We start from the raw sequence: 50,358 nt of genomic DNA on the forward strand, positions 1-50,358 counted from the left end.
TTGGGAATTTTACAACTGGAAGAAAATTTGGATATTCGAGATTGGCCGTCAATTGAGAAAGAATCATGGAGTATGTATGTGTTCAATAAAATGGTATCGCTACAATCCATATTAACCAGAAAACGAATAAGAAGTCGAGGAGTAAACTTTATTTTAGATTGGATTGCATCATCTGTTTTTCGTCCTCTTTTATTGAAGCAGGGGATTGGCTTTGTTAGTAGTTATCATTATATATATACCACTCGTCTGCATGTGATGATACTATCTATCTTACTCCACAAAAGGGTTAAATTCATAGATAACTCTTATGGAAAAAATTCCTCTTTTTATGATACATGGTTAAAAGATTTGAATGGTGTTGAGCCATATTTTTAGTGTATAATCTAAAGATAACTATCAGTGTTTTATTAGTACGTTTCACTTTAAATATGATAATATGTACCTATATTCTTTCTATAGGTCTATATGCTAATTTTGATATGATTTTAATTTATGTTTATTGAAAAGATATTTTGTAGGAGAAAATCAAATTTATCTTGAAAGGAGATATAAGGTTGTCTGTGTTGATTGTAATTTGAATTGACAATTATTTGCTATTTAATAAATTGATAAATGATGATTTCTATAATAATTCCTGTGTATAAAGTCGAGGACTTTATTGGCTCATGTCTGAATAGTGTTTGTCAGCAAACATATTCAGAAATAGAGGTGATATTGGTAGATGATTGTTCTCCTGATCGATCTATGGCGGTGGCAGAACCTTTTATCTGTGAATTAAAGAAGAAGTTTCCTGTAAAAGTAATAAGGCATGAAAAAAATAAAGGCTTGTCTGCTGCAAGAAATACTGGCGTCATGAATTCTTTAGGTGATTATCTGTTTTTTTGGATAGTGATGATGAGTTACCTAAAAATGCAATGCTTTCATTTGTGGCATGTCTGCAAAAATTTGGTAATGTAGATTTTTTGATTGGTAATGCGGAGGTAATAGGGGATTTTTGTTGCAAAAGATTTACAGAAGAGATGTTGTTAACTACTAATGAACAAATTGTAGATAAATATATATCTGAAGATTTATATGTGATGGCCTGGGGTAAATTAATAAAACGTTCATTTTTTTTAGAGAAGGATTTATGGTTTATTGAAGGGCTTTTACACGAAGATGAATATTTTTCTTTTCGGCTTATGATATATTCAAGTACTGCGGTTATTGTAAAAGATTATGTGTATAAATATGTTGTTCGTCATAGTGGCTCAATAACAGCAACGAAGGGGAAGAAAAATTATGTTGATTATTTGAGAATTATAACATTGAAAATTGATTTGATGTTGCGAGAGGCAACCTATCAAAAGGAACCTAAAATATATTCTTTTTTTGTATCTGTGTTATATGGATTCACAACCTATGTAATTGAAACTGAATGTTTGCGATTGAATGAAAAAGCAATGATGTTACAGGAAGTTAGAACATTGAAGGATAATCTGAAGCAATTTAAAAAAAGGAGATCTTTGCAGGATAGTGTAAAAAAATGGATTATAAATATAGCTGCATTTACTTATTATATTATAATAAAAGTTCGAAGTTGACAACTAAAGGATAAAAAAATGAATAACTTACCATTGATCTCTATTGTTATACCGATTTATAATACAAGTAATTTTTTTGAGTAGATGTATAGATAGTTGCATTTCTCAAAAATATAAAAATATAGAAATTGTAGCGGTAAATGATGGAAGTACGGATAATAGTTTAGATATATTGTTGAAATATGTTCAAATAGATGAAAGAATCCGTGTTGTAGATAAGACAAATGAAGGTTTAATTTTAACTAGAAAACGTGGAGTTTATGAGTCTAAAGGCGAATATATATTTTTTTAGATAGTGATGATTATATCCCTGACACTTCTATTCATGTTCTTTGTTCGTATGCTATGAGAAATGATGCAGATGTAGTTATTGGAGGGATGTGTTATTTTTGGGATAATGGAAAACAGATGGTGAAGAATAATTATACACCTATTGGCGACTCTAAAATAGAATTGTATGCTTCATTAATATTAGGGAAGATAGGAGGAAATATTTCGGGAGCATTAATAAGAAAAGAAATACTTCAAGAAGTTAATTTTTCTTCCTCATTAATAATAGGGGAAGATTTATCTGTGCAGATGCAGTTGAGAGGGGAAGAACGGAAAATTAAATATATATCAGATGTTGTTTACTATTATTATCAAAATTCAACATCAATGATGCATAAACAGTCTGAGAAAATTTTAAGATCTCACATCAATTTTTGTAAATGGCAGATTCAATATGTAAATTCTTTATCTTTTGGACATTCTGCTTTGATTCAAGATGCTTTGGCCTACAGTGTTCTAAATGGTTTATTCACATTTATATTTAATGGTGGTTGCCAGAAAATATATTCAGATTATATAAAGATTGTGAACTCTACATACTTGAGTAATAAGTTTTCTGCAAAGAATTTGCCTTCCTATATTTATATTGGACTTCGTTTAAATAAAAGATCTCCATTTTTGGGAAATATTTTTATTCGGAGTCTGTACTACCTAAGAGCCGTATTGAAAAGATAGATTATGCCTAAAGTTTCTGTTTTGATTCCTGTGTATGGTGTTGAATGCTATATTCGTAAGTGTGCTATATCTTTATTTAAACAAACACTGAAAGATGTAGAATATATTTTTGTAGATGACTGTACTAAAGATAAAAGTATAGATGTATTGGAAAAAACTATAGAGGAGTTTCCGGATTGTATATTAAAAGTGCAAATCTTGCATCATTCGATAAACCGTGGTTCTGCTGTAGCAAGAAATACGGCTTTGAATGCGGCTACAGGTGAATATATTATTGTTATTGACAGTGATGATTTTATAGAGCCGACTATGTTGGAAGAATTATATAATAAAGCTGTAAATGAGATGGCGGATATCGTTGTCTCTGATTATTGGGTTGATTTTAAAGATAAATCTGTTTATAAAAAACAGAAAGCACCAGCAACAGGACTTGAATGTTTGAAGGCTTTATTGAGAGGAGATTTGCATGCCTCGACTTCTAACAAATTAGTGGCTAGAAAATTGTTTGTAGATAATAATATATCTCATTTTGAAGGTCTTAATTTAGGTGAGGATATGTCTATTCTATTTCGTTTGTTTTATTATGCTAATAAGGTTTCTTATTTACCACACGCTTATTTGCATTATGTACAATATAATGCATCATCTTACACGTCAAAAATTTCGGAGAAATCTAGAGAGAATATTATAAAATTGATTGAGATTATTGAAATTTTCTTTCAAACTAATAAGATACAGGATAAAGATTTATGGCAGGATTTTGACTATTATAAATTATCTGTTAAATCGATTTTGTTAATTTCATGTGAAAAAGAAGAGAGAAAAAAATATTGGGATATATATAATGATTCTGTCCCTTATTTATATCAACATCCAACCATGCCAATGCATTATAAATGGATTGTTTTATTAGCATCAAAAAATAAAAAGTATCTATTAAATTTATTACTCTGTATTTTGACTTTGATGAAAAAGTTCATGAGATGAAAGAACTTAATTTTCGTATATTCATAGTTTTGTTTTTTATATCTCCATTATTAAGTTTTCCTTTAATAGTGTATTATATTTATTTGCAGAGAAAATATGCATATACTTTTTTTGGCTTTATTTCTAGGTTTTATCGCTTTATTATATGCTCCTACGCATGATTTATTTCGTCATAACTTATTGTACTATGATTATGTAGGAGAAGCAACTACAGGAATTGTCTTTAGGCAAGATGTATTGCTGTATACTTTAACTGCCTGGTTTGCTAAATGGAATATCAATTTTGAAATTATAAGATTTTTGTTTGTTTTTCTTTCATACCAGATGTATTTTTCTTTATTTTATTCTATACAGAGAAAAAATAGTTATTTGAATAACAATAAGAAAATAAGTTTTTTATTGTTCTTGCTTTTACTGTTTTCTATACGTTTTTTTGTGATATGTTGCGGATTACGACAGGGGCTTGCAACCGCTTTTGCCGTATTTGGAGTTTATAAGTTATTAATAGAAAATAGAAAAGTTGGTTATGTGTTTTTGTTGTTAGCTCCCCTTACACATTTATCTTTAATAATAGCTTTTGTAGGAGTTTTGATAATAAAGTATATTAATATTAGTTTTAAAGTTGGGCTATTCCTTGCCATTGTTTTATATTTATTAAGCATGACATTGATGAATTATTTATCTTCTTTTCTAGGTGGAGATGTTGGAAAGGCTGTTGAAGTATATACAACCGGATATTGGGGGGCTGATGGAGAGGCAGCAGAACAGATCTCATTAAAAGGCATGATAGCATTATATTTCAATCAGCTTCAGATGTTGCCATTACTATACTTTATGTATAAAGTAAATGAAAATAGTAAATACTTTTCTTTTATCGTTTTTAGTTTTATTATATGTGCTGTGACTTTACCTTATTTTGCTGTTATTGATCGCATGATTATGCTTTTTATGGGGATTTCTGTTCTTTTTCTTATATATAATTTCAATGGTAGTAGATTACATTTAAAAGTAAGTAAAACCGCATTAATATTAGTTGCATCTTTTTTCTTTATCTCTTTATATGCTGAAAGATATACTATCCGTTTAAGTCGGGAATATAAATTATTGACGCCTGTACCTTATATTTTAATGAATAATTATAGTGAGCAGTGGCTGTGGAATAATGTGAATAACTGGGGAAAATAGAGATATAGCCTTAGAAAGTAATATTTAACTACGGATTTGAAGAGTTCTTGTATCAAATTATAATGAGAATAGCATATATTGTTCCTTCCTTAGCGAATAAGGGACCTGTAATAGTTGTAAAAGAATTGGTCGATCAAATGACTAGTAATGGTCATGAATGTACGGTTTTTTATTTTGATGATATTAAGCAATTGAGTTTTGCGTGTTCCACAAAGCGTCTTTTTCAAAATGACAGAATTAATTTTCTAGAGTTTGATATCATTCATAGTCATGGAATACGTCCTGACTGGTTTGTTTATCGCTATAGAGAATATAGTGGCAAGGTACGTTATCTATCTACAGTTCATAACTACGTCTTTCAAGATCTTTCTTATCAGTATAATTACTTTATAGCTCAAGTATTTGGAAGATTCTGGATGAGGTGGTTAAGGAAGCATGATAAAATAGTGACTTTAAGTATGAATGCTATGAAATATTACGAACAATGGATTAATAATGATAAATTAGCATATGCCTATAATACTCGTAGCATTGATAAAACAAAGAAACTGTCAGACAATGAACTGAAAGAACTACTGAATTTTAAAGGGAAAGATATACTCATTGGAGTTAATGCTTTGTTATCTCCAAGAAAGGGAATAGACATATTAATTAAGGCACTTCCTGTATTACCGGAATATAGATTATTTATAGTCGGTGATGGTAAATCACGAAAAGGTTTGGAACAATTAGCACGTATCAAAGGGGTATATAATCGTTGCTATTTCGCAGGTGTGAAAGCGGATGCATATCGTTATTTACCCTATTATGACATTTTTGCTATGCCTAGTCGTAGTGAAGGTTTTCCATTAGCTCTGTTGGAAGCTGCCTTTTATTCAAAAACTTCGGTTGTGGCCGATATACCGATTGTAAAAGAGGCATTTACTACAGAAGAAGTTTCTATGTTTCAATTAAGTAAACCCGAAACAATTGTTGGTGCAATATTAAAAGCCACTAATAATTCGGATATGGGAGAGAAAATGTACGAGAAGTATACGCTATGCTATTCTCCTGAGAATATGTATCGAAAATATATTTCAATATATCAGCAAGAGCCTTGAAATTAATAATAGTACTGCTTAAATGCAATTAGACTTTTCTGTATTATTCTCTTTATATAGCAAAGAGAATCCTGCTTTTTTACGCCAAAGTTTGGATAGTATATTTTGTCAAACGTTAGCACCTGTTGAAGTTATTTTGATTAAAGATGGACCTTTAACAGATGAACTGGAAAATGTAATATCAGAATATCTTATGAAATATCCAATGTTTAAGGTGATACCTCTAATGAAAAATCAAGGATTAGGTAAGGCTTTAAATGAAGGTTTGAAACATTGTTCATGTGACATAGTAGCTCGTATGGATACAGATGATATTGCCAAGCCTAATCGTTTTGAGAAACAAATAGCTATTTTTGAGAAGTATCCTGATATTGACGTAATTAGTTCTTGGATAGAAGAATTTGAAGGGGATATATTAAATATATCATCAGTGAAGAAATTGCCTGAATTACATAAAGATATATTTGAGTATGCAAAAGGCCGGTGCCCGATTAATCATCCGGTAGTAATGTTTAAGAAAAATGCTGTGATAAAATCAGGGGGATATTTGCATTTTCCTCTTTTTGAAGATTATTATTTGTGGATAAGGATGTTGATGAATGGTGCCAAATTTTATAATATTCAGGAGAGTCTTCTGTATTTTCGTTTTTCTTCTGATATGTTTAAACGACGTGGAGGTTGTAAATATGCATTTGATGAATTACGGTTTCAAAATATGATGCGACATATTGGTTTTATATCATTACAAATGTTTATTAGAAATATCACGATTCGTTTTATGGTGAGAGTGTTGCCTAATTACATTCGAGCTTTGCTTTATAAGAAGTTTCTTCGATGAGTTTTCAAATTATACTAAGTTTTTGAGGGGAATAAAAATATAGTTACTATGAATATTGTTTTTATAATAATAGCTTTCGCTATTTCTGCTTATGTTGCCAGGCTTATCATTCCACGTATCTTGTTAATATCATTTCGTAAAAAACTGTTTGATATTCCGGATGAGAGGAAAGTTCACAAACGTGCTATTCCTCGATTAGGTGGAGTATCTTTTTTTCCAACAATTCTGCTTTCATGCTGTTCGGTACTTGCCATCCGTACATTGACAGGCTATGGAATATCTGCTATGCTGGCGTCATATATTTTACCGGAATTTTTGGTATTAGTTTGTGGAATGGTTCTTTTGTACTTGACTGGTATTGCTGATGACTTAGTGGGAGTTCGATATCGTCAGAAATTCATTGTTCAAATTATCTGTGCCAGTTTATTTCCTGTTGCCGGGCTTTGGATTAATGATTTCTATGGATTATTTGGAGTAGGAATAGTTTCTGCTTGGTTTGGTGTACCTTTTACAATATTGACTATCGTCTTTATTACAAATGCAATTAACCTGATTGACGGGATAGATGGTCTTGCTTCGGGGTTAAGCAGTGTATCCCTTCTGGTTTTTGGATTCCTCTTTATTGAAAAAGGATTATGGATTTACAGTATGCTTGCTTTCAGTACATTCGGGGTGTTAGTTCCTTTCTTTTATTATAATGTTTTTGGTAGTGTAGAGCATGCCCGGAAGATATTTATGGGAGATACGGGAAGTTTGACTCTGGGGTATATACTGAGTTTTCTTGCCATCAAATATAGTCAGAATACAGAATTTATTTCTGTTACGCAAGGAGCTTTTGTGATAGCTTTCAGCACACTTATTGTTCCTGCATTCGATGTGGTTCGTGTTGTTATTGTTCGTATCTATCATGGGAAAAGTCCTTTTGAACCGGATAAGAACCATATTCATCATCAATTTTTAGCAATGGGATTTACTGTCCGAAAAGCAATGCTTTTAATTTTATTGATTTCATGCGTGTTTAGTGGAATGAATATATTATTGATGCCTTACGTTGATAATACATTAATGTTGGTGGGAGATGTTGTTGCATGGATTGGACTTAATCTTTGGTGGAGTAGAATAAGACGACAGAAACTAAGTAATAATATGTCATCGAAAATATTGTAAATCAGTGATTTATTTTGTATCTTTATATCATAATAATTCAAATATAAAGATACAATGAACCAACCAGATTTTGTAGTGAAATGCTACAACAAACAAGAACTTGCCCAAATGTATTTTCCTGATATCAGTGTTCGTGCTTCTGTTGATAAGCTCCGTCGTTGGATGCGTCGTTGCCAACCTTTGATGGATGAGATATTGGCTACGGATTTTCATCCGAAAACGAAAGCCTTTTCTGTGCGGGAAGTACGTTTGATAGCTTATTATCTGGGGAAGCCGGGAGAATTCTAAAAATGAATAGGATTGAGTATAAATAAAAAATTACGGAAGACAGCACTTTCGCTGACTTCCGTATTTTTTTAGGATTGAATATAAAATTATATTTGTGAATATTCATTTCTCGCATCAAAGCAAGGACAAGCTTTGTGAATATTGGCACTTAACTGATAATGTCCCAGGACTTGCGCCTCCTGATACTGATGTTTGAGAATAGTCAGCAGATCGATTAATGCGAAGCGTTGGGCTTGTGTTCTCGTATCTGCCGGGTGACCTTCTTTATCGAGTCCTCCTTCATAACAAATTCCAATACTATGCCGGTTGAATCCTCTCACATGAGCCCCTGGTTCCAAGACCGGACGGCACTGATGTACTTCTCCGTCACGAGTAATGTAAAAATGATAACCGATATCTTTGAACCCTCTTTGTAGATGACATTCGCGAAGTTGCTCTACAGAGAAGGGGACATTGCAGCGCGTAGCGCTGCAATGAATCACTAACAACTTAATCTCCCGTGGAAGATACTCATCTTTTGAATTTTCCATTTTCATCTATTTATAAACTTCCCATGCAAGAGGTAACACCTAGGGCAGAAATGATAGACGTGGCTATCGTTACGATAAACTGAAGAACATTCTTCCAAATTTGCTTTTTCATACACATACAATTTTACGTTTTAAATAAATCATTTAAATTTTAAATAATGAATCACCGATTTACTTATTACAGTGTCGGATCCGGAGATTCTCCGTCATCAGGATCAGATCCACCGCCATCAGGTAGCGATTCATCATCTTTCGAATCAGGCTTGCTGTCACTCTTATATAAAGTGAAGTCCATCGCCTTACATAATTTCTGAAGATCACTTCCCGGATGAAACAACACTTTGCCCTTCTCGATGCAATATGCTTTGAACTCTTTTTCCGTTACTGTAGGAGTACCAGTTTTGAGACTCATTCGGAAATTTCCCAGATCACCCATCTGAACGATATTTCCTTCCTCCAATACATTGAGGATTTCAAGCAGAAACTCACCGATACACCCTTCGAGTTCTCCTTTGGAGTAAGAGGAACGTTCGGTGATACGTTTACAGACCTCTTTAACGGAAACTTTCTTTCCGCTGCGTGCCACTGCGTAATACTTTGGAGCTTCGTTTGGTTTCAATAGGTTCTTTCGAGCCATAATCACATAATTCTGAGCCATAATAATTAGAATTTTAAGTTTTGAAAATTTGAATCATTTTGTAACCGATTACATGACAAAGATACGATGTTGTGAAAGTCGGATGAGGTATAATGACGTACATGGACGTAACGAATGAAACTAAAATCATTGGGAAGTTTGTCTTCAATCTTCCCAATGTTTGAACTCAATCATTGAGAAGTTTTTTTCAAACTTCCCAATGATTTTAGAGGGCTTTGAAACTGACAAAGTGACAAAAATGCCATATGGTACTATTACTCTGATAATTTGGTATATATACCATGGGATACCTTTTTGATTTTCAAACCATTGAGAGACTTTAGCAACCTATATATTTTACGATTATTGAGACCATATTTTTCGCCGATCTTGATCGCTTCTTCCGTACTGAAGGTTTCAGGTAATTCATTTATGAAATTACGTGTGCTGTCTGGATTTTTTAATGGATGAGTACTAGGAGAAGCGATCGATGACAATAATAACCTACTATGCTCATAACAACATAAAATTATTTTCATAGAACGTACGAAATCTTCATCTTTACAGTAGATATCCTGTGATAAGTTATTCTCCTCAAATTGTCTGATACGTGTCTGGATCATACTGATACGCATGACAAGTGAAGCATACCGTTTTACTATGGCTTGCAAATCGTCGTTACCCTCCAAGGCAACGGAAAATAATAACCGGGCAAAAGTTCGGTTCAAGTGATCCCATTGTTTAAGGCTTAGGTGGAATAGGGCGGGATTGTTTAGGCAAAAACGATACATTTTCAGAACTTGGGCAGCTAGTGGTTTGAATGAATCTTCTAGTGAGATATTATCGTCTCCCATCTCTTTCCAACGAGGCATTCCACGGAAAGTATAGTTCAGGATCCTGCTCAACAGCCCATTCTCATAGCTACCAAGTAGGTTGTTCACTTGTCCCGGAGTACCGGTAAGGAACATGGCAAGTTTAGGGTGACGAATACAAATAGGCTTGATACCATTAGCTTTGAAGGAAGAATCTATATTCTCATGTTCGAATGCTTTTCGAAGCATATCGTCGAAGTTTCCGCAGTCAAGATTGTTGGCTGTGGACAGGGTTTGTGCTTCGGTATCGAAAATGATACTTCCTTGTGCATCGTTATCTTGCATTTGGGTTTGCATACGAGTATAGCTGGTGGTAGCTGAGAGAAATAATGTTTTGTAAGCAGGCTTTTCCGGTTCCTCGGGACATTCTTCGTGTGACTTTCTTTTGCGATTACATTCTATTTGCCATTGGGTATGTTCATGTTGATAGGTCTTTTGCCGATAGTCACTTGTAGAAATAATCCAATGCTGGATATCTTCCAACAGATAACGTCCGGTTTGAGCAGTACTTTTTCCACTACCTGCAGGTGCTATAATAAAACAGAAAATGTGTGGAGAATATTTTTTATGATTATAGATTCCTAATGTCCGGGGCAATGCAGCGCTTAGTGCTGTCAGGTCGGAGAGTAGAGAGATATCTTTTTCACGATCCTCTACATCTTCAAGAATACATTCGTTTAATAGGTTAGGAAGATTTTTGTACACACAGTCTTCAAAATGTGGGGTTAGTTTTCGAAATTCTTCTCCTTCCCAATAGGCATCATCCGCTTCTTCTTTTTTATCAAAAGTACCATATGGCATTTTTGTCACTTTGTCAGTTTGCGAAACGGGGCTGGAAACGGAATTTTGATGGGGTGTGGAGGAGGTAACCTTTTGATAACCAGATGATAGTATACTTTCTAGTTCTTTTGTTGGGAAATTACTTTTCTCAATAAAGGGTTTGATCTCGCGTAATATGCTTTCATGTGAATATCCTCTCCGGCAAGCTTCACAGGCAAGTTTGAATAGATTGGTATGCCGTTGTCCATTTACGAGTGGATTTAAGAAAATGTAGGACGATAGGAATTTTTTTATTTTTTCTTCGGATACTTCTACTTCGGTAGTGTTAAGAACGGTACTACCAGATAAGTTTCTGGTATCTGTAGAATTTGTTGCAGAGCATGAAGAAGTGCTACAGAGTTCAAATGTCTGATATAGACTGGCGATGTAGCCATTGGGTGAGTAAGTAAAATAACACAGGCGACTTTCATCTTTACAAGCAGGATCACTTTTTAACCCAAGAAGATGGTCGTAATAATTGCTCACCATCTGTTGTGCTTCTCGGTAGTGTCCGGCGGTGTATTCCACGTAGGCAAAAACTTTCACCCCATCTGTGGGACTTTCGAGTGCTGCAAGGGTATGCGGATCTTTGGCACAACGTTGAATAATTTCCAAACGGTTGGTACATGGTCATAGTCTAGTCCGACAATATTGCTGGATACAAGGAAATTTTTGATAGCGTGTGCTCCGTTGAATGTCCCGGCAGGTGTGAAGCAAGGAAGTTTACTTTTTATTTGTTGTGCCGCTTCCCGATCGCCTTCCAAGTAAAAACGTCGGATCGTATTTATGATAGACGCATAGACGGGATGGATACACATAATAATGACTTCCGGGAAAGTCATTATTTTAGGATTTTTTGAATACACATTATCATAAACCGAGACTTTGATTTCTTCTAATAATTTCATACGAATTTGAATATTATAGTTATCTACCCCACTATTGGGATAGCAGGAGCAAAAGTAGAGAAGTTGAATTTGAGGATTGTTTCATAAGTTGAAACAGCTTAAATAATCAAATATATAATCAAAATTTATTAATAATTAACGTGGGGTAAACATGACTAAAGAGAAACAAAGAACTTATGAATTTCTGGGTAATATAATGGTAAGTTTAATGGATACGGATATTTTGATTACCTATCCTTTTCTGAAGACTGAATTACATATATCCAGTCGTGATTTGAGTGCAATGAAAAAAGGAAGTAATATGTGTATTTATCAATATGTACGTGTTGTCAGTTGTATAACTGAGCAAATTCATCTGGGTATTTTGATGGATGTATTATTGAAGCAATTGAAGATTATGTTGGCTACTCACAGTGATCTGGTGATTGGTATGATTCCTCACTGCAAGCATGGGAGTGGACAACCGGAAGAATGGGTTATTGTCATGCAATGGGATGGAATCTGGGTATAAAAGGAGAGGATTTAAAAACTTTCTTCTAAATACTTTATAAATTCCTTGAACTATATTACTTTTGTTCAACACTATTTTTTAATAGTAAATAGAAAACTGATAAACAGAAAAAGAGTAGTTATGAAAAAAGTAATTTGCAGTGAGAAAGCTCCCGGAGCTATCGGGCCGTACAGTCAAGCTATTGAAGCTAATGGAATGGTATTTGTTTCCGGACAGTTGCCGATTGATGCCGTAACAGGACAGATGGCAGAAGGTATAGAAGGACAGGCACGCCAGTCATTGGAAAATATAAAACATATCTTAGAAGAAGCTGGATTGACGATGGCTGACATCGTTAAGACGACTGTGTTCCTCCAAGATATGTCTTTGTTTACCGGGATGAATGGCGTATATGCTACTTATTTCGATGGGGCGTTTCCGGCACGTTCGGCAGTTGCTGTAAAAGCATTGCCGAAGGATGCATTAGTGGAGATTGAGTGTATCGCGGTTCGCTAACAGATCGGCCACAATAAAACTGCTGCCTCCCACAAAGATGAAATCTTCCGGGGGGCAGTTTTCTTTTGCTGCCCGTACTGCATCCACAACAGTAGGATAAGAGCTACCTTTTAGACCGGCTTCGGTAGCCATCTTCATCAATTCATTTTCCGGTAGAGCACGTTTCACACTCGCTTTGGTAAAATAGTATTTAGCATCTTTGGGCAATAATCTCAACACACTACTGATATCTTTGTCATTGACCATACCGAAAACGATGTGAATATTCTTATGTTGTTCTTGATGAATTGTTTCAAGCTGTTTGCAGATGTATCGAATACCATCCTCATTATGTCCTGTATCGCAGATAAGATCCGGATACGATTGCAGTTTTTGCCAGCGTCCCATCAAACCTGTCATTTCGCACACATTGGCTAATCCTTGGTAATAGTCTTTTATCTTCAGATTATATCCTAACTTTTTAAGTTCATCCAGCGCACATAAAATAGTTTGCATGTTTTCTGTTTGGCAGTTACCGGTTAATTCATAGAAAATTCCGACTACATATTCTATACTTTGATAAGCCAATACTGTTTTCCTATGGTCGATTAATCTGTTGAGGGTATGGAGAGATTCATTTGGATAAAGCATGTAGAAATATGAATATTCTGATGCATTATCACATTGCATGATAATTTCCAGTAACCGTCTGGTCTTTCTCAGATCATCAACAGTCATTAGCGTATAATGACCTTCTTTCTTTCTCAGTTCTTTCGCATAAAAAATGGGGGCTTCCATTTCTTTTGCCTTTAGTGTGAAGACACGTTTCACCGGTCCTTCTGCATTACCGATAATTATAGGAGTCTTGTGCTTGATAATACCTGCTTTTTCCTTGGCTATTTTAGGCAATGTATCTCCAAGATATTGCATATGATCGAAACTGATGTTGGTAATAACACATAAATCAGGTTGAATGATATTGGTGCAATCCAATCTTCCTCCCATGCCTACTTCAATAACGGCTACATCCACTTTCTGATCGGCAAAATAGCGGAAGGCCATGGCAGTAGTCAGCTCAAAGAATGAAGGATGCAAAGGTTCGAAGAAAGGGCGGTGTTCTTCTACAAAACGAACTACGTATTCCTCTGGTATCATTTCTCCGTTAATACGGATACGCTCGCGGAAATCAATCAGATGAGGAGAGGTGAATAACCCAACACGGTAACCGGCAGATTGTAGAACTGCTGCAATGGTATGTGAACAGGAACCTTTGCCGTTAGTTCCGGCAATATGAATAGTTTTAAATTGTTGGTGTGGGTGTCCGAAATACTCATCTAACTTGTGTGTAGTCTCTAATCCCGGCTTATATGCTTTTTCTCCTATCTGTTGAAACATAGGCACACTTTCATATAAGTACTTTAAAGTGTTCTGATAATCCATGTTTTATAAAGTTTAACTTAGGACAATCTTTTTTGCCCGTTAATTTGTTTATCTTTAGAACCATCAATCAGTCATTACACAACTGATGGATGAATGAGATTGCAAATATCAACATTAAAATCTAAGAAATCATGGGAACCAAGAAAAATTTTGTATTAGACACGAACGTTATTCTTCATGACTATAATTGTTTGAAGAATTTTCAAGAAAATGATATTTATCTCCCTATTGTTGTATTGGAAGAACTGGATAAGTTCAAAAAAGGTAATGAACAAATAAATTATAATGCCCGTGAGTTTGTTCGCGAACTAGATACATTGACTGACGATGATCTTTTCTCTAAAGGAGTTAAATTGGGTGAAGGCATGGGACGTCTGTTTATTGTGACCGGACATGTAGAAGCTCCTAAAGTGCAGGAATCGTTTCCAGTAAAGAAACCGGACCATTTGATTCTGGCAGTGGCAGAATATTTGGCAGCAAAGAATCCGAAAGTAAAAACGATTCTGGTGACAAAAGATGTAAATTTGCGTATGAAAGCGCGTTCTATTGGTATCCTTTGCGAAGATTATATTACGGATAAGGTGCTCAATGTGGATATCTTTGAAAAGTCAAATGAGATATTTGATAACATAGACCCTGCTTTGATCGACCGTATTTATTCTTCAAAAGAGGGAATCGATCTGGGAGAATTTGATTTTAAAGACTTAGTTCATCCTAATGAATGTTTTGTTCTAAAGAGTGACAGAAATAGTGTATTGGCACGATATAATCCTTTCACACATACCATTATTCGGGTAACAAAAGCACGTAACTATGGAATTGAACCACGTAATGCCGAACAAAGTTTTGCTTTTGAAATTTTGAATGATCCGAGCGTGAAGTTGGTGGCACTGACGGGAAAAGCAGGAACTGGTAAAACTTTATTGGCTCTTGCCGCAGCTTTAGGTAAATTAACGGAATACAAACAGATTTTGTTAGCTCGTCCCGTAGTGCTCTTTCTAATAAGGATATAGGTTTCCTCCCGGGTGATGCTCAGGAAAAGGTGGCTCCTTATATGCAGCCTTTATTTGATAACTTAAATGTGATTAAACGTCAGTTTGCTTCTAATTCAAGTGAGGTGAAGCGGATTGAGGATATGCAGAAGAGTGAGCAACTGGTCATTGAAGCATTAGCTTTTATTCGGGGGCGAAGCTTAAGTGAAATGTATTGTATTATCGATGAAGCTCAGAACTTAACTCCGAACGAAATAAAAACCATTATCACACGTGCCGGAGAAGGTACAAAAATGGTATTCACCGGTGATATACAGCAAATTGACCAGCCCTATCTGGATAGTCAATCCAATGGTCTGGTTTACATGATTGACCGTATGAAGGATCAAAATATCTTTACACACGTCAATCTTGTGAAAGGTGAGCGAAGCGAACTTAGTGAATTAGCAAGTAACCTGCTGTAATTTAAAAATGAAAATGAAGAATTGGCTAACGCTATAATGCTGTATAGTAATTCTTCATTTTTCATTTTTAATTATTCATTCAAATTTATTCTTTCTTTCCGAAGTATTTTAAGAATTGAGTGCGTTCGAATGTATTGATACCTTGTACATCTTTGGCGTTCAGTTTTCCTTTGAACTGGGCGATTGTTTCAAATCCTTTCTGGTCCATCCATGTATTTAGGAAGCGTGTAGCTTCTCCAATAAACAGATTGGTATTCTGGTAGATGGCACTGCAAACTTCCACAGCTGACGCACCGGCCAGGATTGCTTTAACAACGGATTCCGGCTTTGCTACCCCTCCAGAGGCAGCATAATCGATCTTGTCTACTACAGAAGAAGCAATTCCAATCCAACGAAGTGGTGTGGAAAGAGCTGAGGCTGTACTGAATATTTCGCCGGATGTATGCTCCATTTTCTCGATATTGATATCCGGTTGATAAAAACGATTGAAGAGAACAACTGCAGCTGCACCGTTTGCATATAATTGGTTAATTAATGCCACAGGATTACTTAAGTTGTCACCAAGCTTCATGATTACCGGAATCTTGATTGTCTTTTTGATGTGAGATAAAATATCGATATGACGTTGTTCAAATGAGCCGTATGTATATTGTACATCCGATTGTAAGGCAAGTATATTGATTTCCAAAGCGTCGGCACCTGCTTCTTCAATGTGTTTGGCAAAGTCGATCCATTCGGAATCTGTATAGCAATTAATGCTGGCGATGATTGGAACGGAGCAAACTTCTTTGCTTTCTTTGATCAGAGCCAGATATTCAGATAACTTATGTTCGCGGATGTATTCTTCTAAATAATCACTGCCTTCCGGATAGTAAGCGGGATCTTTCAACTGATCTGCTTCCATCAGAATTTGTTCTTCGAAAAGTGATTTCAGTACAATAGCACCTGCACCAGCATCGGCTAGTCTTTTATTTTTGCCGGCACTGTTGGTTAGCCCTGAGCTACCAATAACAATAGGGTTTCTAAGTGAAAGCCCTGCAAAAGTAGTTTTTAAATCGGCCATGGTAATTAAGATTGATTAATTATTGTAATTTCTTTCTCCGAAAATTTTGCTTCCTACGCGTACCATCGTACTTCCTGCGGCAATCGCTTGGTGATAATCATGTGACATACCCATCGAGAGCTCACGAAAGTGGGTTGAATCAGCAAACCAAGTTGTTTTTATTTCCTGAAAAAGTCTATCAAGTAAACGGAATTCACTGTCTATTTGTTCAGCATTATCCGTATTGCTAGCCATTCCCATAAGTCCGCAGAGACGTATATGGGAGAGTTTCTTCCATGTTCCTGCAGCTAGCATCCCTTTGCATTCTTCTGGACTAAATCCGAACTTAGTTTCTTCTCGGGCAACGTGAATTTGTAAAAGACAGTTCACTATGCGGCCCGCTTTGGCGGCCTGTTTGTTTACTTCCTCCAATAATTTATAAGTATCAATTCCATGTATCATCGCTACGTATGGTATCATGTATTTGATTTTGTTCGTTTGCAAATGTCCAATGAAATGCCACTCGATGTCTTTTGGCAAACTTTCGTATTTCGCTGTCATTTCTTGCACTTTGCTTTCTCCAAAAATACGCTGTCCCGCCTGATATGCTTCTTCTATCGCTTCATTGGGATGGAATTTTGAGACAGCAACTAACCGGACTCCTTGAGGAAGTTCGGTTAGTACTTGCTTTAAATTGTCAGCAATACTCATGATTATTTATGCTTTATTAGGATCAAATTCTGGTTTATCATTAGGTTCGGAGCTATAAGGATATACATCCATAATAGCAGTTTCGGCTACTGAACCAATTTGATAATCTGCCATTGTGCCTTTCATACCTTCATCCAGTTTCTTAACTGCATCACGTAAGTCGGCAGCCTGTACCAGTACTTGTGTAGAAGTCTTTTTCTCTGCACCACTTTTCTCGTCAAGAGTAATAAAGATGAGTTTGCACTTGAACCAACGGTCAGCACTTTCTTCATCACTGGAAAACAATTCGCTATAGTTGGCACGTTTGATATCCGAAACTGTGAACTCTCCTGATATAAACGGTGTCATCTCTTCAATAATACGTGCTTCTGCTTCCGTAAAACTAAGAGCATCAACAAGATAAGGTTCGGTTACTTTCTTTTGCATTCCGTTCTCCATTACTTTTTCATAACGGATTTTACATTCGAACCATGTATGCATTGCCATAATCTTTCTTCTTTTTTTAATTAATTGATTTATGTAAATTGGCTACAAATATAAGGAATAAAACCGAAAATTAGAGAGGAATAAAAAATAAACGAGCGATTTTGACGAGGACTAAATTGTGTGAGCAGTGCTAATTCAAGTGATCAATATCGTGTAAAAGGAATAGTATTTAAGTAAAGTTCTGTGTTTTTCAACATTTTCGTGCAAATAAATGAATAAAAATATCTGTATGTGCTAAGCTATCACTAATTTTGCTGAAATGGAATCTCTCAATTAAAAAGCACAGAAGTTTCGCGATAAAAATAAATAATCACTAATAATTTGTTGTTATGTTGGAAAATGTAATTAGTGGGTGTGTGGAAGAAGCCTCGAAAATAGTAGAGGCTGACGTAGAGAACAATGGTTTATTAACTAATTTGTTACATGATGGTTATTATTCACTTGGAATGTTTATAACATTGCTTGCTATATTAGCGGTCATATTTAGCTTTAAAACTTCCCGGCGTTTTGTAATCAATCATTTAAAATACATTGCTCTGGCTATATTTCTTTTGGGGGTAATCCTCTACGGAATAGGATATAATGAAGAAAATTCCGGTTCCGAATGGAATTTTATTGCTTTAGGATTCCGTTCTGTTTTGTCTTCATTAGAGATGTTCATTTCACACTCTGATCTGATTGAGGTCGATGAAGTATGGCATCATTGCCCAATCTATATGTCTGCTTTCTCTTTAGTTCATTTCCTGGCGGTGTTAGTGAGTGCTATATTTATCGTGCAACTATTAGGTTTCCGTTTAATCTCATGGATTCGAATGATTATACTCTGGGTCCGGACAATCTTCGGTAAAAAACTGAATCTTTATATATTTGGGGGATTTAATGACATTTCATTTACTTTGGCCAGGGATATCATTGAGGTAGAGAGAGCCAAAAGAGAAAAATTGAAGAAAGAAAAACATAATAAGGTAGAGGACTATAAAATTATATTTGTCGCTCTGCCTTCAGAAGAAAGTGGCAGTCATCAAAGATTTACATTCAGCCATTTCTTTAGCGGAAGTTCACATGGGAAAAGCAAGTTGGATAAATGTGAAGATCTGAATGCGTTGGTAGTCTATAGTAATAAAAATCTTTCGGTAGACGATGTAATTACTGAAGAAATTTCTAAGGAATGGACCTTCTTTAAGAGAGTTGGATTGAAAGTCCTTGGCAGACTGTTGAAAAGAGCTAATTCCGCAAAATATTTTTCTTGTCTGATAATGAAGATGATAATATTAAATCAGCTTTAATAATGCGATTGGCGGCCTCTAAAGGTGATGCCAGTTTACAAAACAAACCTATAAACATTTATTGTCATGCCAGACGTGATAATCAAAACGTTATTCTTGAGAATATGGCATTGGACGGAAATGAAACATTGAACATAACTGTACGTATAATAGACTCTTCTTATCTATCGGTACTATCATTGAAAATGAATCCGACTTATCATCCGGTAAATTTTGTGAAGAAGGATACAAGTCGTGCTGTTGTTCAGTCATCTTTCACTGCTTTAATCGTTGGCTTTGGGGAAACAGGGCAAGATACACTGAAATTCCTCTATGAATTTGGGGCTTTGGTGGGAGAAGATGGACAAAAAAGTGCATTTAAATGTTATGCCATAGACCAGAATATGGATGCTTTACGAGGCGAATTTTATATGAAAGCTCCCGCACTGGTTGGTAATAATGAAGTAGAACTTATTCAGTGTTCGAACCACGCACCACAGTTCTGGGATAAACTACGTGAGATAATAAATCAACTTAATTATGTAGTAATTGCTATTGGGGACGATCAGAAGAGTATATCATTTGCCATAAATTTGTATGAATTTGCTTGTCGATACAGGGAGAATAACTTAGAGCATTTTAAAATTTTTGTCAGAAGCTCTTATCACTCTGAGAAAAACATTCAATTGAAGGATATAGCGAACTACTATAATCAAAGTAACCGGGAGAGTCTTGGAGAAATTATAATTTTTGGAGCTACAAAAGAAGTGTTCACTTACGATATGGTAGTGAACGACAGAGTTAAAAAGGATGCTATGGGATTCTTGAATGTTTATGAAAATAAACCGGTAGCTGACATGGAAAGTCCTGAATATTCGAAACTCTGGAATAACAGGCATAATGTAAATACAACCATAGAGAAATATAGAAGTAAGGATAATCCTAGAGCCAAACCGACTATCAGACACTTTGTTATCCAAGATATAAGGCGACAAGAATTTCAGGATATGGCGAATGCCTATCATGTGGCTACTAAACTTCAATTAGCAGGAATGTATGATGCTGGTTTAGATGAGCTAAACCGCATTTGTGAATGTTTCTCTAGTGCTAAAGTGACAGATACAGGTGTTGAATATCCTAATGCCAGCCAACAAATGAATGAGATGATGAAGAACCTTGCAAAATGTGAACATCTCCGTTGGAATGCTTCTCACGAGATGATGGGATATACCAGGAATGAAGATACAACTTCTGCCTATATCATAGCTCAAAAACATCATTGTCTGGTGGCATGGGAGGAAATGGATAGTTTAAATCTGGGTAATTATAAAGAATACGACTACAAGGTAGTTGAAACAAGCTTTAGACTCAGAAAAGATAAATTGTAGTAAATAATCGGTGTCTGTTTATAATGAATTAGAGTATCGATTCAGGTTCTTTACTATAACTTATTTATTCCCAATTATTCGTGCGGAATGGGGGTAGAGGAAGTTCGTGTTAATTGCATACGATTCCTAATTGAAAGTTACGGAAGCAATAACGGACAAATATAAGTAGTAAAAGATAAATGATTTCTCTTTTCATGGTTGTTAGATTGATTGAATGTTGCAAATATGCGACGAATTTCTGAAAATAAACTAAGTAGCCGGAAATATTACTGAATACTTCCGGCTACAAAAGAGAGATAGGGTTAGGTTAGAGTTGTTTTCTTTTATGTATTCTTCTCAGTTCGAACGAAAGCATGACGCGGAAAAGTCCGATGATGAGGAAAGTGAAAGAAATCATATATACGGCATACAAAGCTCCGATGGCCGGTTGCCATAAAATTAATAAAGAACAGATAATAGCAAGAATACCAAATGCCATATACCATCCCCAATCCCGGGTACCATAACGTTTTAGATCAATGGAGTACCCGGTTGAAGAGAAGCCTCGGAACATAAGCCAGAAAGCAATGATAATTGGGATAACTTCCATGCTTACCATTGGATAAGCAATCAGGTAAACACCTAGGATGAAGTCTATGATACCTCCAACAATGTACCATCCCCAGCTTGGAACTCTCTGTCGATTGCTAAGGGCAAAAATAATTTCCAGAATACCGCTGATTAGCATGGAGATACTAAAAATAATACTTAGAGCCATGTAGCTGCTAAGAGGTGAGAACATAAGGCTTAGAGCCACGATGATATACACGATTCCTAATAAGAGAGAGGTCCACCAATTTTTCACTGAATCTTTAATCTCATTGAATACTGTTTCCATACATTTTTTATTTTAGATAAATACTTGATGATTTGTGGATGAATAACAAATTGATTTTAGAAAAGGTTTGCCTTTGAACATATTTAGACTTTCGATTGTTGTAATAATAAAGTAATTTAAAAATATAGATGCATTATGGCAACAACAAAATTCAAAGGACAACCGGTAAAACTGATCGGTGAATTTATACAAGTTGGTAAAGTAGCTCCTGATTTTGAGCTGGTGAAAACAGATTTATCTTCTTTCTCGCTGAAAGACCTAAATGGTAAAAATGTGATTCTAAATATTTTCCCAAGTCTGGATACAGGTGTTTGTGCTACATCAGTTCGCAAATTCAACAAATTGGCTGCCGGTTTAAAAGATACAGTCGTGCTGGCTATTTCTAAAGATCTTCCTTTTGCACATGGACGTTTCTGTACAACAGAAGGAATTGAAAATGTGACACCATTATCGGATTTTCGCTTTTCTGATTTTGATGAGAGTTATGGTGTACGTATGGCAGATGGTCCATTAGCTGGATTGCTGGCACGTGCAGTAGTCGTGATAGGAAAAGATGGAAAAGTGGCTTATACAGAGTTGGTACCGGAAATTACTCAGGAACCCGATTATGATAAAGCATTAGCTGCTGTGAAATAAATAATTTCATTTCTTATTTGTTCTTCAACAAGAACAAACGATAGATCTTAAAATTTTTGACCTAATAAGAACTAGTATATTGATTTTGCTTTTTGCAAATTCAATGGCTCTTATTAGGTCGTGTGTTTTCATACTAAACCTCAACTATATATTATATGAATAAGATGCAATCTTTTTTCATCGCTCTTGTATGTTTGAGCGCTGGATCTTTATCGGCCCAAACGGCTGATACAACAAATATCTCTCCTTGGACAAAAGAAGGATTTGCCGGATTGAAGATGACACAAGTGAGCCTTACAAACTGGGCGGCCGGAGGCGATAATTCCATTGCTTTTGATTTACAAGGTGCTTATCAGGCTAATTATAAGAAAGGAAAACATTTGTGGAATAACCGTATCGAACTGTCTTACGGATTGAATAAAACCGGTGAGGACGGTATGAGAAAAGCAAATGATAAAATCTACTTGAATACGAATTATGGGTATTCGATAGCTAAAAGTTGGTATGCCAGTGCATTTGCTACTTTTCAAACTCAATTTTCACCCGGATATGATTATAAAGTGAATAAAGACGTGGCTATTTCTGAATTTATGTCTCCTGCTTATCTAACTACCGGTCTTGGTTTCACTTATGATCCGGGTAAGATATTCACTGTTGTATTGTCTCCTGCCGCATGGCGTGGAACATTTGTGCTGAATGATCGTTTGTCCGATGAAGGAGCATATGGAGTCGATCCCGGTAAACATTTGCTTTCGAGTTTTGGTGCTAACCTAAAAGGGGAGGTAAACTATGAGTTTCTGAAAAACATGACAGTATATTCACGTTTGGAACTATATTCGGATTATTTGCATAAGCCTTTGAATATAGATGTGAACTGGGAAGTGCAGGTGAATATGATTATCAATAAATGGTTCTCAACTACATTGACCACTAATCTGATGTATGATGATGATGTGAAAATTGTACAGAAAGATGGTAGTAAAGGATCAAGAGTCCAGTTCAAGGAAATATTAGGCGTGGGAGTTCAGTTTAATTTCTAACTCAATTGAATAAAAAAAGAGGTGTCAAAAGTGTATGGATGTTATTATCTGGCTTTTGACATCTTTCTTTTATTTTTTCTTCAATGCTTTGTATGCCAGGAATCCTACGATAAATACTCCGATTGCAATAAAGCAATAACCGATTTCGTGGCTGTACTCCGTAACTTTAGCAATCAGTTGTTCTTCGCTTTCAATGCCTGGTACGGTAGAAAGATAGTATCCGATGATTGCCAGAATCGTATTCCATAATCCGGCTCCTAAGGTTGTATAAATCAGGAAGGTGGATAATTTCATTTTTGCGAGACCAGCCGGGATGGAGATTAATTGGCGTACTGCCGGAATTAAACGTCCGATGAAAGTGGATAATGCACCATGTTGGTCAAAATATACTTCTGCGTGATGAACCTTAGCTTCATCAATCAGGCACATATGTCCGATGCGACTGTTTGCGAATTTGTAAATGATGGGACGTCCCAACCATTTAGCCAGAAAGTAATTGATTAATGCTCCGATATTGGCTCCGATAGTGGCAAATAAAACTACCAGATAAATATTGAGTTCTTCATTAACTGCTGCTTTGTATGCAGCTGGAGGAATGACCACTTCAGAGGGAAAAGGGATAAAAGAGCTTTCGATGGTCATTAATAAAGTGATGGTCCAATAATTGAGGTGATCCAGACACCATTGGATAAAAGCTACTGATTCCATACGTTTTACTAATTGTTTTTGATGATTTGAGTTATTTATTTCCTTTTTCTTTCTTCATACGTTCCCATACTTCTTTAAGTATCTGTTCTCCTTCTTCGGTTCGTTCGTAAGGCTGGGATAACAAATCTGAAATCATATCCTCATCGATCGGATGAGTAGTCTCATTATTGTAACGGAAGAAGTCATCGACTCTACCTTCTATCAAGGCTAGGGCAGCTAGTTTTCCTGCAACATTTTCATACTTAGGATTTATGTTATACACTTTTTCATAGCAAATCTTTGCTTGGGACAACATCTCTTCATCTGAATAAGCTGTAGCAACCTGAAACCACATGTCTGCGTTGGAATCGTCGTTCAAAGCAACTTTGAAAGCATTAAAGGCCTCTTGATCCTTTCCTTCTTTCAGATAGATTTTTCCCTCAGTAAGATCGACTATTGGTTCGCTGGGATTGATTTCTCTTGCTCTTGCACACATCTCATGTGCCTCTTCATGGTTACCCAATTCAAAGGTAGCTAGAGCGGCGTTAGTATAAGTATCTACCAATAATGGAGAATTACCGTCTCCTTTTTCTTTAAAAAGCCGGATCACTTCAAGATAGCATTGATCAGCATTCGACCAATCTTCTTTGTTGGTATATGCCATTCCAATGAACATGTTTCCTACTTCAGGAGCAATAGCCTTATATTCAATCGCCTTTTGATAGTCGGCAATTGCTGCATCGGAATTGTTCAGGTAAAAGTAACTATGGGCACGATACGCATAGGCTTCTCCGAATTTCTCATTAGCAGCCAGTGCAAAGTCACAGGCTTCAATTGCTTTTTCGCTATTTTCTATGATAAAATAGCATTTGGCTAGTCCCACCCAATAAGAGGCATTGTAGGGATCAACGTCAATCAGTTGATTGTATTGGATGATGGCGGCCTCGGTCTGGTTGGTTGCAGCAAGGTAATCGGCAGTTACTGCGATAAAATCTTCTTCATTTCCAAACGTTTTTTTCCCATTATCCAACCATTCTTTGGCACATTCGGGATAGCCCATATCCAGATAAAGATAGACGATATTGATTATTGTCTCCAGTTCATCGGCTTCCTCTACCGTATTTATTATATATTGTGCGGCTTCCAACTGACCTTCAGTAAGTAGTAGTTCAGCTTTCAGCATCTTCACTTCTGTATTATATTCTTCTGTGATACTACTGGCTATTTCTTTCGCTTCCTGTATCTTTTGTGTATCCAAATAGAGGTAAGCCTGCTCTACCAAGAGATCCGTATTCTCAGGATGCAGGTAAAGACCATAATTGATGACTTCTTGTGCTTCATTGAATCTTCGTTCAAATGCATATCGGTCGGCAATGTCGGCGAATTGATCTCCGTCCAAATAAATTTGGTGGTTTTCGGCTTTTGCCGTTTCATATTGTTCGATCAGTTTGTCTAACTCCTGACCATCGGACGGTGAATTTTTTCTCCCCATTCTAATTTTTTTTTATTTAATTTTCCAAAAGCGGATAACACGGAGGACGCGGATATTAATCATTTAATAATCCGTGTAATCCGTGTCATCAACATCTGATAATGGTGAAATATCACTTAGTGACATATTCCATATCTGAGATGAGCCTAAAAGGCTAATTATTTATTAATCTTACCCCAAGTATCTTTCAAACCAACTGTACGGTTGAATATCAGTTTCTCAGGAGTTGAATCTTTATCCACATTGAAATAACCGATACGTTGGAACTGCAAATATGAAAGAGCAGGTAAGGTAGCTGCAAATTTCTCGATATAGCAGTTAGGCAACACTTTCAGTGAATCAGGATTGATAATTTCCTTCATTGCTTCCAGTGCATCACAGTTTTTGGCTTCGCGGATAGCAGCTAGTTCATCACGAGGATTCTCTACTTTCCAGAGACGATCGTACAGACGTACTTCGGCTGTCAGGCAGTGATTGCAACTAACCCAATGAAGTGTACCTTTCACTTTACGGTTTGCATCGGGCATACCGCTACGAGTGTTCGGATCATATTCACAATATACTTCAGTAACAACCCCATTCTCGTCTTTCTTACATCCGGTACATTTTACAATATAGGCATTTTTAAGGCGGACTTCCTGCCCCGGAGTCATACGGAAATACTTTTTGGGAGCATCTTCCATGAAATCTTCACGTTCCATCCACAGTTCACGACTAAACTCAATCGTGTGGTTTCCTGATTCCGGATCTTCCGGATTATTGATAGCTTCCAGATGTTCTACTTGTCCTTCCGGATAATTGGTGATAACCAGTTTCACCGGATTCAAAACAGCAGACACCCGAATGGCACGACTGTTCAAGTCTTCACGTACTGAACTTTCGAGCAATGCGATATCATTTAATGCATCGTATGTGGTATAACCGATTTTATCAATAAATTTATGGATAGATTCCGGAGAATAACCACGTCGGCGGAAACCGCAGATAGTCGGCATACGAGGATCATCCCAAGCACTAACCAAACCTTCTTTGACCAAAGTCAGCAAATTGCGTTTACTCATCAACGTGTAGCTGAGGTTTAGTTTGTTGAACTCAGTCTGACGGGGACGGTTATCGTTCAGGTCTTTTCCTTCTTTTAACCAGTCGATGAAGAGATCGTAAAGTGGGCGGTGTACGACGAATTCGAGTGTACATAATGAGTGAGTAACTCCCTCGAAGAAGTCACTTTGTCCATGTGCGAAGTCATACATCGGGTATGCTTTCCAGGTAGTACCAGTACGGTGATGCGGATGTTTTACGACACGATAGATAATCGGGTCGCGGAAGTGCATATTCGGATTCGCCATGTCTATTTTAGCGCGGAGTACCATTGCACCTTCTTCTATTTCACCAGTATTCATCTTTTTGAAGAGCTCGAGGCTTTCTTCTATCGGACGGTTACGGTAAGGGCTTTCTACACCAGCTTGTGTAGGAGTACCTTTTTGTTGGGCAATCTGTTCAGCAGATTGTTCGTCAATATATGCTTTTCCCTCTTGGATAAGGCGGATGGCAAAGTCCCATAATTGTTGGAAATAGTCGGAAGCGTAATATTCGTTTCCCCATTTGTAGCCTAACCATTGAATATCTTCTTTGATGGCTTCTACATATTCTACATCCTCTTTGGTAGGGTTTGTGTCATCGAAACGAAGATTACATACACCGCCATGTTTTTCAGCAATGCCGAAATCAAGGCAAATAGCTTTTGCATGACCGATATGAAGGTATCCGTTTGGTTCTGGCGGGAAACGAGTCTGTACTTTTCCACCATTTTTACCTTCTCTCAAATCCTTTTCTACTCCCTGTTCAATGAAGTTCAGGCTTTTCTTTTCACCTGCTTCTTCGTTTTTAATATCTGTCATAACGGTAAATATAAACTGTCTATTAGGCTACAAAAGTAGGATATTTTTTTCATTTAACAGGGATATAACCACTCTTTTTTATAATGTCTTGTCCTTGGGGTGACAGAATGAACTGAAGTAGAGGATCAACTTGATCTTTATTTTTCACATTGTAGTAATAATAGAGAGGACGAACAATGGGGTAAGATTTGTTTGTAGCATTCTCTACCGACGGAGTGGCATAGTGAGTATCATCGTAAGAAACGGATAGAGTTTTGATACGTGGAGATACGTATGCCAATCCCACATAGCCGATAGCTCCTTTAGTTTGACTAACAGATTGGATGATGGCTCCGGTTGCCGGCATTGAGAGACTTCCCGCCATGTAATTCTTATTTTTGAGAACACTTTCTTTGAAAAATTCATAAGTTCCGGAGGATGTTTCTCGGGAATAAACTACGATTTTCTGATCTTCTCCACCTACTTGTTTCCAATTAGTGATTTTTCCGCGGAAGATGTCTTCCAGTTGTTTTCGTGTCAGTTGTTTGACAGGATTCGAAGGATGGACCACCACTGCAAGAGCATCGTAGGCAACGATCACTTCTTCTACTTCTTCACCAGCTTCCTTGATTTTCATTTTCTCACTGAATTTAATGGGACGTGAAGCCATCGCAATATCGGTCGTGTTATCCATCAAAGCAGAAATTCCGACTCCTGTACCTCCTCCGGTAACAGTTACGCGACCGTCAGGGTGTTGTTTCATAAACTGCTCAGCTGTTTGCTGGGCAATGGGGAGAACTGTATCACTTCCTTTGATTCGTTGTGCATTGGCAGTGAGCGATAAAAAAGCAAGAACAATTACTAAGATTCCTTTTGATTTCATATTATTCGTTTTTTTACTGATGCAAATAAAACAATCGGATGTTACATTTGTATTGCAATATATTTGTTAATGAAAGTTGTAACAGAAATGTAACACGTTTGAAACACTTCCTTCAAACGTTAGTCACACTTCCTTAACAAAGAGTCTTTTACTTTGCATCAGAAATCATTAAGGTATGAAGAAGATTCTGGATAAAATTATAGAGGGTGTTTTGACTTGTAGTGGCTTTGTAACTAGTATTACAATCCTTCTGATTATACTCTTTCTGTTCACTGAGGCCTTTGGGCTCTTCAAAAGCAAGGTGATTGAAGAAGGGTATGTGCTGGCTCTCAACAAGAGTAATAAGGTAAGTGTGCTGAATCCTGCTCAAATAAAAGATGTTTTCGATGAAGAGATAACAAATTGGAAAGAACTCGGTGGGGAAAATCTTCCTATCCGCGTTTTTCGTTTAGAGGATATTACTCAGTATTATTCGGAAGAAGAACTTGGACCGGCGTATGAAGATGTCGGTTCGAAGATAACCGAACTGGTAGAAAAGACACCGGGAATTGTAGCATTTGTTCCGCAACGTTTTATTACTCAGCCCGACAAAGTGAACTTTATCGAGGATAATACTATTTCGTTGAAGGATGTTTTTGCCGGAGCTGAATGGTTTCCTACTGCTACTCCGGCAGCACAATTCGGATTTCTTCCTCTGATAACCGGTACGCTTTGGGTAAGTTTGTTTGCCATTCTGTTTGCTTTGCCTTTCGGGCTTTCCGTTTCTATCTATTTGTCGGAGGTCGCTAATCCGAGAGTGCGTAACTGGTTAAAACCGATAATAGAACTTCTGAGTGGAATTCCTTCCGTTGTTTATGGCTTTTTCGGATTGATTGTGATTGTGCCGTTAATTCAGAAACTATTTGATTTACCGGTAGGAGAGAGTGGATTGGCAGGGAGTATTGTTTTGGCAATTATGGCGTTACCAACTATTATTACAGTCACAGAAGATGCAATGCGGAACTGCCCCCGTTCGATGAGGGAAGCAAGCTTGGCGTTGGGAGCTTCGCAATGGCAGACTATCTATAAAGTTGTAATTCCTTATTCTATATCCGGAATCACTTCAGGAGTTGTGCTAGGCATTGGGCGTGCAATAGGTGAGACAATGGCTGTGTTAATGGTAACGGGAAATGCTGCGGTGATCCCCACAACAATTCTTGAACCACTTCGTACTATCCCCGCCACTATTGCAGCCGAGTTGGGGGAGGCTCCAGCCGGAGGACCACACTATCAGGCTTTGTTCTTGTTGGGTGTGGTATTGTTCTTTATCACTTTAATCATCAACTTTAGTGTAGAATATATTTCTTCTAAAGGAGTAAAACGTAATAAGTAGTATGGAAATAAAAAGTAATAAAAGAGCCAAACGTCGCTCTCAGATGTTCGCATTCGGGATTTTCCGTTTGTTAAGCCTGTGTATCGTTCTTATTTTGTTTGCCATTCTCAGCTTTATTATATATAAGGGTATCGGGGTTATCAGTTGGGAGTTTATCACTTCGGCTCCTACTGACGGAATGACGGGAGGAGGTATTTGGCCAGCCATTGTCGGTACATTCTATCTGATGGTGGGAAGTGCGTTATTTGCTTTCCCGGTAGGTGTGATGAGCGGAATTTATATGAATGAATATGCCCCGAAAGGAAAGTTGGTACGTTTTATACGTGTAATGACAAATAACTTAAGCGGCATTCCCTCTATTGTATTTGGTTTATTCGGTATGGCATTGTTTGTTAATTATATGGGTTTTGGAGATAGTATCCTTGCTGGTTCATTGACATTGGGACTGCTTTGTGTTCCTTTGGTGATCCGAACCACCGAAGAGGCATTGAAAGCAATACCTGACAGTATGCGGGAAGGAAGTCGTGCATTAGGAGCCACCAAATTACAGACTATATGGCATGTGATTTTACCGATGGGTTTGCCTAATATTATAACAGGATTAATTCTTGCCTTGGGGCGTATTTCTGGAGAAACGGCACCGATTCTTTTCACTTGCGCTGCCTATTTCTTACCACACTTACCAACGAGCATTTTTGATCAATGTATGGCATTGCCTTACCATTTGTATGTGATATCAACAAGTGGAACAAATATGGAAGCACAGTTACCTCTGGCTTATGGCACTGCTTGGTGTTGATTGTTATCATCTTATTGGTCAATCTGCTGGCAAATGCATTGAGAAAATATTTTGAGAAAAGAGTAAAAATGAACTAACGAAACGATATGAGTACAATAAAAATAGATACGCGGGATGTGAATTTCTGGTATGGTGATTTTCAGGCGTTGAAGGGCATTAGTATGGAAATAGAAGAAAAATCGGTAGTGGCATTTATTGGTCCTTCCGGTTGTGGAAAGTCCACTTTCCTACGGCTTTTCAACCGGATGAATGATTTAATTCCCGGTAGCCGTCTGGAGGGGGAAATTTTGATTGACAGGCAGAATATATATTCTAAAAGAGTGGAAGTAGATGAACTACGCAGAAATGTAGGAATGGTATTTCAGCGTCCTAATCCTTTTCCGAAAAGTATTTTTGAGAATGTTGCATACGGGCTTCGTGTCAATGGGGTTAAGGATAATGCTTTTATCCGTCAGCGAGTGGAAGAAACCTTGAAAGGAGCAGCACTTTGGGATGAAGTGAAAGATAAGTTGAAAGAATCGGCTTTTACTTTATCCGGTGGTCAGCAACAACGCCTTTGCATAGCTCGTGCCATGGCAGTATCCCCTTCGGTTTTGTTGATGGATGAACCTGCTTCAGCCCTCGATCCTATTTCTACTGCCAAGGTAGAAGAGTTGATTCATGAGTTGAAAAAAGAGTATACCATCGTAATCGTGACTCACAATATGCAACAGGCAGCACGTATCAGTGATAAGACTGCTTTCTTTTATATGGGACAAATGGTGGAATTTGGAGATACAAAGCGTATCTTTACGAATCCAGAGAAGGAAGCTACACAGAACTATATCACAGGGCGTTTCGGATGATAGAAGAATAAATATACATAAGTGATACACCTAAAGAAAAACAGAATTATGGTAAAGTTTATAGAATCGGAATTGGTTCTGCTCAAGAAAGAAATCGATGAAATGTGGACGTTGGTTTATAACCAGCTCGATCGTGCCGGAGAGTCTGTACTTACACTCGATAAAGAATTGGCACAACAAGTGATTGTTCGCGAACGTCGGGTGAATGCTTTTGAGTTGAAAATAGATAGTGATGTGGAGGATATTATTGCTTTGTACAACCCAGTAGCAATTGATCTGCGTTTTGTGTTGGCAATGCTAAAGATTAATACGAATCTAGAACGCTTGGGAGATTTTGCAGAAGGGATTGCCCGCTTTGTGTTGAGATGCAAAGAGCCTGCTTTGGACCCCGACTTACTAAAACAACTGAAATTGGAAGAGATGTTGTCAGAAGTACGATTTATGCTCGAACTTGCCAAACGTGCTCTAAATGAAGAGAGTTTGGAACTGGCAACTGCTGTTTTTGCCAAAGACAACTTATTGGATGATATTAACGCAAACGTGACTGAAATATTGGCTGACTATATCAGTAAACACCCGGAAAACATACATTCTTGTCTTGATCTCGTTGGTGTATTCCGTAAATTGGAACGTTCTGGTGATCACATTACCAATATTGCCGAAGAAATTGTGTTCTTTATTGATGCGAAAGTGTTAAAACATAGTGGAAAAACTGACGAAAATTATCCAATTAAATAAGTTTCTGCGACTTTTTAAACAAAAATTAGTGCTACTTAAAAAAAAGTCATATATTTGTTCCCTGTAACGAGCAAGTTACAGGGGTTTTGCTGTAAATGATAATAAATCCAAAGAAATTTCAAAAAGATGTTATAAGACATGTTTTATAATTTGGAGAGTAACAGTAAAAGCACCTATATTTGCAACGTTATCCTGAAAACAATCTTTTTACCTTAAAAAAAAACTAATACCTATTGAAAACTGAAAAATAGGGCTTTGTGAAAAGCCCTATTTTTTTATACCTATTTGAAACTGTTCAATTAGTGTATAACGGTATCCGATAGACTTTCTTCATTGTGTTATATCAGCCTTATTTCCTTGAAAGAGCGGACTTGAAGAATGAGTTTGGAATTCAAAATTGGAGTTATCGTTCGTGTAGAGAAAGGAGGAGAGTGAAGTCTAATTTTGTTTTATACGACTGGAAATCTTGATTATTGCAATCGCTGGTAAAAGTCTTTCAAATAGCTTTTTCCTACAGGTATACGTACATTGCCGATTTTTACAACATTACGTTCTATGTTATCTATCTTATTAATGGCTATCAGATATGATTTATGGATACGTATGAATTGTTCGGAAGGCAACAATGATTCTATTTCCTTAAAACTGAGTAAAGTCATGATTCTTGCAGTTTCAGTAATTACATGAAGATAAGCTCCTTTTCCTTCCACATATAAGATGTCGCATAAGTTTATACGTACCATCCGATATTCAGTTTTAAGAAAGATATATTCTCGTGAAATTGATGGAATAATAGAAGTGGATGACATTTCTGCTTGTACTTTGTTCACTGCTTTCAGAAAGCGCTCAAAGGAATAAGGTTTCAATAGATAGTCGGTAACATCATATTCGAATCCTTGTACGGCATATTCTCCGTATGCAGATACAATAATAATGTATGGACGTGTATGAAGTGCTTTTAATAATTGAAGTCCAGTAAATTGTTCCATTTGAATATCTAGGAACAATAAATCTATTGTATTGGTCTGGAGGTAGTCAAAAGCCTCCAGACCATTTTCAAAAGTGCACACTAAATGCAGTAAAGGTACTTTGCTTATAAAGTTCTTTAATTTCTCTACGGCTAGTGGAGCGTCTTCTATGATAATACAATTGATCATGTAAGTTTTATTGTTAATGAAACGTCAAAGTAACCATTTTTCTGATTGAATTGCAAATCATACTTATGTGGATAAAGAATATCAAGCCGACGTTTTATGATACTAAGTCCAATGCCACTGGAAGAATCTTTGTTAATCTGCTTTGTCGGATCGAACAAGTTGGATATTTCGAAATGAATTTTGGATTCCTGAATCTGGAATAGTAATTGAATTGCATTAATGGTCTTTTTGTCTGTACAATGTTTGAATGCGTTTTCTATAAATGCGATAAACAACATAGGGGCGACGCAAATATTGTCTGGTATTCCTTCTAATGTAAAGGATACTAAATTGGGATTATCATATTGTAAACGTTGTAAATCAAGATAATTTCTAATGTATTTTAATTCTTGTGTGAGTGTTACTTCGGGCACATTTGTTTCGTAGATCATATACCGCATCATTTCCGACATCTGTACTAATGATTTTGAGGCCATCTCCGGATTGGAAAAAATCAAGCTATCAATATTATTCAGAGTATTAAAAAGGAAATGTGGATTCAACTGATTTTTCAGTAACTTTAGTTCACTTTGAAGATTCTGTCTTTCCAGTTCTTTTTGTTTTTGTTTTCTTTGGAACCAGTCGTATACTATATATAGTAGAATACCTGAAATTGAGGAATAGAGATAATGAAAGATAACCCATATCGTGACTCCCCAATTTTTATTACTTATCAAAAAATAAAAGAGACCGACGATAATAAGGAGGAATGTATAACTTACGAATCCCCATATTTTTTTCTTTGTATAGATATGGCAACAAAAATAAGAATAGGTTAATGAGAGCAAAGAAAGGTATGAAAGAGTCTGTGATGCGAAAAGATATGACTCTGCAGAATATATTTTCATACTTAAAGGCAGCACAAGAGTATATATCCCGTTGAAAAGATAATAAGCGAGTATAGGAAGCATGATTCCTAAGTGCCGGACTGTGAATTGTGATTTTTTGATTTTCATAATTTTCTTTTTTAAGTAAAACCTACCACAAAACTCTATTAATTTCTTCTTTTTAAAAAATTAAATGAACGAACGGCCGGAATTTCTTCACAAGTAAATGGTTGCAATATATGAAAAAAAACAGAATGTTTTTCAACTTCCTTCCTTATTCGTATCTTTGACGGCATATTGAAGATGTGTCTCTTCAATAATAGTATGTAGTTTAAAATTCAAAATTTATATTATGTTTTCTGGAATCGTTGAAGAATATGCTACTTTGGTAGCGCTGGTGAAAGACCAGGAGAATATACACTTTACTTTTAAGTGTTCGTTTGTAAATGAGTTAAAGATCGATCAGAGTATTTCTCATAATGGAGTATGTTTGACGGTGGTAAGTATGACAGAAGATACTTATACGGTAACTGCAATGAAGGAAACTTTGGAATGTTCGAATCTTGGTTTGCTGAAAGTGGGAGATAAGGTGAATGTAGAACGCAGCATGATGATGAACGGTCGTTTAGACGGACATATCGTTCAGGGACATGTCGATCAGACTGCCACTTGTGTGGCTATCAAGGATGCAGAAGGTAGCTGGTATTTTACCTTCAAATATGCTTTCGATAAAGATATGGCGAAACGTGGCTATATTACTGTAGATAAAGGTTCGGTGACAGTGAATGGCGTCAGTCTGACTGTTTGTAATCCTACGGATGATACTTTCCAGGTGGCTATCATTCCTTATACATATGAACATACCAATTTCCATACATTCACAGTTGGCAGTGTGGTAAATATTGAGTTTGATATTATTGGCAAATATATCAGCCGAATGATACAATATAAATAAACGATTCAACATAAATAGATGATTTAATATAAATGATGGAATCGAAAGATTTTCTGCAATTGGTACTTTCCCGCCAAAGTGACCGAGCTTATGATATAGAGCGTCCGGTAGAGCGGGAGAAGTTGGAACGGATATTGGAAGCGGCTCGTATGGCTCCTTCTGCTTGTAATGCTCAGCCATGGAAGTTTGTTGTAGTGACGGATCATGAGTTGGCACAAAAAGTTGGTAAGGCAGCAACCGGACTTGGGATGAATAAGTTTGCCAAAGACGCTCCTGTACATATTTTGGTTGTGGAAGAATCTGCCAATATTACTTCTTTGCTTGGTGGAAAGGTAAAAGGAAAGCATTTTCCCTTAATTGATATTGGGATTGCTGCTGCTCATATATCTTTGGCTGCCGAAAGTGAAGGGTTAGGCTCATGTATCCTTGGATGGTTTGATGAAAAGGAGATCAAGCAACTGACTGGCATTCCGGAGTCAAAACGTCTATTACTGGATATAACGATTGGTTATCCGGTGAAGGAGAAGCGTAAGAAAATGAGGAAAACTAAAGAGAAGGTGATTTCATATAATCGATATTAAACCTATCTGTGTGTTTGTATTCTCTATTCAGTCCCCCTCCTAACAAAAAACATCAATTTCTCTATCAACCTATCACCAATCTTCTGTATCGCTTTATCCATCGCTGTTTGATGGGTGATAGGTTGTTCTTTTAACCTATCACCATATCTATCACCTATCACCGTTCAATTTGTTCCACTTCATGTTGTATGAGTCTATATAACTTTGCTTCCAAAGTATTAATAGATAAGTTCCTATGTATTAATACTAAACTTATTTTCCTTTAATAACAAACTTCTTTAAGTTAGAGAAGAATCTATAAATGCAAGTTTCGTTTATATAAATGGAACTTCTGGTTATATAAACGCAAGTTTTGTTTATACAATCAGAACTTGCATTTATAGTTTGTTCCCAATAGAAAATAACTTTTCTATTAAAGGAAAAGAAGTTTTATATGAATGGATCATAACTTATCTATTATATCATTCAAGAGGGGAATGTATATGTTTATCAGGATTGAGTGATGCTTTTCTATACGTATGAGCCTGATTATTAAATAAAAACAAAGAGCCAAGTTCCCCGATCGGAAAGCTTGGCTCTTTAATGTTAGTAATTGAAATATTTTTCTTATTTCCCGGTTTATTACTTTTTAGGCAATTCCTTCAAAAGATGCTCTACGGCTGCCTTAAGTTGGGCATCTTCACCTTTCAAACTGGCTTCCGGTTCATTGTAGACAAGGATATCGGGTTGAAGAGTCTGATTTTCGAGGTATTTACCTTGCATATCCATACATCCTACTTGAGGAATACCGAATACAATAGATGGATCTATTTGCTGTTCCCACCATACAGCAGTCATCGTTCCTGCTATTGGAGTACCGATTAACTTGCCGATTCCTAATGTTTTGTATACGTATGGAGTGCCATGAGCATTACTATAGTTGTCTTCACAAGTCAGCATACACGAAATTTTCGTCCATTTGTTGAAAGGATCACTGCCTATGTATTGTCCTCGTGGAACAAAGCGTTGGTACTCTTTGCCATTAAGCAAGGTGACAACATCATCATGAAGCCATCCTCCACCATTGTGACGGGTATCTACTATGACCGCTTCCTTGTTACGGTAACGTCCCAATAACTCGGAGTACATATTACGGAAACTTTGACTATCCATTCCTTTTAAATGTACGTATGCAATGCGGCCACCGGAAAGTTCTTCAACTTTCTGTGCACAACGTTTTACCCAACGTTTATAAAGCAATTCATTTTGTTCATTGTAGCTGATCGCTTTAATGGTTTCTTCAAAACGTTTTTTAGTAGTAGGGTCATATACAGTAAGTATTACTTTACGACCAACTTTGCCTTCGAATAGTGGGAAGTAATCTTTATTGGCTTCAATGGTCACTCCGTCTATTTTTTCGATGATACAGCCTTCTTTTACATTTGTCTTTTTCTTAGTGAAAGGACTTTGTGCTATTATTTCCTTGATTTTTAGTCCCGCACCATCATACGATTCATCATAAAATAATCCTAAAGCAGCTGTAGGGAGTGCGTAGTTCGGAGCTCCATAACGTGCTCCGGTATGAGAGGCGTTCATTTCACCGAGTAGTTCACTTAACATTTCCGTGAAGTCATAATTGTTGTTGATATGAGGCAGGAATCGTTGATATGCCTTTTTATATCCTTTCCAGTCTACTCCTTGAAGGTCTGCTACATAGAGTTTATCATTCATTTGCTGATAAACATGGTCGAAAATATAGGAACGTTCTTCGTATGGGCGATAATTGAAGAAAGCTTCGAAATTGATTGAAGTAACTCTGTTTCCGCCAAGTTCTATTTTTTTAAGTCCTCCATTGCTGCACATGAAAAGATTGTTGCCTTCTTTGTCCGGTATTAGTCTGCCACCGCCAACACCTTTGATGAGAATTCTGGTAGAGTTTTCTTTTAAGTTATGTTCCCAGAGGTCATAGCCACTTTCGAAAGCAGCCAGATAGTAAAGTTTATCGCCTTTGGGAGACAGAACAGCATCGCCAAGGCGTGAAGAATTGACTGTTAAACGAACAATACGGTCGAAACGATTGTCCAGATCAAAAGTTAATGATTTTCCTTCCTCTTTCTTGTCTGAATCTTCTTTTTTGTCACTTCCTTTTTTATCGCTCTCTTTCTTATCTTCTTTTTTATTCTTTGCATCTTTCTTTTTCTCTTTTTCCGCTTTTTCTTTCTCGGCTTTCTCTTTCTCAGCCTTCTCTTTTTCTTGTTTTTGTTTTTCAATCTTATCCGCTTCTTCAAGTAGTGTCAAATCTTCTTTGTTCAGTGTGAATCGGTTGTAGGTATCTGCATCAAAGAACATGATGTAAGTATCATCTTCACTTCCCCAACTTCCATGGCTGCGATAGCCGGAGCGATCGCTGTTCCATATCATTGCTTTGCCGCCTAATACCCATTTGGCATTCCCGTCGCTATAACCGCTTTCGGTTAGATTGACCATTTCACTTTTTCCGTCTGCGTTCAGTAAGACAACATCTTTATTATTCCAGCCGCCTGTACCGATAAAGCCGGAAAGAAGCCATTTGCTATCGGGCTCCATTGGAACCATTGGTCGCCGTCGGCATAAGAATATTGGTATTTGGCATCCATTACAGTACGTACGGCTTTACTTTTCAAGTTGATAATGCGGATAGCGGTACGATTTTCAAGGAAGGCGATTTCTTTGCCGTCAGGACTATATTTAGGTTGGAAAGAGGCAACATCGGAATTAGTCAGTCGCTCTTCCTTTAATTCAGTAGCATAAGTGAATTGTTTTTCATCTTCACGTACGATAGTTGAAGTGTATAGTTGCCAGAGACCATTGCGTTCTGAAGAATAAACGAGGGTACGTCCGTCAGGAGCAAAGTCTATGTTACGTTCTTGTTCCGGAGTATTGGTAATTTGTTTTGTAGTTCTATATTCAATGGAGGTGACATATACATCGCCTCGCAGAATAAATGCAACTTCCTTTCCTTGGGGAGAGATAGCAATATCCGTAGCACCGTATGAGCTGATTTGGCGGATAATGTCTTTGTCATTCTTATCTGCCAGAATGGAAACTTTGACTTTCTGTGGTTGTTTACCGGGGAGAAGTGTGTAAATCTCACCATCGTAACCATAACATAATTTGTTGTTATCGGCTACACTCAGAAAGCGTACAGGGTGTTTACTATGAGAGGTGATTTGTTTGGAAGTCGTAGCTCCGGGGGTGCGTTGGAAAATGTTGAAAGAACCTTTTTCTTCACTTAAATAATAGAAAGATTCTCCGTCGGGAGCCCAAACCGGTTCACGATCTTCACCGCCGAAAGTGGTTTGTTTCTGATAGGCGGGAGTTGCATTGGGGGTATACATCCAAACATCCCGGGCAATAGGAGATACATGATGTTTACGCCAGTAGTCTTCGTATCCTTTTTATCATGATAAAGCATAACTCCGTCTTTGTTGATGGAAATGCTTTCCATAGGCATAGAAGAGAACATTACGGGACGTCCTCCTGTCGTGGCAACTTCATAGATCTGTTGAAACTGCCCCGAGGGAAATCCGGCATCTTCAGCAGCAGGCATGAGGTATGTAGTGAATAAAAGATGTGTAGCGTCTTTAAATGCGATAGGTTTTTCACTACCTGAATAGGTTGTCAGTCGTTGGGGAGTTCCTCCTTCGCTTGATACGATGAACACATCCATACTTCCCATACGGTCGGAAGCAAAAGCAATTTGTTTTCCGTCAGGACTCCATATAGGAGTAGTGTCATAGGCAGGATTTGTTGTGATTTGTGTAGCTTGTCCTCCAGTTGATGGTACTGTATAGATATCTCCTTTATAAGTGAACGCAATGGTAGTTCCATCCGGAGAGATTGTACAATAACGCATCCACAAAGGAGATTCTTGTGCGGCAATTGTGCCCGCAATGCACAGAGCAAGTGCGCTTAATAGTAATTTTTTCATTTTTTCGATTGTTATAATTGTGTTTTCATAATTTCTTTTTTCATTCTGTACCTGTTATGCTACAGATCCTTTAATAGTACTTTGCTAGCTTTTTTATAGTATTCTTCTCTAGATTCGGTTAATACCTTCCATTCGTCACTAAACTCTTCATCTTTATCGATTTTGAAGTTTTCGGAGCCATATGTGTCGAGACGATCAAGCAGTATCGCTACGTTCAGTTGGTTAATATCCATGGATGGTTGGTAAGCAATATCTTGGCTTTTTTCGTCAGATACCACTTCATGGATCAGCTCAATCTCTTGTAACTGATAGAGTACCTGATTCGTCAGCCGGATTGGAATTTGGTGTTCTTCCGAAATCTCGGCGGCTGTATATGGCGGTTTGTTGTACTCAAAGCGCTTAGCAATAAGAGACATGATGAGAATAGAAATGAAATCACGATAACGCCGGCTGATATTACGGGTGTCTTGGTCGAAACTGAAATTTCGAATATTCTGACCGGCGTAAGTAAGTTCCGCACCAAATAAACAGATGGTCCAGGAGATTTGCAACCATAATAGGAACATTGGTAAGGCGGCAAAACTACCATAAATAGCATTGTATTTCGATACCCATAGCTGGCTGTTGATATAAAGGAACTGGAATGCTTGATAGGCTGTACCTGCCAAAATACCGGAGATAAGTGCATGCTTGAACTTCACTTTTGTGTTAGGCATAAAGATATATAGTCCGGTAAACATAAGCCAAGTTAAGACAAAAGGAATAAGACGAATCAAGAATTTTAAGACAGGAGCGAGGAGTACGAAGTCTGCCATTTGCTTCAGTATGGTACTCATGAATATGGAAAGACCTCCGGATACGACGATCAAAATAGGCATGAGTAAGAACATGGAGAAGTAGTCAGTAATCTTACGATACATGGAACGTGTTTTCTTTATTTCCCAAATCCGGTTGAAGGTGATTTCTATATTACTAACCAGATTGATAACAGTCCATAACAACATAACTAAACCTACTCCAATGAAAATACCTCCTTTGGTTTGTGATAAATAGGAATTTACGAATGAAAGAATGGCTTCTGTTGTTTCTATATTACCACCGAATCCGTTGCGGAATTGATGTTCCATTAGGTTATCAAAACCGAAACCGCGTGCTACAGCAAACAGGATCGCTAAGATAGGGACAATTGCTAAAAGAGTGCTATATGTCAGTGCCGATGCTTTATTTACCAATCGGTCTTTAGTGAAACGGTTGATGCAAAGATAGATGGTTTTAATAATGTTATAGAGCGAAAATTTAGTTCTGGTCACTTCGTCTTCCGTAATGCGCCAAATGTCATACGTAAGGAATTTCCATATATCAGTGATTCTCTTTTTCATTCTTTCTGATGAGATGTTTTTATAAATGAAATACGGACAAAGATAACAATTAAATGTGAATACTAATGTTGCACATCAGAAAATTCCTACTTGATAGTTTGGACTTTTCATATAAGTTTATTAATTTTGTTTCCATAATAATATTTTTAATGTGATTGTAAATCAGATTTTTAGGGATTGTTAAATAATAAACAGTTTCTATGAATTGATTGTTTCCAATCATTCTTATTAGGTAGGAAAATTTAGTAGAATCGATTTAAATATCATTGAATATTATGAAGGCACATATCCTTATTTTGATTGTTTTATTAGGAATAAATCCTGTCCCATATTTATTTTCATCGGAATTGTTGGCGCAGTCGAATGTGGTTAAGACCGTTGTTGCCGATTTGCTGATTGATGGAAATCCTTCTTCGGTCAAGATAGGGGACTATATGGGAGAGAAAATTAATGCTTGTATTGATAAACGGGTAATGGGGCAGGATGTAAATCATCTGATTACTCCTTTTTATCATAAGACAGAAACTTATCGTTGGCAAAGTGAATTTTTAGGTAAATGGCTGTTGGGAGCTGTCCTGTCATATAGATATACTCAAAATCCGGCATTATTGGATTCTATTCAGAAAGGTGTGACGGGATTAATTGAATCACAATCTCCTGATGGTTATATTGGAAATTATTCTCCAGATGCACAACTCCAACAATGGGATATTTGGGGACGAAAATACTCCATGCTGGGACTTTTGGCTTATTATGACTTAACCGGAGATAAAAAAGTACTTTCTGCATGTAAGAAAGCTGCGGATCACTTGATGACACAAATTGGACCAGATAAAGTTGATATTGTATCTACCGGTAATTATTATGGAATGGCTAGCAGTAGTGTTTTGGAACCTATTGTTTTCTTGTATCGCAGAACAGGGGATGTACGATATCTTGAATTTGCAAAGTATATTGTAGCCCAGTGGGAGACTGCTGCTGGTCCTAAATTAATAAGTAAAGCTATGGAAGAGATTCCGGTTGGTGACAGATTTCCGCATCCTTCTTCTATGAATGAGACTTGGTTCGGTACAAAAAATGGTCAGAAGGCTTATGAGATGATGTCTTGCTATGAGGGATTACTCGAAATTTATAAATTGACAAATGATTCCTTGTATTTGAATGCAGTAGAGAAAACAGTCAGAAGTATTGCGGATACGGAGATAAATATAGCAGGATCAGGAAGTGCATTTGAGTGTTGGTATCATGGGAAAAATCTTCAAACTGTTCCAACCTACCATACCATGGAAACATGTGTAACTATGACGTGGATGAAACTATGCCAGACGTTGTTGAGATTGACCGGAAATCCGTACTATGCTGATCAAATGGAAATTACGGCTTATAATTCGATGCTTGCTTCTATGAAAAATGATGCTTCGCAAATAGCAAAGTATAGCCCTCTTGAAGGTCAGCGAAATCCCGGAGAAGAACAATGTGGAATGCATATAAACTGTTGTAATGCGAATGGTCCAAGGGCTTTTGCGCTTTTGCCGCAATTTGCATTCATGCAATCTTCTGATAGAAAAGCGATTTTTGTAAATCTATACACAGATTCAAATGTGGAAATTCTTTTGGCTTCCAATAAAAAGGTAAGGATCGTTCAGGAAACAAATTATCCTCAGGAAGGAGAAACTTGCATAAAAATCGATTCTGACAAACCCGAAACATTTTCTGTGGTTTTGCGTATACCTTCTTGGAGCAAGAAGAATACTATAAAAGTAAACGAGCAAGAAATGAGTGATATAGTTCCGGGAACGTACTATAAGATTACCCGTAGGTGGAAAAAAGGAGATGTGATAACTCTAAACCTTGATGTGAGAGGAAGGCTGATTCGTCAGGATAATCATGTTGCAGTTGTTAAAGGTCCTGTTGTCTTGGCACGTGACAGTCGCTTCGATGATGGTTTTGTAGATCAAACGGCACAAGTCGTAGTGCATGAGGGAAATTATGTAGACTTAATTCCTGTGGAGGCAAAGAAGGACTGGAACTGGATGTCATATACGGTACCACTTGTTCTAGGAACAGATCTTGAGGGAGAGGGTAAACAACCTAAGCAAGTTCATTTTTGTGATTTTGCTTCAGCTGGAAATACTTGGTCAGAGGATATTCGCTATCGAGTGTGGATACCGGAAACTTTGAATGTGATGAATAAAGCGTATGTTCCGTATAATAAATAGTAGGAAGTTATTCTCGGAAAGAATTATTGTAATTTAAAGAAAAAGCAGTTAGCCTATAAGCCGAGTTCTGTACCTTAATATAAATAATTAAGGTGTCTGTCATTTATCTGAGTGACGTGTCACCACACCACTTTAGCGGTCTACCCTCCGACATGGAGCGAGCAGCTCTCATAACGCCGGTTTACATGACCTTACAACTCCTAAGACGTACAGCCCGACATGTTGCCATGCGGCTGGTGGGCTCTTACTCCACCTTCTCACCCTTACCTATCCTCGAAAGGAGTGGCGGTTATTTTCTTCTACGTTACTCTACCCTCACGGACAGCTTTCTGTTAGGAAGTAGGATGCTCTATGTTGCCCGGACTTTCCTCCTGTACGAAACGTACACGCGACAAACCGGCTAACTGCTTTAGATTGCAAAAATACGTCATTTATTTTGTTTTAGCCAAAGAATGTGACATAAATAGAAATAATTTCTACCTTTGCTTTCATTAAATGATTGATTCAATGAAGAAAATAATATTTTTATTTGCTTGTTTACTGGCATTTATGGCAACGGGCTTGGAAGCTCAGGAGATACAGCCTATATCAGCGGATTCAGCTTATGGAGTAGTTCATATTTCTGTTTGTAACTTGCGTGAGGAAGGTAAATTTACTTCGGGAATGAGTACACAGGCCTTACTGGGTATGCCAGTGAAAGTACGGCAATATACAGGATGGTATGAGATTCAAACGCCGGATGATTATACCGGATGGGTGCATCGTATGGTGATTACTCCTATGTCTAGAGAGAAATATGATAGGTGGAATCGTGCGGAAAAGGTGGTGGTGACTTCTCATTATGGTTTTGCATATGAGAAACCGAATGAACATTCGCAGGTTGTGTCGGATGTAGTAGCAGGTAATCGTTTGAAATGGGAGGGAAACAAGGGACATTTTTATAAGGTTTCTTATCCGGATGGTCGGCAGGCTTATTTGTCTAAGTCTATATCAAAGCGTGAATCTGAATGGAGAGCTTCGTTAAAACAGGATGTGGAAAGTATAATTCAAACTGCTTATTCTATGATAGGTATTCCGTATCTGTGGGCAGGAACTTCTTCAAAAGGAGTAGATTGCAGTGGGTTGGTACGTACAGTTCTTTTTATGCATGATATTATTATTCCTCGGGATGCATCACAGCAAGCGTATGTGGGGGAGCGCATCGAGATTGATCCTGATTTTACGAATGTGCAACGAGGAGATTTAGTCTTTTTCGGTCGAAAGGCTATGGTAGATTGTAAGGAGGATATCTCACACGTGGGTATTTATCTTGGAAATAGGAAGTTTATTCATGCTTTAGGTGATGTACATATTAATAGTTTTAATCCTAAAGATAGTGACTATGACGAGTTCAATACAGGAAGATTGCTTTTTGCAGTTCGTTTCTTACCTTATATAAATAAGGAAAAAGGAATGAATACGACAGATCACAATCCTTATTATAACTGAATAATGGAAAATTGGATGATGGATTGATGAGGTGATTGTACATATTCGTAGTCCATTTTCTGATGTTCGTTCTTAATGCTCTATTGATGATATGAAAAATAGAAGAGATTTTTTGAAAACAGCAGCTTTGGTTACTTTAGGTTCCGGACTATTTGTGCGTCAGACACTGGCCGGAGGGTCTGTTCCTTCTACCTTTAATATTAATAGAAAAGGGATAGGAGGAAAAATGAAAATGACTTATTTTCCATATGAGTTGAAATTGAGGCATGTATTCACAGTAGCTACTTATTCGCGAACTACTACACCAGACGTGCAGGTCGAAATAGAATATGAAGGGATAACAGGATACGGAGAAGCTTCTATGCCTCCTTATTTGGGGCAGACGGTAGAGTCGGTTATGAACTTTTTAAAGAAAGTGAATCTGGAACAGTTCAACGATCCTTTTCAGTTAGAAGACATTTTGTCATACATTGATAGCTTGTCCCCAGGTGATACAGCTGCCAAAGCGGCGGTGGATATTGCTCTTCATGATCTGGTAGGAAAACTGCTGGGAGCTCCTTGGTATAAAATATGGGGGCTGAATAAAGAAAAAGCGCCATCTACTACTTATACGATTGGTATTGATACACCGGATGTAGTGCGTGCGAAAACAAAAGAGTGCGCAGATCAGTTTAATATATTAAAGGTGAAACTGGGGCGGGATAATGATAAGGAAATGATAGAAACCATTCGTTCTGTGACCAATCTTCCGATAGCAATAGATGCAAATCAGGGATGGAAAGATCGCCAATATGCACTTGATATGATTCATTGGTTGAAAGAGAAAGGGATTGTGATGATAGAACAACCTATGCCGAAGGAGCAGTTGGATGACATAGCTTGGGTGACACAGCATAGTCCGTTGCCTGTGTTTGCTGATGAATCATTGCAACGGTTGGGAGATGTCGCAGCTTTGAAAGGTGTATTTACAGGGATTAATATAAAGTTGATGAAATGTGCAGGAATGCGAGAAGCCTGGAAGATGGTAACTTTGGCACATGCACTTGGGATGCGGGTAATGGTAGGGTGTATGACAGAAACGTCATGTGCTATATCTGCAGCAGCGCAATTTTCTCCATTGGTTGATTTTGCTGATCTGGATGGCCATCTGCTTATCTCTAACGACCGTTTCAAAGGTGTTGAAGTAGTAAAGGGGAAGATTACATTGAATGATTTGCCGGGGATCGGAGTTGTCAGACTCTAGTCTTACGGAATGAATGTCAGAGTGTTAAAGATGGCTGTCATACAATGAATGTAAATTTGTCAGGTGTTGTCGTTAAGCGCTGTTAAGCTCTAAATATTCTCTGTTAAAAGAGGACAAAAAAGAGTGACAAGTGAAATAAGTGAACGGATTTTGTTATTATTTTAACGTCGTAAAAGTTAAAACTATGTCGAATATTAACATTTTAAAGATTTATAAATCATGAAACAGACAACAAAAAACATTCTGGGAATAGGAGCAATTGTTCTTCTTAGCTCAGGAGTTGCAGGATTGACAACTTACAAATTGTTGCAATCTAACGATTCTGCCAAAGAAACCTCATTTAATGAGATTTTTCAGCAGAATCCTAATGTGAAATTGGCTGCTTTTGATGCAATTAATGCTCAGCCGGTTGATCTGACACAAGCTGCAGAAAATTCACTTCATGCTGTCGTACATATAAGATCTACTCAAGAAGCTAAAACTCAAACGGTAGATGTGCGTGATCCTTTTGCTGAAATATTTGGAGATATATTTGGTGGCGGTGGAAGACAGCAGCGTCAGATACAATCTCAGCCTCGTGTAGGATTTGGTTCTGGAGTCATTATTTCCAAAGACGGATATATCGTAACGAATAATCATGTAATTGAAGGAGCTGATGAAATTATCGTGAAGTTGAATGATAATCGTGAGTATAAAGGACGGATCATTGGTACCGATCCAAGTACTGACCTTGCATTGGTAAAAGTGGAAGGTGATGATTTGCCTACTATTCCGGTAGGTGACTCTGAGGCACTGAAAGTAGGAGAGTGGGTATTGGCAGTAGGTAATCCATTCAATCTTAACTCTACTGTAACTGCCGGTATCGTAAGTGCAAAGGCTCGTTCTTTGGGAGTATACAATAAGGGTATTGAATCTTTTATTCAAACGGATGCTGCTATTAATCAAGGTAATAGTGGTGGGGCTTTGGTAAATGCCAAAGGTGAATTAGTGGGTATTAACTCAGTACTTTCTTCACCAACAGGAGCTTATGCTGGATATGGTTTTGCTATTCCAACCAGTATTATGACTAAAGTTATCGCTGACTTGAAACAATATGGAACTGTACAGCGTGCATTACTTGGTATTAGTGGTGCTCCTATCGGTAGCAGTCTGATGGATGATAAACAGCCGATCGATAAATCTGGTAAGACACTGGGTGATAAGGCTAAAGAACTAGGTGTAGTTGAAGGTGTATGGGTTAGAGAGATCGTTGATGGTGGTTCTGCTGCTGGAGCTGACATAAAAGTAGATGATGTAATTATCGGTCTGGATAATAAGAAGGTGAAGAATATGGCTGACTTGCAGGAAGCTATTGCTAAACATCGTCCGGGTGATAAAGTAACTGTGAAGTTGATTCGTGACAAGAAAGAAAAATCTGTTGATGTTACTTTGAAGAATGAACAAGGTACTACTAAGATAGTGAAAGAAGCTGGCATGGAAATTCTGGGTGCTGCTTTCAAAGAATTACCGGATGATTTGAAAAAACAATTGAACTTGGGCTATGGTCTGCAAGTGACGGGTGTTTCTTCTGGTAAGATGGATGATGCCGGAGTCCGTAAAGGTTTCATTATTCTGAAAGCAAACGATCAACCAATGCGTAAAGTCAGTGATCTGGAAGAAGTAATGAAAGCTGCTGTGAAATCTCCAAACCAGGTATTGTTCCTGACTGGTGTATTCCCTTCAGGTAAACGCGGATATTTTGCAGTAGATTTGACACAAGAATAGTTTTTCAGTTAGGTCATAAGATTGTAAGATAAGCTAATGAATTAGAAAAAAGGATGTCGGCAATCAACTTGTTGACATCCTTTTTGTTTCAATAGTTGAAAAATATAGTGAAAAAGTTGCGTATAGTTTGCTTATTAACAAATAAATTGTCGTAACTTTGCACACCAAATCTGTTTTTAAGGAATGAGACAACTAAAGATTACCAAAAGTATCACTAACAGAGAGAGCGCTTCTCTTGACAAGTATTTGCAGGAAATCGGTCGTGAAGACTTATTACTGTCGAAGAAGAGGTGGAGCTCGCTCAGCGTATTCGTAAAGGTGACCGTGTGGCGTTGGAGAAATTGACACGTGCCAATCTTCGTTTCGTCGTATCTGTAGCTAAGCAGTACCAGAACCAAGGTTTGAGTTTGCCTGACTTAATTAATGAGGGCAATTTAGGACTGATTAAAGCTGCCGAAAAGTTTGATGAAACACGTGGATTTAAATTTATCAGTTACGCTGTATGGTGGATTCGTCAGTCTATTCTGCAAGCATTAGCAGAGCAGTCGCGTATCGTTCGTCTTCCTTTGAATCAAGTCGGTTCTCTGAATAAGATCAGTAAGGCCTTCTCTAAGTTCGAACAAGAAAATGAACGGCGTCCGTCTCCTGAGGAGCTGGCAGATGAACTGGAAATCCCTGTTGATAAAATCTCTGATACATTAAAGGTATCCGGCCGTCATATTTCGGTGGATGCACCTTTTGTGGAAGGAGAGGATAACAGTTTGCTGGATGTGCTGGTAAACGATGATTCGCCTATGGCGGACCGTTCTCTGGTAAATGAGTCTCTTGCGAGGGAAATTGATAGAGCTCTTTCTACGTTAACCGATAGGGAAAAAGAAATCATTCAGATGTTTTTCGGTATCGGACAACAAGAAATGACATTGGAAGAAATCGGCGATAAGTTTGGTCTCACACGTGAGCGCGTTCGTCAGATTAAAGAAAAAGCAATTAGAAGACTAAGACAAAGTAATCGTAGTAAATTGCTCAAATCTTACTTGGGATAAGTAAGGAATATCAGTTTCTAAAAGAAAAAAGAATTTAAGCTGCATAAGTTCATTCTTCGTTTGAAGAAGTACTTATGTGGCTTTTTATTTATATCTTTGTCAAGATTGTCTTATACTATGGATTTTATGAAGATTATAATTAGGCTTATTTTTGTTTTCTTGATTTTGGAAATTGGTTCTGCGGCTTATGTGAAAGGTGTGGAACCTATATCTGTATCGTCTGATGTAGAAAAACGCTTGAAAGAAAGGGCGGTTGAGGCTAAGGTGTATTGTGAGGAAAAGGGATTTGATATCAATTATTGCTTCTTGGTGGATTTTAGTATTCATTCGGGTAAGTATCGTTTTTTTATATGGGATTTTAAAGGAGATTCAGTGAAGTGTGCAAGTCTTTGCGCGCATGGATATGGTATGAAAAGTACTGTAGATAAACCTGTTTATAGTAATGTGGAGGGAAGTCATTGCTCTTCTTTGGGGAAATATAAAGTAGGTGTACGATCGTATAGTAAGTGGGGTATAAATGTACATTATAAGTTGCATGGACTGGAAAAGACAAATAGCAATGCTTTTAAACGTTATGTTGTGTTACATTCATATACTCCTGTACCAGCTGAAGAAGTATATCCTTCCTATCTTGCTTTGGGAATAAGTGAAGGGTGTCCTGTGATTTGTGATTGTGTGATGAAAGAGGTAGATAAGCTACTTAAGGTGGCAAAGAAACCTTTATTGTTATGGATATTTGAGTAGAAATGCTATTTCTTGTAGATAAATAGAGGAAATTTCTTCTTTTTTGTTATCTTTGTCACCATAAAAATTATAGAATATGAGATTTGTAAAAATACTATTTGCGGTAACAGTGGTGTTTGCTGTGTGCTCTGCCTTTTCAATGAAAAAAGATCATGGAAAATCTGTGTATGCATTTGGAGTGGGTGCATCATTCACAGATACGATTGTTTATTTTACTGAAATTCAAAAATTGGATAGTGTGAAACTTGGTAAGGATGGGTTTCTTCCTCGTCGTGATCAGTATAGTTATCAATTAAAAAATTATCTGGAATTTAATTCATTGCAACCGAATAGTACTTGTATGATCTATTTCTCAGATAATTTAAATAAGTTGGAGAAGGAAGCAAGTAAAATTCTTGGAAAATATCGAAAATCTAAGAATGTGGTGGTACAGAAAATAGAACTTGATAAGTTTAGTTTCAAAAAGCCTGAAGAATAAAAGATGATCGTTAATATAAAAAATAAGAGATGCAGATTTGCATCTCTTATTTTTTATACCTTTAGTAACTGCTATTGTATTCCTGATTATTTCTTTTATTGACTGCCATGTGAATGATGATGAAAAGTTATCCCTTTTCAATTTAGGGAGTGGGTAGTTCATACTATTTTAATATAAAGCTTTTCTATACTATATTATGTGTGTATATGGTGATAGCTATGTTATGCTTGTATAGTAGTGACTATGTATGATTAGCTTTTGTATTTATTATACTATAAAAATGATATATAATACAACTGTTAATCAATGATTTATAGTAAACTTGCAAAAAAACTTTAGAAAAAAGTGTTAGATATATTTGGAAGTTATATGTAAAGTCTATACTTTTGCACCCGCTTTGCAAGAGTAACAAGGCGTAATGATTGACATTCTGTTAGAAAATAAGGTTTTCAAAAATAAAATAAAAAACTTTAGGAAAAGTTTGGAAGTTAAATAAAAAAGTCCTTATCTTTGCATCCGCTTTTGCTTTGAAAGCGACGGACAGAAGTCACGTT

44 protein-coding genes, 1 other RNA gene and 5 pseudogenes are annotated in these 50,358 nt (G+C 37.0%); 31 read left to right on the forward strand and 19 right to left on the reverse strand.

Going from position 1 to position 50,358, the window contains the following annotated elements:
- The 11 genes from JCM17102_RS31035 to JCM17102_RS15165 all read left to right on the forward strand — a co-directional run.
- A partial coding sequence (locus tag JCM17102_RS31035; protein WP_025075771.1) for a polysaccharide pyruvyl transferase family protein occupies nucleotides 1–375 on the forward strand: 375 nt, incomplete at its 5' end.
- A 240-nt stretch (nucleotides 376–615) separates the two neighbouring features.
- Nucleotides 616–957 (forward strand): glycosyltransferase family 2 protein, encoded by a 342-nt coding sequence (locus JCM17102_RS32525; RefSeq protein WP_373278900.1) that lies wholly within the window; start codon nucleotides 616–618, stop codon nucleotides 955–957.
- Nucleotides 882–1,583: a hypothetical protein gene (locus JCM17102_RS29100; protein WP_148302069.1), complete on the forward strand. Its 702-nt coding sequence runs from the start codon at nucleotides 882–884 to the stop codon at nucleotides 1,581–1,583. The genes JCM17102_RS32525 and JCM17102_RS29100 overlap by 76 nt, the downstream gene beginning before the upstream one ends.
- A gap of 76 nt (nucleotides 1,584–1,659) precedes the next feature.
- The gene (locus tag JCM17102_RS27880) at nucleotides 1,660–1,875 is read left to right on the forward strand and encodes a glycosyltransferase family 2 protein (RefSeq protein ID WP_025075772.1); all 216 of its coding nucleotides are present in this window, start codon (nucleotides 1,660–1,662) and stop codon (nucleotides 1,873–1,875) included.
- Between the two features lie 53 nt (nucleotides 1,876–1,928).
- The gene (locus JCM17102_RS29105; protein ID WP_025075773.1) at nucleotides 1,929–2,588 is read left to right on the forward strand and encodes a hypothetical protein; all 660 of its coding nucleotides are present in this window, start codon (nucleotides 1,929–1,931) and stop codon (nucleotides 2,586–2,588) included.
- Between the two features lie 3 nt (nucleotides 2,589–2,591).
- Nucleotides 2,592–3,575, forward strand: a complete 984-nt coding sequence (locus tag JCM17102_RS15140; protein ID WP_025075774.1) for a glycosyltransferase family 2 protein — start codon at nucleotides 2,592–2,594, stop codon at nucleotides 3,573–3,575.
- 111 nt (nucleotides 3,576–3,686) lie between these two features.
- On the forward strand, nucleotides 3,687–4,760 hold the full coding sequence (locus tag JCM17102_RS15145; RefSeq protein WP_159106340.1) for an EpsG family protein: 1,074 nt from the start codon (nucleotides 3,687–3,689) through the stop codon (nucleotides 4,758–4,760).
- A 62-nt stretch (nucleotides 4,761–4,822) separates the two neighbouring features.
- Complete coding sequence (locus tag JCM17102_RS15150; protein ID WP_025075776.1) at nucleotides 4,823–5,860, forward strand: glycosyltransferase family 4 protein; 1,038 nt, start codon at nucleotides 4,823–4,825, stop codon at nucleotides 5,858–5,860.
- A gap of 22 nt (nucleotides 5,861–5,882) precedes the next feature.
- Nucleotides 5,883–6,698, forward strand: coding sequence for a glycosyltransferase family 2 protein (locus tag JCM17102_RS15155; RefSeq protein WP_025075777.1), 816 nt, complete (start codon nucleotides 5,883–5,885; stop codon nucleotides 6,696–6,698).
- Between the two features lie 48 nt (nucleotides 6,699–6,746).
- Nucleotides 6,747–7,865, forward strand: coding sequence for an MraY family glycosyltransferase (locus JCM17102_RS15160; RefSeq protein ID WP_025075778.1), 1,119 nt, complete (start codon nucleotides 6,747–6,749; stop codon nucleotides 7,863–7,865).
- A 54-nt stretch (nucleotides 7,866–7,919) separates the two neighbouring features.
- Nucleotides 7,920–8,153, forward strand: a complete 234-nt coding sequence (locus tag JCM17102_RS15165) for a DUF4248 domain-containing protein (protein WP_025075272.1) — start codon at nucleotides 7,920–7,922, stop codon at nucleotides 8,151–8,153.
- Between the two features lie 86 nt (nucleotides 8,154–8,239).
- Here JCM17102_RS15165 and JCM17102_RS15170 read toward each other — a convergent pair whose 3' ends face one another.
- From JCM17102_RS15170 to JCM17102_RS32535, 5 genes and pseudogenes are all read right to left on the reverse strand, one after another.
- Nucleotides 8,240–8,683 carry an N-acetylmuramoyl-L-alanine amidase gene (locus JCM17102_RS15170; protein ID WP_025075779.1) on the reverse strand — a complete coding sequence of 148 codons (444 nt, stop codon included), beginning with the start codon at nucleotides 8,681–8,683 and terminating at the stop codon, nucleotides 8,240–8,242.
- Between the two features lie 10 nt (nucleotides 8,684–8,693).
- Entirely contained in the window at nucleotides 8,694–8,795 is a 102-nt protein-coding gene (locus JCM17102_RS30705) for a smalltalk protein (RefSeq protein WP_159106341.1), read from the reverse strand.
- A gap of 66 nt (nucleotides 8,796–8,861) precedes the next feature.
- Nucleotides 8,862–9,341, reverse strand: coding sequence for an HU family DNA-binding protein (locus JCM17102_RS15175; RefSeq protein ID WP_025075780.1), 480 nt, complete (start codon nucleotides 9,339–9,341; stop codon nucleotides 8,862–8,864).
- Between the two features lie 254 nt (nucleotides 9,342–9,595).
- Nucleotides 9,596–10,993 (reverse strand): DUF3987 domain-containing protein, encoded by a 1,398-nt coding sequence (locus JCM17102_RS32530; protein ID WP_373278901.1) that lies wholly within the window; start codon nucleotides 10,991–10,993, stop codon nucleotides 9,596–9,598.
- A gap of 123 nt (nucleotides 10,994–11,116) precedes the next feature.
- Nucleotides 11,117–11,919: pseudogene (locus JCM17102_RS32535) on the reverse strand (BT4734/BF3469 family protein); the annotation flags it as partial.
- Between the two features lie 151 nt (nucleotides 11,920–12,070).
- On the opposite strand from JCM17102_RS32535, the gene JCM17102_RS15185 reads away from it, so the two are divergent.
- Both JCM17102_RS15185 and JCM17102_RS15190 read left to right on the forward strand, forming a co-directional pair.
- Entirely contained in the window at nucleotides 12,071–12,430 is a 360-nt protein-coding gene (locus JCM17102_RS15185; protein ID WP_025075781.1) for a hypothetical protein, read from the forward strand.
- Nucleotides 12,431–12,550: 120 nt separating this feature from the next.
- On the forward strand, nucleotides 12,551–12,925 hold the full coding sequence (locus tag JCM17102_RS15190; protein ID WP_025075782.1) for a RidA family protein: 375 nt from the start codon (nucleotides 12,551–12,553) through the stop codon (nucleotides 12,923–12,925).
- Here the strand turns inward: JCM17102_RS15190 and JCM17102_RS15195 are convergent.
- On the reverse strand, nucleotides 12,893–14,344 hold the full coding sequence (locus JCM17102_RS15195) for a bifunctional folylpolyglutamate synthase/dihydrofolate synthase (protein ID WP_025075783.1): 1,452 nt from the start codon (nucleotides 14,342–14,344) through the stop codon (nucleotides 12,893–12,895). The two genes, JCM17102_RS15190 and JCM17102_RS15195, sit on opposite strands and share 33 nt — an antisense overlap.
- Before the next feature lie 131 nt (nucleotides 14,345–14,475).
- Between JCM17102_RS15195 and JCM17102_RS27890 the strand changes: the two are divergent.
- Nucleotides 14,476–15,800 (forward strand): annotated as a pseudogene (locus JCM17102_RS27890) (PhoH family protein).
- 85 nt (nucleotides 15,801–15,885) lie between these two features.
- Here the strand turns inward: JCM17102_RS27890 and JCM17102_RS15205 are convergent.
- From JCM17102_RS15205 to JCM17102_RS15215, 3 genes are read right to left on the reverse strand one after another with little or no spacing between them, the layout of a single operon-like run.
- Nucleotides 15,886–16,863 carry a dihydroorotate dehydrogenase-like protein gene (locus JCM17102_RS15205; protein WP_025075784.1) on the reverse strand — a complete coding sequence of 326 codons (978 nt, stop codon included), beginning with the start codon at nucleotides 16,861–16,863 and terminating at the stop codon, nucleotides 15,886–15,888.
- 15 nt (nucleotides 16,864–16,878) lie between these two features.
- Complete coding sequence (locus tag JCM17102_RS15210; protein WP_025075785.1) at nucleotides 16,879–17,553, reverse strand: YggS family pyridoxal phosphate-dependent enzyme; 675 nt, start codon at nucleotides 17,551–17,553, stop codon at nucleotides 16,879–16,881.
- Between the two features lie 6 nt (nucleotides 17,554–17,559).
- Nucleotides 17,560–18,039, reverse strand: a complete 480-nt coding sequence (locus JCM17102_RS15215) for a DUF4494 domain-containing protein (RefSeq protein WP_025075786.1) — start codon at nucleotides 18,037–18,039, stop codon at nucleotides 17,560–17,562.
- 329 nt (nucleotides 18,040–18,368) lie between these two features.
- Here JCM17102_RS15215 and JCM17102_RS29110 point away from each other — a divergent pair, with 329 nt between their 5' ends.
- Together JCM17102_RS29110 and JCM17102_RS29115 are read left to right on the forward strand one after the other, a co-directional pair.
- The gene (locus tag JCM17102_RS29110; protein ID WP_051572955.1) at nucleotides 18,369–19,325 is read left to right on the forward strand and encodes a hypothetical protein; all 957 of its coding nucleotides are present in this window, start codon (nucleotides 18,369–18,371) and stop codon (nucleotides 19,323–19,325) included.
- Nucleotides 19,286–20,692, forward strand: coding sequence for a hypothetical protein (locus JCM17102_RS29115; RefSeq protein ID WP_051572957.1), 1,407 nt, complete (start codon nucleotides 19,286–19,288; stop codon nucleotides 20,690–20,692). Before JCM17102_RS29110 ends, JCM17102_RS29115 begins: the two co-directional genes overlap by 40 nt.
- 307 nt (nucleotides 20,693–20,999) lie before the next feature.
- Here JCM17102_RS29115 and JCM17102_RS15225 read toward each other — a convergent pair whose 3' ends face one another.
- Nucleotides 21,000–21,569 (reverse strand): HdeD family acid-resistance protein, encoded by a 570-nt coding sequence (locus tag JCM17102_RS15225; RefSeq protein ID WP_025075787.1) that lies wholly within the window; start codon nucleotides 21,567–21,569, stop codon nucleotides 21,000–21,002.
- Nucleotides 21,570–21,704: 135 nt separating this feature from the next.
- Here JCM17102_RS15225 and tpx point away from each other — a divergent pair, with 135 nt between their 5' ends.
- Together tpx and JCM17102_RS15235 are read left to right on the forward strand one after the other, a co-directional pair.
- Nucleotides 21,705–22,205 (forward strand): thiol peroxidase, encoded by a 501-nt coding sequence (gene tpx, locus JCM17102_RS15230; protein ID WP_025075788.1) that lies wholly within the window; start codon nucleotides 21,705–21,707, stop codon nucleotides 22,203–22,205.
- 155 nt (nucleotides 22,206–22,360) lie between these two features.
- Entirely contained in the window at nucleotides 22,361–23,245 is an 885-nt protein-coding gene (locus JCM17102_RS15235) for a DUF3078 domain-containing protein (RefSeq protein ID WP_025075789.1), read from the forward strand.
- A 69-nt stretch (nucleotides 23,246–23,314) separates the two neighbouring features.
- Here the strand turns inward: JCM17102_RS15235 and JCM17102_RS15240 are convergent, their stop codons facing one another.
- The 4 genes from JCM17102_RS15240 to JCM17102_RS15255 all read right to left on the reverse strand — a co-directional run bounded on the left by JCM17102_RS15240 (nucleotide 23,315) and on the right by JCM17102_RS15255 (nucleotide 28,184).
- Entirely contained in the window at nucleotides 23,315–23,953 is a 639-nt protein-coding gene (locus JCM17102_RS15240) for a DedA family protein (protein ID WP_025075790.1), read from the reverse strand.
- Between the two features lie 31 nt (nucleotides 23,954–23,984).
- The gene (locus JCM17102_RS15245; RefSeq protein WP_025075791.1) at nucleotides 23,985–25,424 is read right to left on the reverse strand and encodes a tetratricopeptide repeat protein; all 1,440 of its coding nucleotides are present in this window, start codon (nucleotides 25,422–25,424) and stop codon (nucleotides 23,985–23,987) included.
- Between the two features lie 158 nt (nucleotides 25,425–25,582).
- A complete protein-coding gene (locus tag JCM17102_RS15250) occupies nucleotides 25,583–27,322 on the reverse strand; it encodes a glutamine--tRNA ligase/YqeY domain fusion protein (protein ID WP_025075792.1) in 1,740 nt (579 codons plus the stop codon).
- A 49-nt stretch (nucleotides 27,323–27,371) separates the two neighbouring features.
- Nucleotides 27,372–28,184 carry a PstS family phosphate ABC transporter substrate-binding protein gene (locus JCM17102_RS15255; protein WP_025075793.1) on the reverse strand — a complete coding sequence of 271 codons (813 nt, stop codon included), beginning with the start codon at nucleotides 28,182–28,184 and terminating at the stop codon, nucleotides 27,372–27,374.
- Between the two features lie 175 nt (nucleotides 28,185–28,359).
- Between JCM17102_RS15255 and pstC the strand changes: the two genes are divergently transcribed.
- The 4 genes and pseudogenes from pstC to phoU all read left to right on the forward strand — a co-directional run bounded on the left by pstC (nucleotide 28,360) and on the right by phoU (nucleotide 31,938).
- Nucleotides 28,360–29,556: a phosphate ABC transporter permease subunit PstC gene (gene pstC, locus JCM17102_RS15260; RefSeq protein WP_025075794.1), complete on the forward strand. Its 1,197-nt coding sequence runs from the start codon at nucleotides 28,360–28,362 to the stop codon at nucleotides 29,554–29,556.
- A gap of 1 nt (nucleotide 29,557) precedes the next feature.
- Nucleotides 29,558–30,432 (forward strand): annotated as a pseudogene (gene pstA / locus JCM17102_RS27900) (phosphate ABC transporter permease PstA).
- A 9-nt stretch (nucleotides 30,433–30,441) separates the two neighbouring features.
- A complete protein-coding gene (gene pstB / locus JCM17102_RS15270; RefSeq protein ID WP_025075795.1) occupies nucleotides 30,442–31,200 on the forward strand; it encodes a phosphate ABC transporter ATP-binding protein PstB in 759 nt (252 codons plus the stop codon).
- Between the two features lie 48 nt (nucleotides 31,201–31,248).
- Entirely contained in the window at nucleotides 31,249–31,938 is a 690-nt protein-coding gene (phoU, locus tag JCM17102_RS15275; RefSeq protein WP_025075796.1) for a phosphate signaling complex protein PhoU, read from the forward strand.
- A 470-nt stretch (nucleotides 31,939–32,408) separates the two neighbouring features.
- Here phoU and JCM17102_RS15280 read toward each other — a convergent pair whose 3' ends face one another.
- Nucleotides 32,409–33,095 (reverse strand): LytR/AlgR family response regulator transcription factor, encoded by a 687-nt coding sequence (locus tag JCM17102_RS15280; RefSeq protein WP_025075797.1) that lies wholly within the window; start codon nucleotides 33,093–33,095, stop codon nucleotides 32,409–32,411.
- Nucleotides 33,092–34,090: a sensor histidine kinase gene (locus JCM17102_RS15285; RefSeq protein WP_025075798.1), complete on the reverse strand. Its 999-nt coding sequence runs from the start codon at nucleotides 34,088–34,090 to the stop codon at nucleotides 33,092–33,094. The genes JCM17102_RS15280 and JCM17102_RS15285 overlap by 4 nt, the downstream gene beginning before the upstream one ends.
- Before the next feature lie 223 nt (nucleotides 34,091–34,313).
- On the opposite strand from JCM17102_RS15285, the gene JCM17102_RS15290 reads away from it, so the two are divergent.
- Together JCM17102_RS15290 and JCM17102_RS15295 are read left to right on the forward strand one after the other, a co-directional pair.
- Entirely contained in the window at nucleotides 34,314–34,916 is a 603-nt protein-coding gene (locus JCM17102_RS15290; protein WP_025075799.1) for a riboflavin synthase, read from the forward strand.
- 35 nt (nucleotides 34,917–34,951) lie between these two features.
- Entirely contained in the window at nucleotides 34,952–35,497 is a 546-nt protein-coding gene (locus JCM17102_RS15295) for a nitroreductase family protein (RefSeq protein WP_025075800.1), read from the forward strand.
- Between the two features lie 621 nt (nucleotides 35,498–36,118).
- Here the strand turns inward: JCM17102_RS15295 and JCM17102_RS27905 are convergent.
- Both JCM17102_RS27905 and JCM17102_RS15310 read right to left on the reverse strand, forming a co-directional pair.
- Nucleotides 36,119–39,446, reverse strand: a pseudogene (locus JCM17102_RS27905) (S41 family peptidase).
- A gap of 59 nt (nucleotides 39,447–39,505) precedes the next feature.
- The gene (locus tag JCM17102_RS15310) at nucleotides 39,506–40,825 is read right to left on the reverse strand and encodes a YihY/virulence factor BrkB family protein (RefSeq protein WP_025075801.1); all 1,320 of its coding nucleotides are present in this window, start codon (nucleotides 40,823–40,825) and stop codon (nucleotides 39,506–39,508) included.
- 275 nt (nucleotides 40,826–41,100) lie between these two features.
- Between JCM17102_RS15310 and JCM17102_RS15315 the strand changes: the two genes are divergently transcribed.
- Nucleotides 41,101–43,044, forward strand: coding sequence for a glycoside hydrolase family 127 protein (locus tag JCM17102_RS15315; protein WP_025075802.1), 1,944 nt, complete (start codon nucleotides 41,101–41,103; stop codon nucleotides 43,042–43,044).
- A gap of 40 nt (nucleotides 43,045–43,084) precedes the next feature.
- Here JCM17102_RS15315 and rnpB read toward each other — a convergent pair.
- Nucleotides 43,085–43,452: RNase P RNA component class A (rnpB, locus tag JCM17102_RS29120), an RNA gene on the reverse strand.
- Between the two features lie 99 nt (nucleotides 43,453–43,551).
- Between rnpB and JCM17102_RS15320 the strand changes: the two genes are divergently transcribed.
- The 6 genes and pseudogenes from JCM17102_RS15320 to JCM17102_RS15345 all read left to right on the forward strand — a co-directional run bounded on the left by JCM17102_RS15320 (nucleotide 43,552) and on the right by JCM17102_RS15345 (nucleotide 49,804).
- Nucleotides 43,552–44,532, forward strand: coding sequence for a C40 family peptidase (locus tag JCM17102_RS15320; protein ID WP_025075803.1), 981 nt, complete (start codon nucleotides 43,552–43,554; stop codon nucleotides 44,530–44,532).
- 91 nt (nucleotides 44,533–44,623) lie between these two features.
- Nucleotides 44,624–45,775, forward strand: coding sequence for a dipeptide epimerase (locus tag JCM17102_RS15325; RefSeq protein WP_025075804.1), 1,152 nt, complete (start codon nucleotides 44,624–44,626; stop codon nucleotides 45,773–45,775).
- Between the two features lie 219 nt (nucleotides 45,776–45,994).
- Nucleotides 45,995–47,539 (forward strand): trypsin-like peptidase domain-containing protein, encoded by a 1,545-nt coding sequence (locus tag JCM17102_RS15330; protein WP_025075805.1) that lies wholly within the window; start codon nucleotides 45,995–45,997, stop codon nucleotides 47,537–47,539.
- Nucleotides 47,540–47,722: 183 nt separating this feature from the next.
- Nucleotides 47,723–48,582 (forward strand): annotated as a pseudogene (locus JCM17102_RS27910) (sigma-70 family RNA polymerase sigma factor).
- Nucleotides 48,583–48,699: 117 nt separating this feature from the next.
- Entirely contained in the window at nucleotides 48,700–49,326 is a 627-nt protein-coding gene (locus JCM17102_RS15340) for a murein L,D-transpeptidase catalytic domain-containing protein (protein ID WP_033886938.1), read from the forward strand.
- Nucleotides 49,327–49,402: 76 nt separating this feature from the next.
- Nucleotides 49,403–49,804 (forward strand): hypothetical protein, encoded by a 402-nt coding sequence (locus JCM17102_RS15345; protein WP_025075807.1) that lies wholly within the window; start codon nucleotides 49,403–49,405, stop codon nucleotides 49,802–49,804.
- The last annotated feature ends 554 nt before the right edge of the window (nucleotides 49,805–50,358 follow it).

Source organism: Bacteroides faecichinchillae JCM 17102 (assembly GCF_000614145.1).
Taxonomy (GTDB): Bacteria; Bacteroidota; Bacteroidia; order Bacteroidales; family Bacteroidaceae; genus Bacteroides; species Bacteroides faecichinchillae.

Excerpts from the sequence above, each read along its gene's own strand:
- JCM17102_RS32525 (WP_373278900.1), top strand. The coding sequence starts at position 616 with ATGATTTCTATAATAATTCCTGTGTATAAAGTCGAGGACTTTATTGGC.
- JCM17102_RS29105 (WP_025075773.1), top strand. The coding sequence starts at position 1,929 with ATGAGAAATGATGCAGATGTAGTTATTGGAGGGATGTGTTATTTTTGG.
- JCM17102_RS15140 (WP_025075774.1), top strand. The coding sequence starts at position 2,592 with ATGCCTAAAGTTTCTGTTTTGATTCCTGTGTATGGTGTTGAATGCTAT.
- JCM17102_RS15150 (WP_025075776.1), top strand. The coding sequence starts at position 4,823 with ATGAGAATAGCATATATTGTTCCTTCCTTAGCGAATAAGGGACCTGTA.
- JCM17102_RS15155 (WP_025075777.1), top strand. The coding sequence starts at position 5,883 with ATGCAATTAGACTTTTCTGTATTATTCTCTTTATATAGCAAAGAGAAT.
- JCM17102_RS15160 (WP_025075778.1), top strand. The coding sequence starts at position 6,747 with ATGAATATTGTTTTTATAATAATAGCTTTCGCTATTTCTGCTTATGTT.
- JCM17102_RS15165 (WP_025075272.1), top strand. The coding sequence starts at position 7,920 with ATGAACCAACCAGATTTTGTAGTGAAATGCTACAACAAACAAGAACTT.
- JCM17102_RS15170 (WP_025075779.1), bottom strand. The coding sequence starts at position 8,683 with ATGGAAAATTCAAAAGATGAGTATCTTCCACGGGAGATTAAGTTGTTA.
- JCM17102_RS30705 (WP_159106341.1), bottom strand. The coding sequence starts at position 8,795 with ATGAAAAAGCAAATTTGGAAGAATGTTCTTCAGTTTATCGTAACGATA.
- JCM17102_RS15175 (WP_025075780.1), bottom strand. The coding sequence starts at position 9,341 with ATGGCTCAGAATTATGTGATTATGGCTCGAAAGAACCTATTGAAACCA.
- JCM17102_RS32530 (WP_373278901.1), bottom strand. The coding sequence starts at position 10,993 with ATGCCATATGGTACTTTTGATAAAAAAGAAGAAGCGGATGATGCCTAT.
- JCM17102_RS15185 (WP_025075781.1), top strand. The coding sequence starts at position 12,071 with ATGACTAAAGAGAAACAAAGAACTTATGAATTTCTGGGTAATATAATG.
- JCM17102_RS15190 (WP_025075782.1), top strand. The coding sequence starts at position 12,551 with ATGAAAAAAGTAATTTGCAGTGAGAAAGCTCCCGGAGCTATCGGGCCG.
- JCM17102_RS15195 (WP_025075783.1), bottom strand. The coding sequence starts at position 14,344 with ATGGATTATCAGAACACTTTAAAGTACTTATATGAAAGTGTGCCTATG.
- JCM17102_RS15205 (WP_025075784.1), bottom strand. The coding sequence starts at position 16,863 with ATGGCCGATTTAAAAACTACTTTTGCAGGGCTTTCACTTAGAAACCCT.
- JCM17102_RS15210 (WP_025075785.1), bottom strand. The coding sequence starts at position 17,553 with ATGAGTATTGCTGACAATTTAAAGCAAGTACTAACCGAACTTCCTCAA.
- JCM17102_RS15215 (WP_025075786.1), bottom strand. The coding sequence starts at position 18,039 with ATGGCAATGCATACATGGTTCGAATGTAAAATCCGTTATGAAAAAGTA.
- JCM17102_RS29110 (WP_051572955.1), top strand. The coding sequence starts at position 18,369 with ATGTTGGAAAATGTAATTAGTGGGTGTGTGGAAGAAGCCTCGAAAATA.
- JCM17102_RS15225 (WP_025075787.1), bottom strand. The coding sequence starts at position 21,569 with ATGGAAACAGTATTCAATGAGATTAAAGATTCAGTGAAAAATTGGTGG.
- tpx (WP_025075788.1), top strand. The coding sequence starts at position 21,705 with ATGGCAACAACAAAATTCAAAGGACAACCGGTAAAACTGATCGGTGAA.
- JCM17102_RS15235 (WP_025075789.1), top strand. The coding sequence starts at position 22,361 with ATGAATAAGATGCAATCTTTTTTCATCGCTCTTGTATGTTTGAGCGCT.
- JCM17102_RS15240 (WP_025075790.1), bottom strand. The coding sequence starts at position 23,953 with ATGGAATCAGTAGCTTTTATCCAATGGTGTCTGGATCACCTCAATTAT.
- JCM17102_RS15245 (WP_025075791.1), bottom strand. The coding sequence starts at position 25,424 with ATGGGGAGAAAAAATTCACCGTCCGATGGTCAGGAGTTAGACAAACTG.
- JCM17102_RS15250 (WP_025075792.1), bottom strand. The coding sequence starts at position 27,322 with ATGACAGATATTAAAAACGAAGAAGCAGGTGAAAAGAAAAGCCTGAAC.
- JCM17102_RS15255 (WP_025075793.1), bottom strand. The coding sequence starts at position 28,184 with ATGAAATCAAAAGGAATCTTAGTAATTGTTCTTGCTTTTTTATCGCTC.
- pstC (WP_025075794.1), top strand. The coding sequence starts at position 28,360 with ATGAAGAAGATTCTGGATAAAATTATAGAGGGTGTTTTGACTTGTAGT.
- pstB (WP_025075795.1), top strand. The coding sequence starts at position 30,442 with ATGAGTACAATAAAAATAGATACGCGGGATGTGAATTTCTGGTATGGT.
- phoU (WP_025075796.1), top strand. The coding sequence starts at position 31,249 with ATGGTAAAGTTTATAGAATCGGAATTGGTTCTGCTCAAGAAAGAAATC.
- JCM17102_RS15280 (WP_025075797.1), bottom strand. The coding sequence starts at position 33,095 with ATGATCAATTGTATTATCATAGAAGACGCTCCACTAGCCGTAGAGAAA.
- JCM17102_RS15285 (WP_025075798.1), bottom strand. The coding sequence starts at position 34,090 with ATGAAAATCAAAAAATCACAATTCACAGTCCGGCACTTAGGAATCATG.
- JCM17102_RS15290 (WP_025075799.1), top strand. The coding sequence starts at position 34,314 with ATGTTTTCTGGAATCGTTGAAGAATATGCTACTTTGGTAGCGCTGGTG.
- JCM17102_RS15295 (WP_025075800.1), top strand. The coding sequence starts at position 34,952 with ATGGAATCGAAAGATTTTCTGCAATTGGTACTTTCCCGCCAAAGTGAC.
- JCM17102_RS15310 (WP_025075801.1), bottom strand. The coding sequence starts at position 40,825 with ATGAAAAAGAGAATCACTGATATATGGAAATTCCTTACGTATGACATT.
- JCM17102_RS15315 (WP_025075802.1), top strand. The coding sequence starts at position 41,101 with ATGAAGGCACATATCCTTATTTTGATTGTTTTATTAGGAATAAATCCT.
- JCM17102_RS15320 (WP_025075803.1), top strand. The coding sequence starts at position 43,552 with ATGAAGAAAATAATATTTTTATTTGCTTGTTTACTGGCATTTATGGCA.
- JCM17102_RS15325 (WP_025075804.1), top strand. The coding sequence starts at position 44,624 with ATGAAAAATAGAAGAGATTTTTTGAAAACAGCAGCTTTGGTTACTTTA.
- JCM17102_RS15330 (WP_025075805.1), top strand. The coding sequence starts at position 45,995 with ATGAAACAGACAACAAAAAACATTCTGGGAATAGGAGCAATTGTTCTT.
- JCM17102_RS15340 (WP_033886938.1), top strand. The coding sequence starts at position 48,700 with ATGGATTTTATGAAGATTATAATTAGGCTTATTTTTGTTTTCTTGATT.
- JCM17102_RS15345 (WP_025075807.1), top strand. The coding sequence starts at position 49,403 with ATGAGATTTGTAAAAATACTATTTGCGGTAACAGTGGTGTTTGCTGTG.